63 protein-coding genes, 1 tRNA gene and 1 other RNA gene (2 of these 65 running past the window's edge) are annotated in these 56,966 nt (G+C 47.7%); 29 read left to right on the top strand and 36 right to left on the bottom strand.

The window, feature by feature from the left end:
- The 4 genes in view from ligA to L0B52_RS01170 are tightly spaced (at most 3 nt apart) and all read right to left on the bottom strand, a layout consistent with a single transcriptional unit that may run on beyond the window.
- Positions 1-1,357 carry the 5' portion of an NAD-dependent DNA ligase LigA gene (ligA, locus tag L0B52_RS01185; RefSeq protein ID WP_235064713.1) on the bottom strand. 671 nt of this gene lie to the left of the window's left edge, so the window shows 1,357 of its 2,028 coding nt (coding positions 1-1,357); its start codon is at positions 1,355-1,357; its stop codon lies beyond the left edge, outside the window.
- Between the two features lie 3 nt (positions 1,358-1,360).
- Entirely contained in the window at positions 1,361-2,179 is an 819-nt protein-coding gene (locus tag L0B52_RS01180) for a cell division protein ZipA C-terminal FtsZ-binding domain-containing protein (RefSeq protein WP_235064712.1), read from the bottom strand.
- Between the two features lie 3 nt (positions 2,180-2,182).
- The gene (locus L0B52_RS01175) at positions 2,183-2,635 is read right to left on the bottom strand and encodes a YcgN family cysteine cluster protein (protein WP_235064711.1); all 453 of its coding nucleotides are present in this window, start codon (positions 2,633-2,635) and stop codon (positions 2,183-2,185) included.
- A gap of 2 nt (positions 2,636-2,637) precedes the next feature.
- A complete protein-coding gene (locus tag L0B52_RS01170) occupies positions 2,638-3,300 on the bottom strand; it encodes a cytochrome c4 (RefSeq protein ID WP_235064710.1) in 663 nt (220 codons plus the stop codon).
- Positions 3,301-3,405: 105 nt separating this feature from the next.
- Here L0B52_RS01170 and yihA point away from each other — a divergent pair, with 105 nt between their 5' ends.
- Both yihA and L0B52_RS01160 read left to right on the top strand, forming a co-directional pair.
- The gene (gene yihA, locus L0B52_RS01165) at positions 3,406-4,002 is read left to right on the top strand and encodes a ribosome biogenesis GTP-binding protein YihA/YsxC (protein ID WP_409202297.1); all 597 of its coding nucleotides are present in this window, start codon (positions 3,406-3,408) and stop codon (positions 4,000-4,002) included.
- On the top strand, positions 3,992-4,747 hold the full coding sequence (locus L0B52_RS01160; protein ID WP_235064708.1) for a TSUP family transporter: 756 nt from the start codon (positions 3,992-3,994) through the stop codon (positions 4,745-4,747). Before yihA ends, L0B52_RS01160 begins: the two co-directional genes overlap by 11 nt.
- Before the next feature lie 353 nt (positions 4,748-5,100).
- On the opposite strand, the gene L0B52_RS01155 is transcribed toward L0B52_RS01160, so the two are convergent.
- From L0B52_RS01155 to rnpB, 9 genes are all read right to left on the bottom strand, one after another.
- Positions 5,101-5,313 (bottom strand): hypothetical protein, encoded by a 213-nt coding sequence (locus L0B52_RS01155; RefSeq protein ID WP_235064707.1) that lies wholly within the window; start codon positions 5,311-5,313, stop codon positions 5,101-5,103.
- 470 nt (positions 5,314-5,783) lie between these two features.
- A complete protein-coding gene (locus L0B52_RS01150; protein WP_235064706.1) occupies positions 5,784-7,460 on the bottom strand; it encodes a DUF927 domain-containing protein in 1,677 nt (558 codons plus the stop codon).
- Positions 7,453-8,361 carry a toprim domain-containing protein gene (locus L0B52_RS01145; RefSeq protein WP_235064705.1) on the bottom strand — a complete coding sequence of 303 codons (909 nt, stop codon included), beginning with the start codon at positions 8,359-8,361 and terminating at the stop codon, positions 7,453-7,455. The genes L0B52_RS01150 and L0B52_RS01145 overlap by 8 nt, the downstream gene beginning before the upstream one ends.
- Positions 8,358-8,735 carry a helix-turn-helix domain-containing protein gene (locus tag L0B52_RS01140; RefSeq protein ID WP_235064704.1) on the bottom strand — a complete coding sequence of 126 codons (378 nt, stop codon included), beginning with the start codon at positions 8,733-8,735 and terminating at the stop codon, positions 8,358-8,360. The genes L0B52_RS01145 and L0B52_RS01140 overlap by 4 nt, the downstream gene beginning before the upstream one ends.
- The gene (locus L0B52_RS01135; protein ID WP_235064703.1) at positions 8,735-8,965 is read right to left on the bottom strand and encodes an AlpA family transcriptional regulator; all 231 of its coding nucleotides are present in this window, start codon (positions 8,963-8,965) and stop codon (positions 8,735-8,737) included. The genes L0B52_RS01140 and L0B52_RS01135 overlap by 1 nt, the downstream gene beginning before the upstream one ends.
- A gap of 100 nt (positions 8,966-9,065) precedes the next feature.
- Positions 9,066-9,884 carry a hypothetical protein gene (locus L0B52_RS01130; RefSeq protein WP_235064702.1) on the bottom strand — a complete coding sequence of 273 codons (819 nt, stop codon included), beginning with the start codon at positions 9,882-9,884 and terminating at the stop codon, positions 9,066-9,068.
- Positions 9,885-9,985: 101 nt separating this feature from the next.
- Positions 9,986-11,188, bottom strand: a complete 1,203-nt coding sequence (locus tag L0B52_RS01125) for an integrase arm-type DNA-binding domain-containing protein (protein WP_235064701.1) — start codon at positions 11,186-11,188, stop codon at positions 9,986-9,988.
- Between the two features lie 202 nt (positions 11,189-11,390).
- Positions 11,391-11,467, bottom strand: a tRNA-Arg gene (locus L0B52_RS01120).
- An RNA gene (gene rnpB / locus L0B52_RS01115) (RNase P RNA component class A) lies at positions 11,467-11,803 on the bottom strand. The genes L0B52_RS01120 and rnpB overlap by 1 nt, the downstream gene beginning before the upstream one ends.
- A 93-nt stretch (positions 11,804-11,896) precedes the next feature.
- Between rnpB and L0B52_RS01110 the strand changes: the two genes are divergently transcribed.
- Both L0B52_RS01110 and L0B52_RS01105 read left to right on the top strand, forming a co-directional pair.
- Positions 11,897-12,493: a LemA family protein gene (locus L0B52_RS01110; RefSeq protein ID WP_409202301.1), complete on the top strand. Its 597-nt coding sequence runs from the start codon at positions 11,897-11,899 to the stop codon at positions 12,491-12,493.
- A gap of 12 nt (positions 12,494-12,505) precedes the next feature.
- Positions 12,506-14,350 (top strand): M48 family metalloprotease, encoded by a 1,845-nt coding sequence (locus L0B52_RS01105; protein WP_235064699.1) that lies wholly within the window; start codon positions 12,506-12,508, stop codon positions 14,348-14,350.
- A 133-nt stretch (positions 14,351-14,483) separates the two neighbouring features.
- Here the strand turns inward: L0B52_RS01105 and L0B52_RS01100 are convergent, their stop codons facing one another.
- From L0B52_RS01100 to wrbA, 4 genes are read right to left on the bottom strand one after another with little or no spacing between them, the layout of a single operon-like run.
- The gene (locus L0B52_RS01100) at positions 14,484-14,831 is read right to left on the bottom strand and encodes an ABC transporter (RefSeq protein ID WP_235064698.1); all 348 of its coding nucleotides are present in this window, start codon (positions 14,829-14,831) and stop codon (positions 14,484-14,486) included.
- Positions 14,828-17,908: an efflux RND transporter permease subunit gene (locus L0B52_RS01095; protein WP_235064697.1), complete on the bottom strand. Its 3,081-nt coding sequence runs from the start codon at positions 17,906-17,908 to the stop codon at positions 14,828-14,830. The genes L0B52_RS01100 and L0B52_RS01095 overlap by 4 nt, the downstream gene beginning before the upstream one ends.
- Complete coding sequence (locus L0B52_RS01090; RefSeq protein ID WP_235064696.1) at positions 17,905-18,966, bottom strand: efflux RND transporter periplasmic adaptor subunit; 1,062 nt, start codon at positions 18,964-18,966, stop codon at positions 17,905-17,907. Before L0B52_RS01090 ends, L0B52_RS01095 begins: the two co-directional genes overlap by 4 nt.
- A 1-nt stretch (position 18,967) precedes the next feature.
- Positions 18,968-19,558 carry an NAD(P)H:quinone oxidoreductase gene (gene wrbA / locus L0B52_RS01085; RefSeq protein ID WP_235064695.1) on the bottom strand — a complete coding sequence of 197 codons (591 nt, stop codon included), beginning with the start codon at positions 19,556-19,558 and terminating at the stop codon, positions 18,968-18,970.
- A 177-nt stretch (positions 19,559-19,735) separates the two neighbouring features.
- Here wrbA and L0B52_RS01080 point away from each other — a divergent pair, with 177 nt between their 5' ends.
- From L0B52_RS01080 to L0B52_RS01025, 12 genes are all read left to right on the top strand, one after another.
- The gene (locus L0B52_RS01080) at positions 19,736-20,065 is read left to right on the top strand and encodes a hypothetical protein (protein WP_235064694.1); all 330 of its coding nucleotides are present in this window, start codon (positions 19,736-19,738) and stop codon (positions 20,063-20,065) included.
- Entirely contained in the window at positions 20,052-20,504 is a 453-nt protein-coding gene (locus tag L0B52_RS01075; RefSeq protein WP_235064693.1) for a SoxR reducing system RseC family protein, read from the top strand. The genes L0B52_RS01080 and L0B52_RS01075 overlap by 14 nt, the downstream gene beginning before the upstream one ends.
- A 127-nt stretch (positions 20,505-20,631) precedes the next feature.
- Positions 20,632-21,606 carry a tripartite tricarboxylate transporter substrate binding protein gene (locus tag L0B52_RS01070; RefSeq protein ID WP_235064692.1) on the top strand — a complete coding sequence of 325 codons (975 nt, stop codon included), beginning with the start codon at positions 20,632-20,634 and terminating at the stop codon, positions 21,604-21,606.
- Between the two features lie 107 nt (positions 21,607-21,713).
- Complete coding sequence (locus L0B52_RS01065; RefSeq protein WP_235064691.1) at positions 21,714-22,181, top strand: tripartite tricarboxylate transporter TctB family protein; 468 nt, start codon at positions 21,714-21,716, stop codon at positions 22,179-22,181.
- Positions 22,178-23,704 (top strand): tripartite tricarboxylate transporter permease, encoded by a 1,527-nt coding sequence (locus L0B52_RS01060; RefSeq protein WP_235064690.1) that lies wholly within the window; start codon positions 22,178-22,180, stop codon positions 23,702-23,704. The genes L0B52_RS01065 and L0B52_RS01060 overlap by 4 nt, the downstream gene beginning before the upstream one ends.
- Before the next feature lie 9 nt (positions 23,705-23,713).
- Entirely contained in the window at positions 23,714-24,355 is a 642-nt protein-coding gene (locus L0B52_RS01055) for a carbonic anhydrase (RefSeq protein ID WP_235064689.1), read from the top strand.
- Between the two features lie 9 nt (positions 24,356-24,364).
- A complete protein-coding gene (locus L0B52_RS01050; RefSeq protein WP_235064688.1) occupies positions 24,365-24,958 on the top strand; it encodes a YigZ family protein in 594 nt (197 codons plus the stop codon).
- Between the two features lie 96 nt (positions 24,959-25,054).
- A complete protein-coding gene (locus L0B52_RS01045) occupies positions 25,055-26,122 on the top strand; it encodes a 3-deoxy-7-phosphoheptulonate synthase (RefSeq protein WP_235064687.1) in 1,068 nt (355 codons plus the stop codon).
- Positions 26,123-26,127: 5 nt separating this feature from the next.
- Positions 26,128-26,709: a 16S rRNA (guanine(966)-N(2))-methyltransferase RsmD gene (gene rsmD, locus L0B52_RS01040; RefSeq protein ID WP_235064686.1), complete on the top strand. Its 582-nt coding sequence runs from the start codon at positions 26,128-26,130 to the stop codon at positions 26,707-26,709.
- Entirely contained in the window at positions 26,702-27,211 is a 510-nt protein-coding gene (gene coaD / locus L0B52_RS01035; RefSeq protein ID WP_235064685.1) for a pantetheine-phosphate adenylyltransferase, read from the top strand. Before rsmD ends, coaD begins: the two co-directional genes overlap by 8 nt.
- A gap of 46 nt (positions 27,212-27,257) precedes the next feature.
- A complete protein-coding gene (locus L0B52_RS01030; protein WP_235064684.1) occupies positions 27,258-27,485 on the top strand; it encodes a hypothetical protein in 228 nt (75 codons plus the stop codon).
- Between the two features lie 166 nt (positions 27,486-27,651).
- Positions 27,652-28,059, top strand: coding sequence for an OsmC family protein (locus L0B52_RS01025; protein ID WP_235064683.1), 408 nt, complete (start codon positions 27,652-27,654; stop codon positions 28,057-28,059).
- Positions 28,060-28,094: 35 nt separating this feature from the next.
- On the opposite strand, the gene L0B52_RS01020 is transcribed toward L0B52_RS01025, so the two are convergent.
- The 6 genes from L0B52_RS01020 to L0B52_RS01000 form a co-directional block, all read right to left on the bottom strand.
- Positions 28,095-28,757: a hypothetical protein gene (locus tag L0B52_RS01020; RefSeq protein WP_235064682.1), complete on the bottom strand. Its 663-nt coding sequence runs from the start codon at positions 28,755-28,757 to the stop codon at positions 28,095-28,097.
- 42 nt (positions 28,758-28,799) lie between these two features.
- Positions 28,800-29,303 carry a 5-(carboxyamino)imidazole ribonucleotide mutase gene (purE, locus tag L0B52_RS01015; RefSeq protein ID WP_235064681.1) on the bottom strand — a complete coding sequence of 168 codons (504 nt, stop codon included), beginning with the start codon at positions 29,301-29,303 and terminating at the stop codon, positions 28,800-28,802.
- The gene (locus tag L0B52_RS01010) at positions 29,296-30,420 is read right to left on the bottom strand and encodes a 5-(carboxyamino)imidazole ribonucleotide synthase (protein ID WP_235064680.1); all 1,125 of its coding nucleotides are present in this window, start codon (positions 30,418-30,420) and stop codon (positions 29,296-29,298) included. Before L0B52_RS01010 ends, purE begins: the two co-directional genes overlap by 8 nt.
- Positions 30,421-30,553: 133 nt before the next feature.
- Positions 30,554-30,730 carry a Sua5/YciO/YrdC/YwlC family protein gene (locus L0B52_RS09600; protein WP_260088714.1) on the bottom strand — a complete coding sequence of 59 codons (177 nt, stop codon included), beginning with the start codon at positions 30,728-30,730 and terminating at the stop codon, positions 30,554-30,556.
- On the bottom strand, positions 30,715-31,122 hold the full coding sequence (locus L0B52_RS01005; protein ID WP_260088704.1) for an L-threonylcarbamoyladenylate synthase: 408 nt from the start codon (positions 31,120-31,122) through the stop codon (positions 30,715-30,717). Before L0B52_RS01005 ends, L0B52_RS09600 begins: the two co-directional genes overlap by 16 nt.
- Positions 31,110-31,718, bottom strand: coding sequence for a transglycosylase SLT domain-containing protein (locus tag L0B52_RS01000; RefSeq protein WP_235064679.1), 609 nt, complete (start codon positions 31,716-31,718; stop codon positions 31,110-31,112). Before L0B52_RS01000 ends, L0B52_RS01005 begins: the two co-directional genes overlap by 13 nt.
- 63 nt (positions 31,719-31,781) lie before the next feature.
- Here L0B52_RS01000 and L0B52_RS00995 point away from each other — a divergent pair, with 63 nt between their 5' ends.
- Positions 31,782-33,428 carry a glutamine--tRNA ligase/YqeY domain fusion protein gene (locus L0B52_RS00995; protein WP_235064678.1) on the top strand — a complete coding sequence of 549 codons (1,647 nt, stop codon included), beginning with the start codon at positions 31,782-31,784 and terminating at the stop codon, positions 33,426-33,428.
- 30 nt (positions 33,429-33,458) lie between these two features.
- Here L0B52_RS00995 and L0B52_RS00990 read toward each other — a convergent pair whose 3' ends face one another.
- Both L0B52_RS00990 and L0B52_RS00985 read right to left on the bottom strand, forming a co-directional pair.
- A complete protein-coding gene (locus L0B52_RS00990) occupies positions 33,459-33,938 on the bottom strand; it encodes a GNAT family N-acetyltransferase (RefSeq protein ID WP_235064677.1) in 480 nt (159 codons plus the stop codon).
- Positions 33,939-33,950: 12 nt separating this feature from the next.
- The gene (locus L0B52_RS00985) at positions 33,951-36,734 is read right to left on the bottom strand and encodes a valine--tRNA ligase (RefSeq protein WP_311195345.1); all 2,784 of its coding nucleotides are present in this window, start codon (positions 36,732-36,734) and stop codon (positions 33,951-33,953) included.
- A 180-nt stretch (positions 36,735-36,914) separates the two neighbouring features.
- Between L0B52_RS00985 and L0B52_RS00980 the strand changes: the two genes are divergently transcribed.
- The 11 genes from L0B52_RS00980 to L0B52_RS00930 all read left to right on the top strand — a co-directional run bounded on the left by L0B52_RS00980 (position 36,915) and on the right by L0B52_RS00930 (position 45,048).
- Positions 36,915-37,415, top strand: a complete 501-nt coding sequence (locus tag L0B52_RS00980) for a glycine zipper 2TM domain-containing protein (protein ID WP_235064675.1) — start codon at positions 36,915-36,917, stop codon at positions 37,413-37,415.
- Positions 37,416-37,574: 159 nt separating this feature from the next.
- On the top strand, positions 37,575-38,309 hold the full coding sequence (gene ccmC, locus L0B52_RS00975; protein WP_409202300.1) for a heme ABC transporter permease CcmC: 735 nt from the start codon (positions 37,575-37,577) through the stop codon (positions 38,307-38,309).
- A 17-nt stretch (positions 38,310-38,326) separates the two neighbouring features.
- Positions 38,327-38,494 carry a heme exporter protein CcmD gene (ccmD, locus tag L0B52_RS00970; protein ID WP_235064673.1) on the top strand — a complete coding sequence of 56 codons (168 nt, stop codon included), beginning with the start codon at positions 38,327-38,329 and terminating at the stop codon, positions 38,492-38,494.
- Entirely contained in the window at positions 38,491-38,949 is a 459-nt protein-coding gene (gene ccmE / locus L0B52_RS00965; protein ID WP_235064672.1) for a cytochrome c maturation protein CcmE, read from the top strand. The genes ccmD and ccmE overlap by 4 nt, the downstream gene beginning before the upstream one ends.
- Positions 38,946-40,871, top strand: a complete 1,926-nt coding sequence (locus L0B52_RS00960; RefSeq protein WP_235064671.1) for a heme lyase CcmF/NrfE family subunit — start codon at positions 38,946-38,948, stop codon at positions 40,869-40,871. The genes ccmE and L0B52_RS00960 overlap by 4 nt, the downstream gene beginning before the upstream one ends.
- Positions 40,864-41,433, top strand: coding sequence for a DsbE family thiol:disulfide interchange protein (locus tag L0B52_RS00955; protein ID WP_235064670.1), 570 nt, complete (start codon positions 40,864-40,866; stop codon positions 41,431-41,433). The genes L0B52_RS00960 and L0B52_RS00955 overlap by 8 nt, the downstream gene beginning before the upstream one ends.
- The gene (nfsA, locus tag L0B52_RS00950) at positions 41,430-42,179 is read left to right on the top strand and encodes an oxygen-insensitive NADPH nitroreductase (protein ID WP_235064669.1); all 750 of its coding nucleotides are present in this window, start codon (positions 41,430-41,432) and stop codon (positions 42,177-42,179) included. Before L0B52_RS00955 ends, nfsA begins: the two co-directional genes overlap by 4 nt.
- Entirely contained in the window at positions 42,176-42,637 is a 462-nt protein-coding gene (locus tag L0B52_RS00945) for a cytochrome c-type biogenesis protein (protein ID WP_235064668.1), read from the top strand. Before nfsA ends, L0B52_RS00945 begins: the two co-directional genes overlap by 4 nt.
- Positions 42,634-43,797 (top strand): hypothetical protein, encoded by a 1,164-nt coding sequence (locus L0B52_RS00940; RefSeq protein WP_235064667.1) that lies wholly within the window; start codon positions 42,634-42,636, stop codon positions 43,795-43,797. The genes L0B52_RS00945 and L0B52_RS00940 overlap by 4 nt, the downstream gene beginning before the upstream one ends.
- Positions 43,794-44,396, top strand: a complete 603-nt coding sequence (gene ccmA, locus L0B52_RS00935) for a heme ABC exporter ATP-binding protein CcmA (RefSeq protein ID WP_235064666.1) — start codon at positions 43,794-43,796, stop codon at positions 44,394-44,396. The genes L0B52_RS00940 and ccmA overlap by 4 nt, the downstream gene beginning before the upstream one ends.
- On the top strand, positions 44,389-45,048 hold the full coding sequence (locus L0B52_RS00930; RefSeq protein WP_235064665.1) for a heme exporter protein CcmB: 660 nt from the start codon (positions 44,389-44,391) through the stop codon (positions 45,046-45,048). Before ccmA ends, L0B52_RS00930 begins: the two co-directional genes overlap by 8 nt.
- 2 nt (positions 45,049-45,050) lie before the next feature.
- Here L0B52_RS00930 and L0B52_RS00925 read toward each other — a convergent pair whose 3' ends face one another.
- The 11 genes from L0B52_RS00925 to surE form a co-directional block, all read right to left on the bottom strand.
- The gene (locus tag L0B52_RS00925) at positions 45,051-46,232 is read right to left on the bottom strand and encodes an O-succinylhomoserine sulfhydrylase (protein WP_235064664.1); all 1,182 of its coding nucleotides are present in this window, start codon (positions 46,230-46,232) and stop codon (positions 45,051-45,053) included.
- A 2-nt stretch (positions 46,233-46,234) separates the two neighbouring features.
- Entirely contained in the window at positions 46,235-47,092 is an 858-nt protein-coding gene (locus tag L0B52_RS00920; protein WP_235064663.1) for a CvpA family protein, read from the bottom strand.
- Between the two features lie 9 nt (positions 47,093-47,101).
- Complete coding sequence (locus L0B52_RS00915; protein ID WP_235064662.1) at positions 47,102-47,707, bottom strand: SPOR domain-containing protein; 606 nt, start codon at positions 47,705-47,707, stop codon at positions 47,102-47,104.
- A complete protein-coding gene (locus L0B52_RS00910) occupies positions 47,704-49,008 on the bottom strand; it encodes a folylpolyglutamate synthase/dihydrofolate synthase family protein (RefSeq protein ID WP_235064661.1) in 1,305 nt (434 codons plus the stop codon). Before L0B52_RS00910 ends, L0B52_RS00915 begins: the two co-directional genes overlap by 4 nt.
- Complete coding sequence (gene accD / locus L0B52_RS00905) at positions 49,005-49,997, bottom strand: acetyl-CoA carboxylase, carboxyltransferase subunit beta (RefSeq protein WP_235064660.1); 993 nt, start codon at positions 49,995-49,997, stop codon at positions 49,005-49,007. Before accD ends, L0B52_RS00910 begins: the two co-directional genes overlap by 4 nt.
- Before the next feature lie 28 nt (positions 49,998-50,025).
- On the bottom strand, positions 50,026-50,829 hold the full coding sequence (gene trpA, locus L0B52_RS00900) for a tryptophan synthase subunit alpha (RefSeq protein ID WP_235064659.1): 804 nt from the start codon (positions 50,827-50,829) through the stop codon (positions 50,026-50,028).
- Positions 50,830-50,835: 6 nt separating this feature from the next.
- Positions 50,836-52,041 carry a tryptophan synthase subunit beta gene (trpB, locus tag L0B52_RS00895; protein WP_260088703.1) on the bottom strand — a complete coding sequence of 402 codons (1,206 nt, stop codon included), beginning with the start codon at positions 52,039-52,041 and terminating at the stop codon, positions 50,836-50,838.
- Between the two features lie 240 nt (positions 52,042-52,281).
- Positions 52,282-53,688 (bottom strand): peptidoglycan-binding protein, encoded by a 1,407-nt coding sequence (locus L0B52_RS00890; RefSeq protein ID WP_235064657.1) that lies wholly within the window; start codon positions 53,686-53,688, stop codon positions 52,282-52,284.
- A complete protein-coding gene (locus L0B52_RS00885) occupies positions 53,685-54,305 on the bottom strand; it encodes an NUDIX domain-containing protein (RefSeq protein WP_235064656.1) in 621 nt (206 codons plus the stop codon). The genes L0B52_RS00890 and L0B52_RS00885 overlap by 4 nt, the downstream gene beginning before the upstream one ends.
- An 8-nt stretch (positions 54,306-54,313) precedes the next feature.
- Positions 54,314-54,934, bottom strand: coding sequence for a peptidoglycan DD-metalloendopeptidase family protein (locus L0B52_RS00880; protein ID WP_235064655.1), 621 nt, complete (start codon positions 54,932-54,934; stop codon positions 54,314-54,316).
- 89 nt (positions 54,935-55,023) lie between these two features.
- Positions 55,024-55,773: a 5'/3'-nucleotidase SurE gene (gene surE, locus L0B52_RS00875; protein ID WP_235064654.1), complete on the bottom strand. Its 750-nt coding sequence runs from the start codon at positions 55,771-55,773 to the stop codon at positions 55,024-55,026.
- A 274-nt stretch (positions 55,774-56,047) separates the two neighbouring features.
- On the opposite strand from surE, the gene L0B52_RS00870 reads away from it, so the two are divergent.
- On the top strand, positions 56,048-56,966 hold the 5' portion of the coding sequence (locus L0B52_RS00870) for a homocysteine S-methyltransferase family protein (RefSeq protein ID WP_235064653.1). Its footprint extends 128 nt past the window's final position; only the first 919 of its 1,047 coding nucleotides appear in the window; its start codon is at positions 56,048-56,050; its stop codon lies off the right edge, out of view.

Below are 56,966 nucleotides of genomic sequence, written 5' to 3'. Positions count from 1 at the left end.
CTTGAATATCAAGCGCTTGGCGAGAAGCAAAATGAATAATCGCCTGCACGCGTTGTGCCGAACAATGCAAGCCCCCGCTACAACGCGCTACAGCTTCTCCTTCAGGCTTAATCACTTCAGCCTCACACACCGGACAAGCTGAAGGCATGACAAAAGGCTGTGTACCATCCGGACGCGCCTCAAGCACGACTTTCACCACCTCTGGAATCACATCACCAGCACGGCGTACAAATACCGTATCACCAGCACGAACGTCTTTACGCGCCACTTCATCGGCATTATGCAGGGTGGCATTGGTTACAGTCACCCCGCCAACTTCGACCGCTTGTAAACGCGCAACCGGAGTAATGGCACCCGTGCGTCCAACTTGTACGTCGATTGCTTCAACGACGGTCGTTTTCTCAACCGCTGGAAATTTCCAAGCGATTGCCCAGCGTGGCGCACGCGAGACAAAGCCAGCTTGAGCCTGCTGATCGTAGCGGTTTAACTTAAACACCACCCCATCGATATCATAGGGCAGCATTGCACGCTGCTCGCCCAGTTTTGCATAATAATCTTGTGCAGCTTGTAGGCCATCGATTGGTGTTTGTAGTGGGCAAACCGGTATCCCCCATTCGCGATAACGTTCAAGCCATTCGCTATAGGTTGCCGGTAAATCAACCCCCTGTAGTTCACCATGACCGTAAGCAAAAAATGCCAATTGCCGCTTTGCTGTGACCGACGGATCAAGCTGACGTAAGCTACCGGCAGCCGCGTTACGCGGATTGGCAAAGGTTTTTTGATCATTAGCCAGCGCATGATCATTCAAGGCTTCAAATGCGGCATGCGGCATATAAATTTCACCGCGTACTTCCAGAACTTCCGGCGCATCACCGCGCAAACGTAACGGAATCGCACTAATCGTACGCACATTCGCAGTCACGTCTTCGCCTTCTGATCCATCGCCACGCGTCGCGGCGCTGACTAATACACCTCGCTCATAGCGTAGGCTCATTGCCAAACCATCAAATTTAGGTTCCGCGGACAGCGCTAAAGTCTCATTTTGATTCAGGCGATTCTGTAGGCGTTGGTAAAACTCACGAAATGCTTCTTCGCTAAACACGTTATCGAGCGAGAGCATCGGCACTGTATGGGTAATGCTGGCAAATGCACCATCGGCTTTACCGCCAACGCGTTGGGTGGGTGAATCAACAGGAATCGGCTCAGAACTTTGCGCTTCACGTCGGCGCAATTCGTTCATTAATGCGTCGTATTCAACATCCGCGATACTCGGCTCATCGAGCACATAGTAGCGGTAATCATGCGCACGAATTTGCTCACGCAGTTCGTTGAGCGTTGGTTCAGCGGCTGTGTTCATCGATTATCGTTGTTGTTGTAACCACTGTGTATATTGGGCGTCGAATTGCTCAGCCGCTTTGCGGTATTTGAGCAAATCCTGATCACCAATCGGTCGACGGGTGTGATCACAGAGGCGACCATCAAGCATTTCACTGATTTCGTGCGCCATCGCGGTAAACATTTCCCATGATTTGACTGCATCATCACCAACTGGCAATTGCATCACCAGCATCAACCCATCAACCTGCGACAGGCTCGATAGATCTTTAGGAAACACACCGGGTTTACGGACATTGAGCACACTAAAAACCACTTCGCTGCCATCTTCACCAATTAACTCAAAGGCATCATTCGGTGAGCGAGTCAGACCAAAAGTCTTGACCATATCTGCGATCGCTTTACCGGTAAAGTGTTTACCAAAACGCGCCATCACGGTATAAGGCAAGGTCATCGAAGGTTGCCCTACCGGTTTAGTGTATTGCTTCAGCGGCATTTCCGGCTTAGGCTTTTTAAGCGGTTTCGCTGATTTTGGAAGCTTGAGCGGTTTTGACGGTTTAGTCGCTGTTGCTGGTTTGTTAGTATCTACCTCAGCAAAAAGCTCAGGATTGAGTTGCTCGGTTTTCTGTTGTACGGCCACCTTGCCGATTTCAAAATTCTCGGGTGTATCAGCTTCTAATGCCACATCCCCATCAAGAGCGGAACTGCGGTATTTTGGATGATCAAAATCACGTCCAGCAAACTGTTTCGCGCGCCAAATACTAAATAGCACCAAGCCGATAATAATCAACACCAGTACCACAGCCACCACACGAATCACAAAAATCAGGCTGCTTTCATTCATCTCCTAACCGCTCCCTAAAATATCTTCCAACCGAAACAATAAATGATCATCGATCGCATGTCCATCTTCTTCAGATAATGCGAAATGACAAACGCTTCGTCCACCGCGGTGGACCGTTTGCCGATCACCGCTAATTAAATAATGCCAACGTGGTAACGGTTTACCTTCATGGCGCAGGCGATACGCACAACTCGGCGGCAACCAACCAAAATCTTTACGCGGCAGATCACGCAAATTTAAGCAATCAGGCACTTTCTCTGCACGATGTGCATAATCGCTGCAACGCGCTGCCTCAATATCAAGCAATGGACAAGCAACACGGGAGAAGTAAACTTCTCCCGTATCAATGTCTTCCATTTTGTTTAAGCAGCACAAGCCACATCCATCACAAAGCGCTTCCCATTCTTGATCAGTTAAATCATCAAGCGCTTTGTGCCACCAAGGCGTCTCACTCAAGATTAATTCAAACCTTGGATATAGTAAGCAACCGCTTCAATTTGTTTTGGCGTCATTTGCGAAGCAATATCACGCATCATCGCATTAGGATCATTAGCGCGAACAGCTGACGGCACTGGGGCATCTGTTGCTTGGTCAGAGGAACCTGACGCCGCTTTAAAGGCATCTAGCTGTATTCGGGTGTATTTTGCATGCTGAGCAGAAAGTTGTGGGAAAGCAGCAACGCTAATCCCTGCACCGGTTGGACCATGACACGCCGAACATGCTGGAATGCCTTTTTCCATATCGCCACCGCGATACAGCGCTTCACCTAAAGCCAGCATTTCCTCAGGATTTTCTCCTGCGCCTTTGGTTTTTGCTTTAGGTGCTTCTTGTGAAGCATAATAAGCGGCAAGATTCGCCATATCTTCATCACTAAGCATCGCCGCTTGAGGCGCCATCACCGCATTCACACGGTCGCCATTTTTAAAATCATGCAACTGTTTAATAAGGTATTTTTCGCCCTGACCAGCAAGGCTTGGCCACTCTGGGTTCGCGCTCACCCCACCAGGTCCATGACATGCCATACAAACCGCTGCTTTTTGTTCGCCTGCAGCGGCGTCTCCAGCTGCCATTACTGATGCGCTGAGCGTTAGCACAGCTACTGCCAAAATACCTTTTTTCATGATGAGCTCCATTGTCGGATTCTTATGGTTTATCATACTGCACTATTATACAGTCTTATCAGCTAAAAATTTTATCATAATATGCATAGATCTTACCAGCAATCCATGTTTGCCTTTTCTGCAAACAGCCTTAATCAACTACCCGAGAATAGCGAAGTTGAAGTCGCTTTTGCCGGGCGGTCAAATGCGGGCAAATCGAGCGCACTGAATGCGCTAACCAATCAAAAAGCGCTTGCGCGGGTATCAAAAACGCCTGGGCGTACGCAGTTAATCAATTATTTCACCCTGCCAAAGCCTGATTGTTATCTCGTCGATTTACCTGGCTATGGCTATGCCAACGTCCCTCCTGCAGTTCGTGCGCACTGGGAGAAATTACTCGGTGATTATCTGCTCACCCGTGAACCACTTCGTGGGGTGGTGATTTTAATGGATATCCGTCATCCGCTAAAAAACCTCGATATCACCATGCTTGAATGCTGCGCCTCACGTGGCCTGCCCGCACACATTGTCCTCACCAAAGCCGATAAATTAAAAAAAGGTGCGCAACAAAAGCAACTCCTTTCTGTGGAACGCGAACTGGCGGATTTCCCTTCGCCACTCACCATCCAAACCTTTTCAAGCCTGAAAAAACAAGGGGTGGATAAACTGACCCACCAACTCGATCAATGGACCGGGTTAAATGTTTACAAGCATGAGTTATGAGCTGATTCTTATCCTACTGCTACTCACCGGCATCTTTGCCGGTTTTGTCGACACCATTGCTGGTGGTGGTGGGATGATTACCTTACCGGCGTTATTGATGAGCGGACTACCACCAGATGCCGCACTAGCGACCAATAAACTGCAAGGCAGCTTTGGTACGGTTTCCGCAAGTGTTTATTTTATTCGCCGTGGCGAACTCGACTGGCGGAAAATCTTACCCGGCTTAATTGCTACGATTATCGGTGCTGGCGCAGGCACACTCACCGTCCAATTTTTACCCAATCAATGGCTGCAAACCGTCATCCCAATCTTATTACTCGTCGTTGCCTTCATATTCTTGTTTATGCCGAGTGTTGGTGAGTTTGATCGTGATGCACGCATGGCTTTGCCCCTGTTTGCCGTCTCAGCGGCTCTTCCGATTGGCTTTTATGATGGCTTTTTAGGCCCTGGTACAGGAAGTTTCTTCCTACTTGCCTTAATCACCTTACGCGGCAAAAACTTACGCAACGCGACCATTGAAGCCAAAGCCTATAATGCAGCAACCAATGTGACATCTTTAGTGCTATTTATGATCGGCGGCAGTATCGTTTGGTTATCAGGGCTCGCGATGGCAGCTGGTCAACTGGTCGGTGCGCGTATCGCCTCAAACCTGATTATTGATAAAGGGAATGCACTGATCCGGCCAATGGTGATTATTGTCTCGATCATTATGAGCGCGATATTGGCTTATCGCTACTGGTTATAAGCCCTGAAAATGGTGTCCTCGGCAGAAATCAAACTATATATTTAACCATTTGTTTATATTGAGTTTATTATTGTGGGTAAAATTATTTACCCACTTTTTTACCCACATTTTGCAATTCAGCAAACAATTAAAAGCCGATTTACCATCGCTAAGACATTGCAACAATTCACCACTTACCGCATAAAATGTACTGATAATGATTACTATTAACTGGTAAAAACTGGATTAGCGATTGCTTTGTTATCTGTGTTTCGGTCTTCAGGGTGAAGCGCCCGAACATTTACCCCCTAGTGTTCGGTTAGGTGTTCAGGTTGCGCGTATGTATGTTGTAAGTTATTGATAACTAACATTATTTACATTTGCGGGTGTTCGGTTTTGGTTTCCGTTAACGCTCTAATCTCTCGCTTAATATCGGCTAAGCGGTCTTCAATGTTCCATAGCGCATCGGCGACTATCTCCGCTGATAGCTGTTCGAAATTGTTATCAGCTGACAAGCAAACGATAGCGGCTTGCGCTTGTGATGTGAATCTGTCTAGGTTGTCGATTGTGTCATTAATGTTTTTCATTTTAAGTTCTCCTTGTAAATGATTGCATGGGGTAAGTTTTAAATCGCTGATTGTATTTATAACGCAAAAATAGGTAGTAACGGTAGTAACGGTAGTAACGGTAGTAACGGTAGTAACGGTAGTAACCGCATTGATTTATAAGCGGTTTTTCTTTGCCGTGGTAGTAACCCTAGTAGTAACCGCATTGGTAACCATCAATTTTAATAGATATAGTTACTACCCAGTTACTACCAAGTTACTACCTAAGTTACCACCTAAAACCCAGTGTTTACTAGGGTGTTACTACTGTTACTACCTTTTTCTTGATTTCTTCATAAATAGGCATATACTCAAGTAAAGAGCACGTTTCATAATAATCTCCATTTTCTATGTACTTGTGCTCGCGAGTGGTCGCTCCTTCGGTCGCTCGTTTTTTTAGCTGATAAAAAAACCACCGCATCGGGTGGGCTTGTTTGTGTCCTGATGGTTTATTACTCAGGTGGAGCTATCCCTCGAAAGCGATATACCTTTATTGATTCGCCATTGAATCTACGTACATGTTGCCAGCCCTTGCCTTTCGGCTTGTTTAACCATCCCATATCGTTACCCAGTACTTGGGTAGCTCGATTCATCGCAGCGGCATTGTCACCTAAAGCAAAGTACTTTTTGAACATGGCAGGCAATACATCATAGATTTTCCCCTCGCCATCATCAGCGACAAAACCAACATAATCACCACTGAATACATGGTTTGTGCCTTCTGCAATTATGCTCACAAATTGCGGCTGCAGTGTCGGCATGGTATCAATCGCGTTTTCTTTAATGCGCTCATCTTCATACAGTCCTTGTGGCTGCTTCTCTAGCCAATCAATCAAGCAAGCATTAACACCTTCTCGCGCATCGCTTTCATCGATACCGATAATGCCGTATTGCTTCGCCATGATTAAACCAACATAAGCAGCTGCAAATAATCTTGCCGCCCTGCTTTGCTGCTTACCCATGGCATGATTGCTTATTAGCTCATCAAGAAAGCGCTGGTATAGCTCTTTAGCGCGCTCTTTAGCTGCTGCCTTATCTTTAACAATCTCAGCGATAAATACGCGCCCTGCTTCGCCATAATAGCGAGTAACTGCATCATTGATATGGTCGGTAAACGCTTTCATGCTCTCAAATCCATGCGCAGCTTCAAGCTCATGACTGATTGAAGGGCAACGCACCAACTGGCCAGCCATAGCTTGTTTGCCATGCCGCGCTAAGTGCTCATCCAAGGTTATCTCGCCTGATGATACCCCCAAGACACAAAAGCGCAATTCGGGACGATTACCACCATCTTTAGCGCCTTGTATCTTGCCTTTGCCGTTGCTGATGCTGTATGTACATTGAGTAGCAGCATTGCCTCGCTCATCCTGTCCAATCTCATCAAGAGATAGCAGGCCGTTGTTCCTGGCTGCTGCTGTATTGGTCAACGCATAACCTGTGCCATTCCAAGTTTCACAAGAATGTATGCCATGCCCCCATACCGATTGTGCTAATCGTTGAGCGGTGGTTTTGCCGCCTGAGCTGCTTCCATACAAATGTAAAATGCCACCCTCGATACCAAACCATTCAATCATTGGGGCAGCAAACGCTGCGCCCATCATCAAACAAAAACGGCTATTACCTACGATATAGCGCCCAAGGTGCTGCTGCCAATCCTCAAGAGTACCAGCGACACCATACGCGCTGATTTTTTGCGGCCTCTGAAATAAAACGCCATCCGCTTCACCAATGATTTCACCGCTCGGCAAAATATAAGCATCACCATGCCAACCTGCTGTATCAGTCAACGCCCACCGCTTTAATATATCGCGTGTTTGTATAAACTCCACCAGCTTATTTTTGCGCCTTGTATCGGGTGGTATGCCACGAATAACACCGCGCATCACTTTCCATCCTTGGTTATCGCCCAAATCAGCCCAAGCCAAAGCAAACAGCTTATTATCGGCTTTCAATATGTAATAACGCACGCCATTATCATCAATAGCATCACCTTCAACGGTGAAGTAATCGCAAATCTTCTCTGAGCTGCTGCCATTGTGAAAAATGCCTTCATCGGTAACGGTGAATTGTTGATTAGTTACTTCGGTAAGATTAATCCCTAGCTTTTCCAATGCTTCAATTTCACTCATTGTCACCACCTCGCAATACATCAAGCCAATCAGCGCCTGATTGCTCAGGTATAGCTATTTCGCAGCTCATGCCCTGCTTGATAGCACGCGCTTTTAATCGCTCACTGGCTTGTATGCCTGCATCATCATTATCAGCAAAGATACATAGCTTCTTAATTGGTGGCAGTATGATTTTTTCCATGCCGCCTGCGCTCAAGCAAGCCCACACTGGCAAGCCTGTTATCTGTCGCACTGCTAATGCTGTTTCTATGCCTTCAGCAATTGCTAGATATTCGCTTGGTTTATATAGCTGTACTGCTGCACCACTAATCGCGCCTGAATAGCGAGTACGCATTTTCTTTGCAGGGTAGCCTTGCAGCTTGCGGCCTCCACTAAGATAAGTTAAGTGCAACCCACGCAATTCAGCGCCCATAGTTATCGGTGCGACCATACAATCAAATCGCCCGACCATCCGCCCATCATGCCAATAATCAAGCTCAGCAGCTCGCAAAATCGCAGGCGGTGACAAATCCAAGCCCCTGTTATACAGATAGCTTGCTATAAAACGCACTGTATCGCCAAATGAAGCGGTTTTACCAAGTATGCGCTGAATGGTAGCTATATCGTCTTTAATCAGCTCTGGTGGCTTTCTACGCTGTTTTGCTATTGGTGCGCTGGCCGATGAGTAACCATTTTCACGCGCTAACTTGATTAGATACCCATCAGGGACGATACCATCAGTAATGCTATTCCAAGCGCTGCGCACATCCTTCACGCTCTCAAAATTGGCGGCTGGTTCACACCAAGCCACCACATCATCAAACGCAATCCCAGCAGTTTTACATGCTGCCAAAACGCCAACCCAATCATTCCTCGGCATGTTCGGATCAATAAAGCTTAGCGCATCAGAATAGATACTCATGCTGCACCGCCTTCACGCAATATTAAGCGCGCTTGATAAACTGCTTCAATCCATTTTTCACGCTCTTCAGTAGAAAGCTTGTAAAGCTCACTAGGTATCAACCGATAACGGCCATAGCTTGCAGTGCGCCCATCAGCACATGGCGCTGTTTCATCCAATGTTTCAATATCCCAGCCATAGGTATGCCGTAACTCATAGATATAAGCACTTAAGCGTGTAGTACTCAGAATCTTAGTAGCATCATGCTGGCTTAATGTTTGACCTTCTAGCAATCGCGCCAACAATTCAGCTATAACTGACTGAAGTTTTTTTGGTAAGATATACCCTGAAGCAGTTGGGCGGCTATCTTGTATTGGGGTAGCTGCCTTTTTCATTACGCAACCCCCATGCTTTCATCAAGCCAAGCAAACAATTCACCTGCAGTCCAAAACATCCCACGTGTATGTGGGTAGCTTCTCGGTTTTGGGAATTTATCCGCTTTCATCAGCCTGCGAATGGTCGCCTCTGAAAGGCTGGTTAAAATCACCACATCACGCATGCGCAAATTGGCGTTATCAGGTAATCCGCGATAATTAATATCTTGCGGTTTTTTCGGTGTAGACATATTAAGTCCTCTATTAACTAACGAAGCAGCCACTATGTGCTAAGGGGTATCGTAGGGTTAATAGATTAAGTAAAGCCTAATTAGGTTTTGGGTTTCCTAATTAGGTTTTTCTTCTGTCCAACACATCACCAATTTGTTTTAAGTATTTCCTGATTGTATCTTCGCTCATATCTATGCCCAGTTGTTGTAGCTCAATTCTGACACCTTTTGCCCTGCCTCGCTCTGATGGGTTAAAAGGATTCATCTTACAAACTGCCGCAAGGATTAGTAATAAGGACGCTTCTTCGCGAGGGTGTATATCTGTATTTTCTTTCTTTGTTGAATACGATGCTAAAAAACTTTCGATTGATTCAATCGTACATACATAGCTTGCATACTCCATACTATCAATTCCAGAAGCTGGTATATCTTCTCCATTAAGTTTCTCTTTAACAGACAATATCTTTTGTCCATCTTTTATAAAAAAACCATCAATATTTATATACTCAGGGGACTGGATTTTTACTTCCTGATAAAAAGAGTTTTCTATATCCAATCTCTCATTACCAATCATTGCTAAATAATACGGTCGGCCAGCTTCCAATAATGAGCGACCCACTGGTTTATACAAAGCATCTTCTGTCGGTAAAATTGTAAAAGCCAAATCAGATTCTATTAATTTTTCAAATAGAGACTTATCGTCTTTAGGCGTGTGTTTATTAACAATCTCCTTATACACCTGAAAAATCTCATCTGCTTGTTTTTCATAAACTATACAACCCACTGTTGTTGATGTAGTAATGAAAGATAAATTTAACCTTTTATTAAAGGCCAAGTGATATATATCCCCGATACTTATATCTTGCTTAAGCTCTCGCGACAATATAGATGCCGCTTCATTTAGAGTTACCCATTCTTTAGCTTTTGAAATAATATCCATAATCGCCCCCACAGCGAAACCCTAAAAAGATGATTATGCCAATGGATAGGGTGTCCACTTTCGCCCCGTCAGGCTAGGCATAACCAAAATCATTAATCAACTTAACTGTGCTTTTCTGCTTCTTTCGCTTGCGCTAACAATCCATCAAGGTAATCAGCCCATTCCTGCATCATCTCGCGCCTTGGCTCAAGGTATCGTGCTTTATTGTAAACAGCACGTGTGCCTCCGCTCACATGCGCCAACTGCATCTCGATATGGTCAGCATTGTAGCCTTGCTCATTAAGCAAAGTACTTGCTGTGTGTCGCCATCCATGCCACGTGATTACATCGTGCAATCCATTCCTGATTTTCAAGCGGTGCGCAGCGCCTTCACTGATGGGCTTCCCAGTCCTTGTGTTAGCTAATACATATTCACAATGCCCAGTGTGCTGCTTCATCTCTTCAATAATCGCTAATGCTTGCTTGGGTAATGGCACAAGATGTTCACGCCTTGTTTTCATAGCATCAGCGGATTTCTGCAGCAGCGCTTCTTCTAAGTTCAATTCATCCCAGCGCATCGTGCGAAGCTCTGATGGCCTAGTGAATAACATAGGCTGCAACTTAATAAACGCTCTTACCGCTGGTAGTGTGGTTTCTGCACGCTCAAGCGCAAGCAACACTCGACCTATTCCATCAGGGGTTATCTCATGCCGCATATTTTCAGCATCATGCTTAGATAGCACACCATGCAAGCCTACTGCTGGATTGCTTTCTCTGATGCCAAGCACTACCGCATAAGTTAAGATGCGAGTAACGGTTCTAAGGCATTTACGCGCTGTTTCATGCTTGCCTTGCTTCTCAAGTCCTTGTGCGAATCTCACAATCTCAGGCGCATAAATTTCCCGAATATCTGAAGCACCAAAGGCAGGCAAGATATAGAGATTTAAAAATCCATTTATTATTTTGATATGTTTCTTACTCCACCCCTTTGTTTCACTGGTGACAGCCACCCAATCAAGCGCGAATTTATCAAAAGCGGCTTTTTCTTCAATCTCTTTTTCTTTCTTCGCCTGCTTCTTCTCGGCCATCGGGTCAATACCATCGGCCAGCTTAAGTTTAAGTGCTGCATGCGCTGCCCTAGCTTCTACTAAGCTAACTTGTGGGTAAACGCCATATGATGCAGTTTTAGCCTTTCCATCAAAGCGATACCGCCCCTGCCAATACTTGCCCGATTTTGTCACACGAAAAGACAAACCCCCACCATCGGCATACTTGCCAAGCTCAGCAACGGTTTTGCAAAATCTATCTGAAAGCTTACCTGCCATATTAACGCCTCATGCAAACAATTCTTGTGGTGAGTTTTTGTACTCTATAAAAAAGGGGTTATTTAAATTTACCCACATTTTTACCCACACATTTAATGTAATTGCATCATACCCCAAGAAGGGACAAGAAGGCTAGAAGCTTACTAATAAGCTGATTTTAATAAATAATAAAGGGGTTCTGAAAGATAAAGAAAATAATATATGGTGTCCTCGGCAGGAATTGAACCTGCAACCTTTCCCTTAGGAGGGGAACGCTCTATCCAATTGAGCTACGAGGACAGTTGAGTTCGCCGATAAGCCGGGTTCTGTCGTGGACAATCATTCATCTGCGATAGCAGTTACCTGCTACCTCTAGCAACCTACCCGGAATCACGACGGGCCGCCGCATCGATTCCCTATTTGGTCTTGCTCTAAGTGGGGTTTACCCTGCCACTTGTGTTACCACAAGCGCGGTGCGCTCTTACCGCACCATTTCACCCTTACCCTTGCAGGCGGTATATTTTCTGTGGCACTTTCCATCAGCTCTCGCTGCCCGGGTGTTACCCGGCACTTCGCCCTATAGAGCCCGGACTTTCCTCCAATGCTTAACGCATCAGCGATTGCCTGGCGAACTCGGCGGCGATTGTATGCGAAAAATCAACAAAACCCAAGCGTTAATAGCGTGATAAAATGCGCTTGCTGCATTCAATACCATTAACAGGAGAAGTTATGGACGCTTTGTGGGTCAAAGTAAGTTTTGGTATTATAGTATTGATTATATTGGTGTTTATCGCCATTTATAACAGCCTCATTCGTCAACGTAATGATGTCAATAATGCTTTTTCGCAAATCGATGTGCAATTGACGCGTCGTCACGACCTGATCCCTAATTTGGTAGAAGTAGCCAAAAAGTACATGCAACACGAACAGGAAACATTAACCAGTGTCATTGCTGCACGTAACCACGCCTCAGACGTATTAAAAAATCCAGGTGAAACAGGTGGTCTACCGGATATAGCCAAGCTTGCTGGTGCGGAACAACTGCTTGGGAAAAACATGGGCGCGTTTTACGCCACTTTTGAAAATTACCCTGATTTGAAAGCCGATGAACGCGTTGCCGAGTTACATGAAGAGCTAAACTCCACTGAAAACCGTATTGCTTTTGCTCGCCAGCATTTCAACGACAATGTCACCCAATACAACACGTATTCACAAACCTTCCCCAACAATATTGCCGCTAAACTATTTGGTTTCAAAGCGCACCAATGGCTCGAATTTGACGATATTGAATATAAACACCAGCCCATTAAGGTTGATTTTGGATAATGTTTAAGCGCAATGCCATCTTCCACACTATTTCAGCTTCATCACCAGGAAGCACTGCGTACCAGTAAACGACTTAACCGCTATTTCTGGTTTGGTGCCATGATAAGCGGCCTATTCTACGCCGTGATCAGCTTTTGGTTGATACAAACTATCTTTGGCAGTAACCATTGGCTGGTGGATTTAACTAACCCCAAAATATGGCTACCCAGTGCCGCGTTTACCACCACCGTTCTGATAACATTACTCTATGGCTATTACGAAGCACGTCGCCGTTACAGCGAACGATCCGCGATTGAACATCTTGCGGCTCTAGGTGGTGAATTGGTACGTGCTGTCATCAACCCCCGTGATCGGCAGTTAATTAATGTTGTTGAAGAAATGGCGATTGCTGCCGGTGTTTTACCACCAACCACCATGGTATTGCGTCGTGATTTAAGCATCAATGCGCTGGTCATGGGCGGCGCAAATAACAGCATTGCTCTAGCTGTCTCACAAGGCGCGTTAAATTATCTCACCCGCGATGAATTACAAGCCCTAGTAGCACATGAAATTGGGCACATCGTCAACGAAGATATTGCCATTTATAGCAAGCTATCTGCCATGCTATACGGCTATTATTTACTCAGTGAATTCCGCCACCGCAAAGATGAACACGTCCACACCGCGCCGGAGAAATTTTGGCATTTAGGCGATATACGCGGGGTATCAAATGTTAGCATCGTGATTAGTGAACTCATTGGCTTTAGCGGAATCATCATGATGCTATACGGACGATTTATGCAAGCAAAATTCGCGCGCGAGCGCGAATGGATGGCCGATGCTCGATCAGTTCAATTCACCCGCCATAGCGAAGCATTAGTCATGACCTTAAAAAAAGCGCTGGCACTTAAAATACACAATGGTCAGCTCATTCACCCAGCACGCGCACAACAGCATTTTCTTTTTTTGCTTTATCACGAAGCCCCATCACTATTTGCTACACACCCACCACTGGAAGAACGCATCAGCCGCTATGGTACTGTTGCCAAAAAAGAGGAGCTTGAGGCCATCGTTTTTAAAATGCGCCAGCAAATGAGTAAAAGTGATACGGATAAACCACAAATACAACATAAAGCATTATTTACCGCAAGTATTATCTATCCGTTGTTAATCGCGCAAGAACAAGAATCTCAACCGCTCACGCCCTTGGATACACCCACCACGGAACACCGTGAGGCGGCAATTCTGTCATTTTTTATCTACCACAGCACACAAACTCTGTTTGAACTGCGTTTTAATAACATCATTGATCAGCACCGTGAAGCTCATTGCGCACGCTACCTTAAGCACCTAAGTGAGGTTCATCCATTAGCGCAATTACCATTATTCACCCATTACCTACACGATAGTAGCCCCGAAGAACATAGAGCAATTCATGCCTTACGCCAACAAATCAAATTACTCATTCAACTAGATCATGAATTTAGTTTTTTTGAATGGTGTTACTACCTTATATTACGTAATTTTTTATCTTCCTCAAGCGAACAAACGTTAGATTATCGCGCCGTGCAAGTACATATTGAGCAAGTACTTGCGCTGTGTGCCAGCCTCAGCAGCGAAAACGAAGCCAAACAAAATGCGTATTATCTCGAACTCTGCACACAGTGCCTGCCGCTATCCCCACAGCCTTATACCGCACCACTCACAACGCCTCAAAGTCGTATCAATAGTAGCAAGGCTGTATTGATGCTGCGCCAACTTAAACCAATTTACCGCCAGCAACTACGCTACTCTCTCAACACATTTTGGGAAAATCAAGAACGTCTTACGCTACCAGCACTTTATTTGCGTTACACACTCAATCAATGCTTACAGTAAGGCCAACTTCGTCAAAGTGATAAAGCCTCATAAAGTGAATGGGCCGTTTATACGCACCTATATGCGCGAAAATAAAACAAAATGCTGCATGTATACAGCATTTATTGTCAGAAACACCGAAACGCAGTAAATATTACTTTTTATGGCGCCTTTTTTGGAAATTATGCAAAATCGCACCGATTTCCAGTATGAGCGCCCACAAACATAACCACGCACCAAACAGTGCTCGCCCCCAGATCCACACCACGCCACCAAAAAATAGATAGATGGGTGCCAACAGCGCAAGCGCGGCAAAGGCTCTGGGTTGTTTGATGATTGCTCGAGGAGTATAGAGCAGCAATGGCAGGAGCGTCATTGACGCACCAAGAATCATCTGCATCGGGCTTTCGCTACGGAAAAACCATACGGCGGTTGCATAACTTAATAATAACGCTACCGCCGAAATGACAGTAAGCCAGTATCCCCATTGTTGTCGCGTCATTGAGACACCTCTTTGTGTGAACCTTTGCCCCATAGACGCTTAACAAACTGTGCCAAATCATCCATAAAAGTATAAAACGTCGGGATAACGATCAAACTGAGCATGGTTGAGGTAATCAGTCCACCGAATACGGCAATCGCCATCGGGCGGCGGAAACTGCTATCAACCTCACCCCAGCCAAAAATTAACGGCAACATCCCTGCGCCCATCGCTATAGTGGTCATAATAATCGGCCGAGCACGTTTACGACACGCATCCAGCAAGGCTTCACGTCGCACCTTGCCTTTTTGTTCGGCAATAATCGCGTAATCAACCAACAAAATAGAGTTTTTGGTGGCAATGCCCATCAGCATCACCAAGCCAATCAATGACGGCATCGACAGCCCTGCGCCACTGAGTAACAGCCCAACAAACGCCCCGCCGACCGACAAAGGCAGCGCCATAAGGATCGTAAACGGATGCAGAATGCGGTGAAATAAGAGTACCAGCACGCCAAAAATACACAGCACCCCAACCATCATCGCGATTTTGAACCCGTTAAAGAGTTCTGCCATATCGCCAGCTTGACCCAGATCGGTTGTCTTCACCCCAGCCGGTAATTGCTGCATCGTTGGCGTATTCTTAACCGCTTTAACCAATGCACCCAACTCACCTTCGTTATTCTCTACTTGAATGGAAATTTCACGCGAGCGTTCAAAGCGGTTGATCGCCGATGGGCTTGAACCAAAATGCAGACGCGCGACATCACCGAGACGCACCGGGCCTTGGTTGGTGCGAACAAGTAAGTTTTCTAACGTCGCGATGTCGCCACGGTATTCTGGCGCCAAGCGCAATAGGATCGGAATGCGACGTTTATCGACGTTGAGTTTCGAGAGTAACTGCGCATAATCACCCATGGTTGCCACGCGAATGGTTTGCGCCAATGCCGCTGTGCTCACGCCATGCGCGGCCATCGCAGTCGTATCCGGGATGATTTGCAATTCTTCACGGGCAATCCCTTCATTGCTGCGTACATTGCTCACCCCTGGAATGTCGCGTATCTCATTCATCAACTGTCGTGCAGTACGGCGCAACAATGGCCAATCCTCCCCAGTCAGCGACACTTTATAGCCACTTTCCCCACCGTTATTCAACCCAACCTTAAACCGCGCCCCGGGAATGGATTGTAATCGCTCACGGATTTTGGCTTCTATCGCCGTCTTATTGATCCGTTCACTACGCGGACTCAACACCAGATTCAGCGCAGCTTTACGTGTCGAACCATGCGCACCGGCATTGCTCGGTCCATCCATACCCGCTTGCATGTGGCCAACGGATGAATACACCGATTCAATACCGTCTATATCCATTACCGCACGACGCGTCCATTCGCTCACTTCTAAGGTTTCTTCAATCGTTGCCCCAGGTGCTAGTTCGATTTCCACCCGAGATTGGGAAAGATCATCAGCAGGTAGGAAATCACTAGGTAAAAGCCGCGCAAGCGCTAATGAGCCCACAAATAGCACAATCGTTAAAGCAAGCGTTAACCAACGCCAGCGTATCGCCCAATCAGCAAGCCTCAAATAGGCGCCCATCAACGCGCTTTCTTTATATTCACGAGGTTTTTCTGGCTTAATTAAATACGCAGCCATCATCGGTGTGAGCAGGCGCGCAACCAATAAAGAGGCAAAAATAGCAATTGAGGCTGTCCAACCAAACTGTTTAAAAAACTGACCAACTACCCCACTCATAAACGCGGTTGGTAAAAACACCGCAATCAGGGTGAAGGTTGTCGCAATAACCGCCAAACCGATTTCATCTGCGGCTTGCATCGCCGCGTCATAAGGCGTTTTACCCATTCGCAAATGACGCATAATATTTTCGATCTCAACAATTGCATCATCAACTAGAATCCCGACCACTAACGACAGTGCGAGTAAAGAAATCAAATTCAGACTGAAGCCTAACAGATACATGCCAATAAAAGTGGGGATAATCGACAGCGGCAAAGCAACCGCAGCAATCAGTGTTGCGCGAATATTACGCAGGAATAAAAAGACCACGACAACTGCAAGCAACCCACCTTCAATGAGCATTTTTAGCGATGCCTGATAATCTTGTTCAACTGGTGTTGCCAGATCATAAACACGCTCAAAACTAAGATGCAGCTGCATTTGCATTAGATCAGCTAATGCTTCATCCACCCTTTTCGCAACCTCAACCTCACTCGATCCGCGACTGCGCGTGATTTCAAAAGCGACCACCGGTTCACCATCGAGCATGGCAATCGAAGATTGTTCCGCATAAGCATCGCTCACCTCAGCAATACTCGATAAGCGTACATTCGCGCCTTGACCGATCGGCAAATATAAATTGGCTAAATCATCAACATTCGTGACCCCACCTAACGCGCGAATCGGTTGCTTATTCTCCCCGATACTTGCCTCGCCACCAGGGGCGTCTTGTTGTACATAATTGAGCTGATTAGACACATCATTAATGCTTGCACCAGCAGCTGAAAGCGCGAGCGGATCAACATCCACATGAATTTCACGCTCCAAGCCGCCCACACGCACGATACTGCCTACGCCGTTGATCCCTGATAACAATTTGCTGATTTCATCATCAACATACCAGGAAAGCTCACCAATGCTTAAGCTATCGCTGGCAATCGTGTAGGTGACAATCGGAAAGCCACTGGTACCGACTTTTGAAATGATCGGTTCTTCGGCGTCAGCGGGCAAGTCACCACGAATCTCATTAACTGAGGAGCGGACTTCATCAAGCACTGTTTGAATGTCATAACCCAGGCGAAATTCTATCACCAGCGTCACCGCACCATTTTGTACCGTGGTATAGATGCGTTTTATTCCTTCGATGCCGCTGACCTGGTCTTCAATAACCTTGGCAACATCGGTTTCGAGCTGTTCTGGTGAAGTACCCGGCATAATCACGGTAACCACGACAACCGGAAAATCCATATCCGGGAACTGTTGGACTTTCATTCGCTCAAAGCCGAGCCAACCCCCAACGGTTAGCAGTACAAATAAAACAATCGCAACTAACGGATTGCGGATTGAATACGCTGAAAAATTCATGAGTCTTGACTCGGTGTGCTCACCACGCGAACCTCATCGCCTTCGTTTAAAAAACCGCCACCGCGCACGATTACTCGATCGTTTTCTTCTAACCCTTTTTGTACCACCCATTGGTCATCGAGTCGATCACCTAATTCAATGCGTATACGCTGGGCTTTATCTTGATCATTCACGCGCCAGACGTAGGCAAACCCATCTTCACGCTGCACGCTGCTCGCCGGAATCAGCAACTGCTCACTTTCGCCCACAGCAAACGAGCCATTGACCAGCATCCCCGCGCGTAAAGCAGGATCTTCTTCGAGCAACACAAAAACGCGCACTTCGCGACTTTGGGGATCAACCGTTGGCGCAATATTATAGACTTCGCCAGTAATATTATTACCATCATCTAAGCGAACCGTGGCAGGACTGCCGATCTCGATCCCTGACACTTTGTCTTGACTCACTTTTGCCTGCCAGGCCAAACGACCATCAACAATCAAACTAAACAACGGTTGGCCAATTGCAGAAGTTGAGCCTAACACAGCTTGTTTATCGCTAATAACACCAGCGACTGGCGCACGTACCGTCGCATAATCTAAGCGTAATTCTTGCGCGGCCAATTGTGCTTTTGCGCCACTGAGTTGTGCGCTTGCATCATCGTTTGAGGTGAGTAAACGCTCGCCTTCCACGCGACTAATCGCATTGGATTTCAATAGACGTTGTGCACGTGCTGCATTATTGCGCGCTTGGCTTAGCCCCGCCTCTGCTTGGCGCATTTGTGCTTTGGCTTGAATCAGCTCCTGTTCGATCATCGACTGATCATAACGCGCAAGCACTTGCCCTTTCTCAACCCGATCACCAATATCCACCAGAATTTCTTCAAGCGTTGCCCCATTTAAGCGCGCATTAACCACCGCCTGTTCTTTGGCTTGTAGGTAGCCGATAGCGTTAATTTTTTCAGTCACCAAACCCCTCTGCGGAGAAATCACTTCAACGGTCAAAGCGCTTTGCGCCAAGAGGATAGGGGTGGCGGCCAATATAAACAGCGTGATAAAAAAGTGCGTCAAACGGTACATATTAATCCTTGTGTTGCGCTTTAAGCGCCCATTGCGCTAATCGCTTACCCTGAGCTCGTGCTAAGCGACGTTCTTCTTCGCTAAGTGTTGCGCTATCACCGACATGGGTTACGCCATAAGGTGTCCCTCCACTGCGGGTTGCGTGCAAATCGCCTTCACTATAAGGAATACCGCAAAGCACAGCGCCATGATGCAGTAGCGGAATCATCATATTGAGCAAAATAGCCTCTTGTCCACCGTGCATACTTCCACCGCTGGCAAAAACGGTTGCTGGTTTGTCGATCAGGGCACCGGATAGCCACAGGCCGATATGCTTGGCAAAAAAATGCTGTAATGGGGCAGCGAGCTGTCCAAAATGAACTGGCGAGCCGAGCGCGAGTGCCGCACAATCACGTATATCTTCAGGTTGTACGTAAAGTGCACCTTGCTCAGGGACGCTCTTGCTGTCAACACAAGCACCATCAACAATCGTGGGCACTGTGCGCAGCACAGCCTCCACACCGGCAACCGCTTCCACACCCTGTAATATTTCATCAGCCAAAGCCATGGTTGCGCCACCATCGGAATAATACAGAATCAGTACTTTGCTCATCGCACAACTCCCAATCACTTCTTTGCACCTCAACTAAGGATAGTCGATACTGTCAATTCAGCCTAGCGTTCTAAAACAGGCAATACTAGAAAACTTATCACTCGTGCTATGATAGGCACAGTTATTAGGCGCTCTTAGCCATACATTCAGCTAACACAGCAGAGTATCATAAAGGGTATGAACAAAAATCACACAGTTTTTTTAATCATCAGTAGTAGCGCAGCATTGCTTCTCACCGCTTGCGTGAGTCATCCTTCTGCATTCCAACAAATCAGCGATGCACAAGCCGCCTTAACCAGCGCACAAGACCGATACCAAGACATCACTTGCGAACAAACAAAAGCACCTCAGCCAATTTGTGCCGAACTAGCACAAAGTAAAACCGATTTACGCGCCGCACGCCAGGCGCTTAAATCTGGCGATGAAGCCTATGCTAAAGCAAAAGCCGAAAGTGTGCTTAAGCGCGCGCAGCAGCTGATTCGTCGAGGCACAGATGTCACAAATTGAAGTCACCATCAGCGCTGTTGACGATCAGTGGGTTAGCGTGATGCCGTCGAATGAAATCGAAGATTGTCCAAAATGCCAAGCGGGTGAAGGTTGTGGCGGGAGACCGTGGTTTCGTGGTTTTTTTCGTCAGCGTCATGCCATACGTCTTGCCCAAACCACACCACCGCTTAATATTGGCGACCATGCCCTGCTCGAATTACCGAGCACAGCGCTCAACCGCGCAAGTTTTTTAACTTATGGCTTACCGCTTGTGTTGTTCATTCTCAGTATCGCGGCTACCCAATCACTCGTGAGTGAGGGACTGCAAGTGTTAATCGCTACAACCCTATTAGGTCTGAGTGGTTTTGTTGGTTATGCGATTAATCATCACAGGCTTCGCCAACAGCTCTTTCTCAAACCGCTAACACCACAAAAACACCCTACTATTCACCACCCATAATAGACGCAGGCTTATTCCTACAGCTTGAGATAATTAACCTTGACAAGCTTTATCCTATCCTTAACAATAAATGCGGTGCCATAGTGTTATGGCTTGCCTCAAAGGTCTGAATATAAGGAATCCTATAATGAACAAAATCTTGTGCACTTTAGCGCTTGCGACAATGAGTACGTCAGTGTTTGCCGCTGATGCCCCACAAATAAAAGAATGTATTGCCCCCGCTGATCCAGGTGGTGGCTGGGATTTCACCTGTCGTAGCGTGAGCAAATTACTACGTGAAGAAGGCTATGTTAATCAGAACATCCAAACCGTGAATATGGCGGGGGCTGGCGGCGGTGTTGCCTTTGCCCATGTGGTGTCAAAGCGTGCTGATGATAACGGGCTCTTCATCGCTGCTTCTACGGCAACCACAAGCCGTTTGGCACAAAAACAATTCCGCGGCATGGATGCGGGCATGGTGAAATGGGTTGGTTCATTAGGCGCTGATTATGGCGTTATTGCTGTCGGTAAAGACTCACCATACAACTCACTCAATGATCTTATGGACGCGGTTAAAGCGAATCCTCGCGACGTTAAATTTTCTGGCGGCAGCGCACGTGGTGGCTGGGATCATTTGAAAGTTTTATTAACCGCTAGTGATGCTGGGGTTGAAGATTTGGTTAGCATCCCATATCTGTCGTTCAATAACGGTGCAGAAGCGATCACCCAGGTGATCGGTGGCCACTTAGATGGTTTTAGTGGTGATGTTTCAGAAATTAAAGGGTTTATTGATTCTGGCGATTTAAAAATATTGGCCGTTCTTTCCGAAGAACGCCTCGAAGCACCCTTTGATCAGATCCCTACCGCAGCTGAACAAGGCATTGACACCATCGCCCCTAACTGGCGCGGGTTCTACTTACCCGGTAATGTCGATCAAGCCACCTACGACTGGTGGGTGAACACGCTGGACGAACTTAGTGAAACCGATGCTTGGCACGAAGTCATGCAGCAAAACGGCTTGATGACGTTCACCAAAACCGGTGCTGAATTTGATGCGTATGTCAGCAAACAAATCCAAGATATTCACGATATCTCAGTTGATTTAGGGATCATCAAAGAATAAACACGCTCTTGATCCTCTTAAAACGGCATAATACGTAACGACTGTGCCGTTTTAAGAGCCGCCGCATTTTGCCATGGTCTGACATGGCGTCTAAAACTGGAACGATTATGACTGAAGAAACCTCAGCTCATACCATTGCCGATCGCATCTTAGGGATTGCGGTGGTGGTATTAGCCATAGCTTATGGTTATGGTGCGCAACAATTTGAAGAACCCTTTGGACTGGCAGAAGTCATTGGTTCTGAAACCTTTCCCACAATTCTTAGCATCATTTTAGGGCTATCCGGCCTCACACTCATTGTCAAACCGCAGCAAGGACAAATCTGGCCTAAAGGCAAAACCTGGCTTGAACTCATTGTTATTGTTATTGCGCTGATCGCGTTTGCATTGCTGCTTGAAGAAGCTGGATTTATCTTATCTTCAATCGCTTTTTGCTGGTTTGTCAGCTTCATGATGGGCGCACAACCTCTACGCGCCTTAGTGATTTCTGTGAGTTACAGCGTTGCACTATATGTCTTGTTTAACTATGGTCTAGAGCTTGCCCTGCCAGCGGGTTGGTTGGGAGCGATTTTATGAACAGTTTTAGCTTATTGATGGATGGCTTTGTTAACGCACTGACCTGGCAAACGCTCTTATTCGCACTCATTGGCTGTATTTTAGGGACTTTGATTGGTGCCCTACCGGGCTTAGGCCCAGCAAACGGGGTCGCGATCCTCATCCCGTTGGTGTTTAGTCTTGGCCTGAATCCGGCAGAGTCTCTTGTGTTATTAACCTCCGTTTATGCCGGTGCGATGTATGGCGGGCGTATTTCGAGTATCTTGCTCAACATTCCCGGCGACGAGCCGGCGCTCATGACCACACTCGATGGTTACCCAATGGCCAAACAGGGCAAGGCAGCAGAAGCACTGATGCTTTCTGCGGTCGCCTCATTTATTGGCAGTTTAATTGCTACCATCGGGTTGGTTATGCTCGCCCCACTGCTGGCAAAAGCCGCGCTACAGTTTGGCTCTCCTGAGTATGTCGCGCTTTATGTATTGGCGTTTGCTGCCCTAGGCGGGATTACCAGCCAAAGCTTGGCCAAGACTTTGATCGCCACAGCGCTTGGGTTGATGATTGCAACCATTGGTATCGATAAAAACACCAGCACACCACGCTATACTTTTGATATTCTTGAGCTTTATGAAGGGATTGATTTTATTGTCGTGTTGGTTGGAATGTTTGCGATCAGTGAATTATTGATGTTCATCGAAGCGCATAACAACAGCAGCAAAGACATGATCAAGGTCAATAAATTACGCTTCTCTTTTAAAGAAGTGGTTCATATTTTGCCCACCTCGTTACGCGGCTCATTCCTCGGCTTTTTGGCCGGTGTATTACCGGGCGCTGGTGCGTCCTTAGGGAGCTTCATCAGTTACACCTTAGAGAAAAAGGTATTGGGCAAAAAAGGTCATTTTGGTACCGGCGATCCTCGTGGAGTTGCCGCCCCAGAGGCTGGTAATAACGCTGCCGCTAACGGCGCTTTAGTGCCGATGCTGACTCTTGGCGTACCTGGCAGTGGAACAACCGCTGTATTACTCGCAATGCTGGTTTCTCTCAACATCACCCCAGGACCGATGCTATTCCAGCAAAATGCTGATTTAGTATGGACAATCATCGCCGCGTTATTTATCGGTAACGTGATGCTGCTTGTACTCAACATCCCGATGATCGGATTTTTTGTTAAAATCCTCAGCATTCCGCCGCGCTATTTGATGCCGCTCGTCACCATCATTGCGATCCTTGGGATCTATTCGATCAGTCATAGTCTGATGGATATTTATTTGATGATCGGTTTTGGTGTCTTTGGCTATTTTATGCGCAAGCTGGGTGTCCCCGTGGTACCGATTATTTTAGGCATGTTGCTTGGCCCAGATTTAGAAACCTCGCTGCGCCATTCATTGATGATCTCTGATGGCAATTGGCTGATTCTCTGGCAGAGTCCACTCGCGATTGGTTTGTGGATTGTCGCGATTGCCGGCTTGATCCTACCGATGATTATTGGCCCAATTTTGCGGACTAAGATGAAGCAAGCAACCTTTCGTGATGATATAAGTGATTAACAGACAGGCATGAAAAAACAACACATTCAGAAGTTACTTGATAGCAACGAAGCTTGGGCGAAGCGATTCGCCCAAGACAACCCAGGAATCTTTGAACAACTCAGCACTCAGCAAGCCCCACAATACTTGTGGATCGGCTGTTCTGATAGCCGTATCCCGGCCAATGAAGTGATGGGATTATTACCGGGTGAGGTTTTTGTTCACCGCAATATCGGCAACCTGGTCCATTCGATGGATATTAACTGCCAGAGCGTTATTCAATTTGCGGTTGAGCAGCTGAAAGTTAAGGATATTATCGTCGGAGGTCATTATGATTGTGGTGCGATTAAAGCGGCATTATCGATGGAAGATTTCGGGATGATGAATAACTGGTTGAGCGCGATCAAAGATACCTATGTCGAATCGTCACGCGAATTTCATTTAATGGATAAACAACAAGAAATTGACCGCCTGTGCGAACTCAATGTGATGAAGCAAGTGCTTAATGTGTGTAAATCGAACACCGTCCAGCGCGCATGGTCGCAGGGACAAACTCTGTTTATCCACGGTTTGATTTATGGGGTACATAATGGGCGTTTGGTCGATTTGGACGTCTCGATCGACAACAACAATACGCTCAATCAAATTTATTGCTTAAACGTCGCCAATTAACCTCAATTTATGGCCTATTGTCAGCGAATCAAACGTGCTGTCAGCGCAGAAATCACTGTTAAAGGCAGTAAATTCATCGCCTATGCAGAGCCTGTTGGCTCTGTAGCGGCGATTGAGGCACACATTGAGGCGCTACGCCAAGAGCATCATAAAGCGCGCCACCATTGTTATGCCTGGCGCCTGGGCCCGGAAGGTGAGGAATACCGCGCTAATGATGATGGCGAGCCTTCAGGAACTGCCGGACTACCGATCTATAATCAATTGTTGAGCTTTGATGTGAGTGATTGCTTAATCGTGGTGGTTCGCTATTTTGGCGGCACATTACTTGGCGCACCCGGTTTGATTCGGGCTTATAAACAAGCCAGTCTTGAAGCGCTAGAACAAGCGTACCTCAGCCAAATCATCCCAAAAACAACCTTTAGCGTTAGTCTCCCCTACCAAGCCGTTAATGAATTAATGCAGAGCGTTGAACACTGGCAGATGCGCATCATTGACCAGAAAATGGATATGCCTTGCCGCTATATCCTTGAATGCCGCCGTGATGATTATGAGTTAATTATTGATCAGTTTACCCGTACAGAGATTACGCTGATCGCTGATTAAGCTAAGCGTCGCTGATATAGCGAACAATTCTTCTTCGAGGGTTTGCAATCGCAGCAATTTACCCTAGACTAAGCATCTTTAAGCTTAAAATAGATCATGACCATTCCCAATCATAACGAACTCAGCAATCTCAATATTGCTGAACAAAGCCGTCTTTTAAGTCCTTTGGATTTAATTCGCCGTCACCCGGTAACAGAGGCTGCAAAAGCCACGATTCTTCAAGGCCGCGAAACGGTTAAAAATATCTTAGACCGTAAAGACCCACGTAAACTCGTGGTTGTTGGTCCTTGCTCGATTCATGATGTGGATGCAGCTATCGACTACGCGCAGCAATTAAAAACCTTAGCGGACGCTGTTGCTGATCAGCTCTATATCGTCATGCGGGTGTATTTTGAAAAACCCCGTACCACTGTTGGCTGGAAAGGCTTAATCAATGACCCGGATTTGAACGATACGTTTGACATCGAAAAAGGCTTACATATTGCACGCGAGCTAATGATCAAAATCAACGAAATAGGGTTACCGATTGGTACAGAAGCGCTTGATCCGGTTTCCCCACAATACCTTGGTGATTTAGTCAGTTGGACGGCTATTGGTGCACGCACAGCTGAATCGCAAACCCACCGTGAGATGTCGAGCGGCCTATCCACCCCGGTGGGCTTTAAAAACAGCACCGATGGCTCGCTGGATGTGGCGATTAACGCGATCCAATCCGCTGCGCAACCTCATAGTTTCTTAGGGATTGACGCTGAAGGTGTTACCGCAATCACTCGCAGTAAAGGCAATGCTTATGGGCATGTGGTGCTGCGTGGCGGACGCAGTGGGCCCAATTATGATACGGTGAATGTGGCCATCTGCACCGAGCGCTTGAAAGAACACAACATCGCCACCAACTTAATGATCGATTGTTCGCATGCGAACTCAAGCAAAGATCCGCAGCGCCAACCCTTAGTGTTTAAAGATTGCATTTATCAAATCATAGAAGGTAACGATGACATCATCGGCATGATGCTGGAAAGCCACATAAACGCCGGCAGCCAGAGTCTGGGTAAAGATCTCTCAGCCCTGCGCTATGGCGTGTCGATTACCGATGGCTGTATTGACTTTGCAACCACCGATAGCTTATTGCGCCAATCATGCACCATGCTAAAAGAAAAACGGTAAACCTCATGAGTAAACAACGTCAACACAACCATAGCGTACGGATCATTGCCGGCAAACATCGTGGGCGAAAGATTCCTGTCTTAGATCGCCCTGGTTTACGGCCGTCACCGGATCGAGTCCGCGAAACCACCTTTAACTGGCTACAATTTGATTTACCGGGCGCGCACGTGCTTGACGCATTTGCCGGCAGTGGCGCAATGGGCTTAGAGAGCTTATCGCGCGGAGCCGCGAGTGCGGTCTTTGTCGATAAGGACGCTGAGAACATCACGCAAATTAACGAATTACTGCAAAGCTGGCATGAATCCCATGCGCGAGCACAAACTGCTGATGTATTGACGCTTGCTCAGCCTCGCACACCCTATGATGTGATTTTTATTGACCCTCCTTTTGCTGATAACCTGCACCAACAAGCACTGAACCAATTCAGTCATCCGGCGTGGTTGAAACCTCATGGCATGATCTACATCGAGCTGCCTGAACGCCCTGATTCTCTCGATTTACCCCAAGGCTTTAACTGGCATAGAAAGCAGCGTGCGGGCTCACTGTATTTTGGCTTAATTAAACGCACGGATAACGCTGATGATTGAACGTATTGCGATCTACCCCGGCACTTTTGACCCAATCACAGTCGGTCATCAAGACATCATTCGTCGCGCGACGCGTTTATGTGATGTGCTCTATGTCTGTGTGGCAACTGGGCATCATAAAAAAACGCTATTTAACCTCGATGAACGTACCGATATGGCAAAAAACGTTATCAACAGCTTAGCGCTTGATGCTGATGTACGGGTGATGGCTTTTTCTGGGTTACTGATTGAAACATGTCGCGAAGTCGGTGCGAAGATGATTATTCGCGGTTTGCGTGCGGTCTCAGATTATGAATACGAGATGCAATTAGCCGCGATGAATCGTCATCTTGCAGCGGATATTGAAACCATTTTCTTGACCCCTTCTGAGCACTTATCGTTTATCTCATCAACCATGGTGCGCGAGGTAGCAAGACTCGGCGGCGATTTGGGTGGACTAGTCGCCCCCTATGTTCATGACAAATTCGTCACCGATTTGCAACGTGACTCAAAAAGCGTGTAGAATCGATGTTGATTTCCCCAACAACGAACTGATTAAGGAGTATCGCATGAAGAAATCATTCAAAATCATTGCTGTTTCTGCAGCTGCCCTGACTTTTGCTGGCTGTGCTAGCTCTGGCGCGTCTAGCTCTGACATCGCTGATCTTAAAGTTGCTGTTGAAGAAGCACGTGCAGCAGCTGTTCAAGCAGATCAAAATGCTCAAGCAGCTTATGAGTTGGCTTCTCAGAACGCTGAGAAAATCAACCGCGCATTCCGCACTTCACAGCTCAAATAAGTCTCAGCCCTTAATTGAGTTAACAGAAAACCAAATTTCTGTAAAAAAGCGTCTTCGGGCGCTTTTTTATTGCCTGAATGATCCTAGTCATCACCAGCTGATGAAAGACAATCCTGACGCACTTTGCTAGACTTAATCCCGATAACACCCATTTTTTAGGAGACCTATGATGACAACGGCCGTTATTCACTACACCGGCAATCTGCACACCGATATGACCCATCTGCAAAGTGATACCACGATCAGTACCGATGCACCGACTGATAATGGTGGTCAAGGTGCGGCGTTTTCGCCAACCGATTTAGTTGCCAGCGCCCTAGGCGGCTGTATGCTGACCATTATGGGACTAAAAGCAGCGTCGATGGGGATCGAGTTTAGCGACGTTCGCGCTGAAGTCACCAAAACCATGTCGGCTAACCCACGACGAATCAGCGCCGTTGATATTGCCTTTTATATTAATCACGATTATCCAGAGGCCACCCGTAAGCGATTAGAAGCGGTAGCGCACGCCTGCCCAGTTGCGCAAAGCCTTCATCCGGACATTGCGCAGAACCTGAGCTTTCATTATGCCTAAGTTATCAAGCCACTATCTGCTTGAAAGCTCATTTTTTAAGGATGGTTGCAAATCGCTGGTTGTTTGATATCCAGGTTTTGCACAATGCGCGTGGCTTCTTCTGATGCAGCCTTAACAGTTGCCTCATTCGAACCAGCAGCGAGTTTTTTGGCATAAGCCAGCGAAACATAACCACCACATGAGGGGGTTGGGTAAAAGACTTGGCTGTTGACTTCATAAGATGGTGTCGCTTCATCTGGGGCAAAAATCCAAGCCACTTCTATGCTTTGCTGCGCCTGGTTGATCGACACATCAGAAGAAACCAACCCTTTTGGTTTTTGTGCAGCTAATGCCTGCTTGAGTCGCTCAAGAGGAGGCGTCTCGGTATTAGCAAACACAGCGACTGTGATGGTCAATAACTCTGACCATTGATCAACCGTTTCATTATTGGCAGTATATTCAACGAATACCTGATCCTGATCAGGCAGATGCATCACTAAATTATCCTTCTCAGGGGCGGGATTACCAGTTAAATCTCGGCCGCTGTTTTGAATCACGAGGGAGGAATTCGCATACGCATGCATAAATTTTTTCCCTTCAACGCTTACTTGCGCAGGAAACGTCACAACACTATCGCCTGTTTGTGTGAGATAGGCATTACCAGCCCCGCCACAAGCCACCAATAACCCCGATAATGCAGCCAAGCTCATTTTTGTCATGTTCAATTTCATGATTATTACCCCAACTGTTTTAAGAACTGGTTAATAAGCGCACGGATAATCATTCTGTAATGCACTGGCTTTTTCTAACACAGCCTGTTTCATTTCATCTTGATACGCACACATGCGTTTTTGCAGTTCATCATTACTGACCCCTAAGATACGCAGTGCCAACAAACCCGCATTTTTCGCCCCGTCGAGTGCCACAGTTGCCACCGGCACACCACCAGGCATTTGTAAAATAGAGAGTACAGAATCCCAACCATCGATCGAATTACTCGAGTGAATCGGCACCCCAATCACTGGCAGTGGGGTTAGGGAAGCGAGCATGCCTGGCAAATGCGCAGCGCCTCCAGCCCCTGCTATGATCACAGATAGGCCACGTTCAGCAGCACTGCGTCCATAATCGAGTAAGCGCTCAGGAGTACGGTGTGCTGAGACGATTGTCACTTCATAATCTACGCCAAATTGCCGACAAACCGTCACCGCCTCATCCATGACCCGTAGATCACTATCACTCCCCATCACAATGCCAATTTTAGCCACGAGCAATCACCTCTGCATACTGTTTTACTTTATCAATTTTGCGGTTAAGCGCCTCATCAGAAGCGGCAAGAATGGTTACGTGCCCCATTTTTCGCCCAGGGCGCGTCACTGATTTGCCATACCAATGCACAGAAACCTCATCGAGTGCGAGCAACTTTTCTAAATGCGGCAATACCGCCTCACCTTCATGTCCTTCAGCGCCGATCAAATTCACCATCGCCGCCGGACGGTATAACTGCACTGTTCCTAGTGGTTGTTTGGCTAAGATGCGCCACATCTGATCAAACTGTGAGCTTGGACACGCTTCAATGGTTAAATGCGCGCTGTTGTGCACTCGTGGGGCAATTTCATTAATCAACACCTCACCCTCTTGATCGACAAACAGCTCAACAGCAAAAATCCCCGCTGAGGCCATCGCAAGCACCGCATCTTCGGCAAGTGCGACCGCATGCGCCTCAACTGAAGACGATAATCTTGCCGGCGTTTTCACCACATCGACTAAATTGAGTTCAGGATTAAACACCATCTCAAGGATCGGATAACACACCAAATCACCAGAGCCGTCCGTAGCAACCAGCACCGCAATTTCTTTCGCTATCGGACACATCGCTTCAATTACTGAGGGCTCATCCCACAGATTATCTAATTCCTGTTCATCACGGATCACTTGCACACCACGACCATCGTAGCCGCCGGTACGGAGCTTTTGTACAAAAGGCAGAGCGATTTTCTCTAAATCAACTTCATCGCGCCCTTTGATCAGATAAAAATCGGTTGTGGCGAGCTTATGATCAGCATAAAACTGTTTTTGTTTGCCTTTATCTTGAATCATCTCAAGAACACGTGGTTCAGGAATCACCCTTTTACCGGCTTCTCTGAGTTGTTTCAGTGCGGCCACGCTCACGTGCTCAATCTCGATGCCGATAACGTCTTGCTCTTCGCCGAAAGCAAGCACCGTCGCTTCATCATTAAAATCGCCGCAATAAAAATCATCGGTTAACGCAGCTGCGGGCGCATCCAGCGTTGGATCAAGAATCGCCACCGAATGTGGGTAATTTGCGGCTTCTTGCAAGAACATTCGCCCAAGCTGGCCGCCGCCAAGAATACCAATTTTCATAACCACTCCATTTCATTGTTTTATCTTAATGGTTGTTCAGGTAACGCTCAAGCACCACCTAAACATCCTGAAATTTGTTCTTTAATGCATCAACAATACCGCTTATACGCGCTACTTATTAACACCCAAACCGCTAATCACGCAGCACAGAACCACTACGCCAATCGATAATTCGACTGGGCCGCGCCTCACCACCAAGCGGTCCGTCCACCACCAAAATATCCGGGAAAAGTGCTTGCACAGCTTGCGCATTCATAAGCGCCGGTTCTCCCGGTAAATTCGCTGATGTCGCGATCAATGGTCGACCCAGCTCAGCGCATAACGCTTTAACCAGCGGATGGCGCGATTGGCGAATCGCAATCCCCCTTCACGATGCATCAGTTTTGTAGGCACACGCACTGAAGGTGGCAAAATAAACGTGGTCGCGCGTTGCTGGCTGGCAATCTGCATTGTCTGCCAAGCCTGATCGTCAATCCCCGAAACCCACTCCGCGGCTTGTTGCCAATGACCCACCACGAGCACAACGCCCTTACCCGGATCACGCCCTTTTTTTAGCCGTAAAACCCCATCAATGACCTTAGCATTTGCCGCATCACCACCAAGCCCATAAACCGCCTCGGTCGGATACGCAATGACGGACCCAATTCGCAGCGCAGCAACAATCTCCGCCTGCGCTTCTGGCCAAGGTTTTATAGTGGACATTCAAATAACTGCGCCTGATAAAGCATTGCGCGGTCGACCACTTTATCGGTCACACTCAGCAGCCAGGGTTTACCAATAAATGAGGCTTGTTCGAACCCGCCCAAGCCTTCGTGATAGGCTAAATATTGATTGCGCACATCATTAAGCGGTACGCCATTACGCGCAACATTTTGATGGGCATACCAGCCGATAAAATCAACTGAATCGTCAAAACGCTCACGTGAGCTGTTTGCCCGCCCACGTTTATCTTCATACCACTGCCATGTCCCATCCTTAGCCTGCGGCAGGCCATAGGCGCGCGAGCTACTCATCGCAGTAGGATTGAAACGCGATTCCTGATGCATAAACGCCAGCACATACCAAGGTTCAATCTGCCAATTTTGCTGCGCGGTTCTTAGCGCTTCGCGCCAGTGCGGACGGGCTTCGAGTAGCGCACAGGCATCGGCTTGTAAAGCTTGCGCAGGCTGAGTTTCATTGGCAAAACGGTCATCACCTTGGGCAAAATGTCCCGGTGCAGCGGTTTGTGTTACCCCACCGCCACCACAGCCGGCAATCAGCAATACGCCAAACACGCCAATTCCCATCATTTGCCGCATAATGTGTCCTCTTAAAATCTGCTAGAATAGCCCATTTTAGCATTGGCACAGAGAAGAAACACCATGAGCGAAACTCCGGCAGCGGCAAACTTTATTAAAAACATCATTACCGAAGACGTCGCCAACGGCAAAAACAGTGGCAACGTGATTACGCGTTTTCCTCCAGAACCAAATGGTTACCTGCATTTAGGACACGTTAAATCGATTTGCCTGAACTTTGGTATGGCAGAAACTTTCAACGGATATTGCAACCTGCGTTTTGATGACACCAACCCCGAAAAAGAAGACGCAGAATATATGGATGCGATCAAGCAAGATGTTAAATGGCTTGGCTTTACGTGGAAAGATGCACACCATGCCTCAGACTATTTTCCGCAGCTACTCGATTTTGCGTATCAGCTAATTGATAAAGGTTTAGCTTATGTGGATTCTCAAGACGGTGAAACCATTCGTGAACAACGCGGCACCTTAACCGAACCTGGCATTAATAGCCCGTATCGTGAGCGCAGTGTCACGGAGAATCGTGAGATTTTTGACGCTATGGTTGCCGGTGACTACGATGATGGAGCGCATGTTTTGCGCGCCAAAATCGATATGACTTCGCCAAATATCAACCTGCGTGATCCGGTGATTTATCGTATTCGTCACCATGCGCATTTCCATGCTGGTGATCAATGGAAAGTCTATCCGATGTACGACTATACCCATTGTCTATCCGATATGATCGAAGGCATCACTCATTCCTTGTGTACCCTGGAGTTTGAAAACAACCGCCCACTCTATGATTGGGTGTTAGACGCTTTAGAAACGCCCTGTCACCCGCAGCAAATCGAATTTTCACGTCTGAACCTTGAATACACGGTGCTTTCTAAACGCCGCCTGATTCAGTTGGTTCAAGAAGGACACGTTGATGGCTGGGATGATCCGCGTATGCCAACGATTGTCGGTATGCGTCGTCGCGGCATCACCCCGCGCGCACTGCGTGAGTTCTGTCGTAGCATCGGGATCAGTAAATCCGATGGAACAGTGGCAATGAGCCATTTTGAGAGCATTATTCGTGATGATCTTAACCAACACGCCACACGACGCATGGCGGTGTTGCAGCCACTAAAAGTCACCATCACCACCTTAGATCCGTCGTACGAACAAACCTTAAGCTTACCCAATCATCCGCAAAACCCGAATTTAGGTACACGTGAGGTGCCGTTTGGCAACACCCTTTATATTGAGCAAGACGATTACAGCGACGAGCCACCGCGCAAGTGGAAACGCTTAGCCCAAGGTCAGGCGGTGCGTTTACGTGGCAGTTATGTGATTACCTGTGATGAGGTAATCCGTGATGATCAAGGCAAGGTAATCGAGCTCAAATGTAGCCATGATCCCGACACCTTAGGTAAAAACCCAGAAGGTTATAAACCCAATGGCGTCATTCATTGGGTCAGTGCGGCGCACGCACTAGACGCTGAAATCCGTCAATACGGTTTGTTGTTCAATCAAGCCAACCCGATGGCTGCCGAACACTTTATCGATACCTTAAACACCGACTCTTTAGAGACGTTGCATTCAGCAAAAGTTGAGCCGGCAGCGCGTGAGGAAGTGGGCACCGTTTATCAGTTTGAACGTCAAGGTTATTATGCGATCGACCCCGATAGTGATACTTCACATCTGGTATTTAACCGTACCGTTGCCCTGCGCGATAGCTGGAAATAAATTAACAACGCCCTCACATCTTGAGGGCGTTCACTTTGTTGGCTTTAACGCCTTACTCACATAATGAAACGGCAGCAATAAACCATTACGTTCGCGCACATCCGCGCCATCATCAGAAAAGCCATAACGTAAAAATAGCGGAAATGACGCCAAAGATGCTCGCGCGCGCACTTCATCAGCGCCAATACGTGCCGCTTCATCCAACATATGCGCTAGCATCATTCCACCAATCCCCTGACCTTGCGCCTTAGGATGGACATAAAGAAAATCGATATACGACCCTGAGACATTTAGTGCACAAAATCCCAATAAGTTCTCAGCCGTTTTCGCTAGCCATACATACTGCGCATTCAGTCTATCCGCCCACTCTTCAGGCGTGGCGCGACTCGCCCACGCCTCTTTTTGTGCTAAGGGATAAAGCGCCTCATCCACAGCTAAAACCGCCGCGCGAAACAACGCGATCACATCTTTAGCATCTTCTGCTTGATAAGCAAGCAGTGAATAAGGCACATCCTGCTTCATTTATAAACGACTGATTTTTTCTTGCTGTGCGCGCAGTTCTTTCATCTCATTTTGCTGCTCAGTAACCTGTTCTTGAGATTTAGCCACCAGTTCAGCTGGCGCATTGTTCACGAACTTTTCGTTACTGAGCTGACCATTTAGGCGATCAATGCTTTGTTGTAATTTAGCTATCGCCTTATCTAAGCGAGCAAGTTCGGCATCTTTATCAATCAAGCCTGCCAATGGAATATGCAGCTTCATCTCACCAATCAGCGCGATCGCTGATTCAGGCGCCTCACCTTCAAGCACCTCAAAGCCCTCTAATTTACCAAGCTTTTTGATCATCGCGCTAAATTCAGCCAAATACTGTTGGTCCTGAACGCTCGCATGCTCAACCAACACAGGAATCGGTTTGCTTGGTGCAATATCCATTTCGCTGCGGATTTTACGTACCCCACTGAGTACTGCACACACCCATTCGGTCGCGATCACTGCATCCTGCTGGCTATGGTTTTCAGGTTGCGGATAATCAGCAATCATAATGCTCGGCGTATCGATCACTAATTTACCCTTAATCGTCTGCCAGATTTCTTCACTGATAAACGGCATAAACGGATGAATTAAGCGCAGCGATTTTTCGAGCACGGATAACAAGGTGCGCTGTGTGCCAGCGATTTGTGCCGGATCATCGCCGTTTAAGATTGGTTTAGTGAGTTCTAAATACCAGTCACAATACTCATTCCAGATAAATTCATAAATGGCTTTTGCTGCGATATCAAAGCGATAACTGTCAATTGCCTGGTTGACTTTACGCGCAGCTTCATCAAATTGCGCCTCGATCCAACCATCAAATGCGCTATAAGTTACTTCGCTACCGTGTTGGTAATCTTCGGTTTTCATCAACACAAAGCGTGCTGCATTCCAGATTTTGTTACAGAAATTGCGATAACCTTCTAAACGGTGCATATCCCAGTTAATGTCGCGCCCAGTGGAGGCGAGTGCAGCCAGGGTAAAACGCAACGCATCTGTACCATGTGGGGCAATCCCTTCAGGGAAGGTTTCGCGGGTGTTTTTCTCGATTTGCGCGGCAATCTTCGGGTTCATCATATTCGCAGTGCGTTTCGCGACCAGACTTTCCAAATCAATACCATCGATCATATCGAGCGGATCGAGCACATTACCTTTGGATTTTGACATTTTCGCGCCGTGTTCGTCACGAATCAGCCCGGTGACATACACATCCTTAAACGGCACTTGCGGCGTTTCATCTTCATCTTTAACAAAGTGCAGGGTGAGCATGATCATCCGCGCGACCCAGAAGAAAATGATGTCAAAACCGGTCACCAGGGTGGAGGTTGGATGGAAGGTTTTAAGCTCTGGGGTTTGTTCTGGCCAACCGAGGGTTGAGAACGTCCACAGCGCCGAGCTAAACCACGTATCGAGTACATCATCATCCTGACGCAGGACGATGGCATCATCAAGCTGATGCTCACGGCGCACTTCCGCCTCATCACGACCGACATAAACGGCACCCGACTCGTCATACCACGCCGGAATTCGGTGCCCCCACCATAACTGGCGCGAGATACACCAATCTTGAATATCGCGCATCCAGGCAAAATACATATTTTCGTATTGTTTGGGCACAAAACGGATGTCGCCATTTTCTACCGCTTCTATCGCGGGCTTGGCCAACACATTCGCACGCACATACCATTGATCGGTGAGATACGGTTCAATCACGCTGCCGCTACGATCGCCATACGGACGCACCAAGGTATGATCTTCAATTTTTTCTAAATAGCCGTGTTCTTTTAAATCAGCGACAATCGCTTTGCGTGCATCAAAGCGATCCATCCCTCGATAACGCTCTGGGGCGTTGTCATTCATGCTCGCGTCATCATGAAACAGATTGATGATTTCGATGTCCTGACGCTGCCCTACTTGGTAATCGTTAAAATCGTGCGCCGGGGTGATTTTTACACAGCCCGTACCAAATTCAGGATCTGGATAAGGGTCAGTAACCACCGGAATAACACGATCGGTCATCGGCACATGAACCAATTTGCCGATCACCTCTTTATAGCGCTCATCGTCTGGGTGCACTGCCAAACAACCATCAGCGAGAATCGTTTCCGGACGTGTGGTCGCGATATGCATATAACCGCCACCAAAATCCACATCCTTATCAACAAACGGATAGCGCACATGGTACATATGTCCGCGCTCTTCTTTGTTCTCAACTTCCAAGTCAGAAATCGCCGTTTTTAATACCGGATCCCAATTCACCAAGCGTTTACCACGATAAATCAAATCTTCTTTATACAGGCGAACGAAGACTTCTTTAACCGCCTCTGAAAGACCATCATCCATGGTAAAGCGTTCGCGCGACCAATCGGCAGAAGCACCTAAGCGACGTAATTGATTACTGATATTACCGCCGGATTCTGCTTTCCAGTCCCAAATTTTATCGATAAATGCGTCACGGCCGTAATCGTGTTTATTTTTCCCCTCTTCAGCGGCCACTTTACGTTCAACCAGCATTTGTGTCGCGATCCCCGCATGGTCTGTGCCTGGTTGCCATAGCGTATTGTCGCCCTTCATACGGTGATAACGGATCAAACAATCCATAATCGTATCTTGAAAAGCATGGCCCATATGCAGCGAGCCGGTCACATTAGGTGGTGGAATGGCGATACTAAAATGCGCTGCAGTATTATCACCATTTGGCGCAAAATACCCCGCATTTTCCCATTGTTTATACCATTTTTGTTCAATATCGCTCGGGCTATAAACCTTCGCCATCTCTTCGCTCATTGCCTGCTCTCTAAATCAAGAAAATTAAACGCACGATTTTATCATAAATACGCAGCCATACCTGCCCGAAGCGACGATTTAACAGCGCCTGATTGATAAATACCTTGACTTGATAGCAAGCAACGCTTAAATTAACAAGGTTACCATACTCAAACGGAGAGTATCCCCATGAAAAAAAATATTAAAACCATCCTCATTTGCTTTTTTGGCGTCGCCATTCTCACCGGTTGTATTGCTACCGGTACACGCATGGATTATTCACAAGTCAACCAGATTCAGCGTGGCGTAACCACAGAACAACAAATTCGTATGTTATTTGGTGAACCGGTTACAGTGAGTGTCAACCAAAAAGCCGGTATTCGCAAACTTACTTATGGCTACCGTAATAGCGATCAAATCAAAAAGAGCGCAGCAGGTATTGGTGGCGCTGCCGCTGGTGGTTTACTTGGCAGCCAGATCGGTGGTGGTAGCGGACAAGTGATCGCTGGTTCAGTCGGCGCGATAGCTGGTGGTCTGCTTGCTGATAATATGGTCACTGCGCGTCAAGAAGAACAGTATTTAGAAGTACTGATCTCTTTAGCAACGGGTCGTGTGGTTGATTATAACTACATTGAAAACAAAGGCCGTTCACAATCTTGGAGTGTCAACTCAGGGGTTGGCACCTTATAAGCGACCATTCAAGTGGCAAAAAGGCTTCGCATCGCGAAGCCTTTTTTATTGGGTAAATGCTTAAAATTGCAAGCTAATGACCTAGATGTAATAGTTTTATTTATTGGCCAGCTAGCCTATAATGCCGGCATTCTAAAGACTATATAAATAGACATGAGTATGTGGCAAAGCATCCGAAAATGGGGGCATCAATGGGCAAGCCCTGCAGGGTTTGATCGTTTAAGTGGTTATTTTTTACCGTGGTTGACACCGTTAGCATGGATTCTTCTTGCAGTAGGCGTCATCTGGGGTTTAACCATTGCCCCTGCTGACTACCAACAAGGTAATAGCTACCGGATTATTTTTATTCACGTCCCTTCTGCAGCGCTCTCTATGAGTATTTATGTGATGATGGCGCTGACTTCATTAGTCTTCTTTATTTGGCGTGTTCGCACAGCAGCCATTTTTGCGCGTGCTGCGGCACCCTATGGGGCATTGGTTACCGCCCTTGCGCTCATCTCAGGCATGTTATGGGGCAAGCCCACTTGGGGTACGTATTGGACATGGGATGCGCGTCTCACCTCTGAGCTGATTCTATTATTTTTATATATCGCCTATATGATGCTGCAAGAAAGCATCGAAGACCGCGCACAAGCGGATCGCTTAAGCGCCATCTTGGCGATTGTCGGGGTAATTAATATCCCGATTATTCATTACTCGGTTGACTGGTGGAATTCCCTACATCAAGGAGCAACCATCTTAAAACTTGGTGCACCATCGATGTCGCTATCGATGCTACTACCATTATTAATTACCCTTAGCGCGTTTTATCTGCTGTTTTTTTCCTACATTTTAAAAAGCATGCAAAACGCCATTCTCTCTCATCGGATTGAACGCTTACTCGTGCGTTCGTAAAGCATTTAAGGATCGTCATGTTTTTTGATTCTGTTTCTGATTTTCTGGCCATGGGTGGTCACGCGCCGTTTGTTTGGTCTGCGTACGCCATCACATTATTTGCAATCATTGGCTTTCATATTCATAGCCGCCTGCGTCACCGCCATTTGCAGCGCATGCTTAAAAACCTAAAGGATAAGCCATGAAGCCGGTGAAGAAAAAACGTCTTAAGCTGATTGTTTTGATTTTTGTTGTTGCTAGTCTCGCGATTACCTTATTGCTTTTTGCGATGCGAGAAAATTTGAACCACTATTATTCTTTAGAGGCAGTGAGTAAAGGGACTGTACCGGTTGAACAACCAGGAATTCGCGTTGGTGGTATGGTGCAAAGCGGCTCGATTGTTCGTACACCTGACTCACTCGATGTTACTTTCCGCATCACCGACTTTAAAAATACCCCACTGACCATGCACTACAGCGGTATTCTCCCGGATTTATTTCGTGATAACCAAGGCGTTATTGCACGTGGTAAGCTGGGGAAAAATGGCGCATTCTATGCCGATGAAATTTTAGCCAAACATGATGAGAATTACATGCCACCAGAAGTCGCCCAAGATATGGAGCGCAGTGGCTATGATCACCAACAAGGTGACACGCCATGACGGGCGAATTAGGTCACCTCACGTTATTACTCGCTGGTGGTTTGGCTCTTTTGCAATGTTTATTGCCGGTATTCAGCGCGCATAATGCACGCGCGCAAAGCATTGTGCTGGCTTGTGCTAAAGGGCAATTTTATTTACTTAGCGTCTCGATGTTGGCTTTAGGTTATGCCTTTTATGCCAATGACTTTACGCTCTATTATGTCGCTAATCACAGCAACAGCCTCTTGCCCTGGTATTACCGCCTATCGGCGATCTGGGGCGGCCATGAAGGCTCCTTATTGCTGTGGATTTATATTTTAAGTATTTGGAGTGCTGCGGTTGCCTGGCGTAGCGCTAGTTTGCCAGCGCTTTTTCGTACGCGCGTACTCGCAGTGCTTGGCTACATCAGCGTCGGATTTGTCGCCTTTATCGTTTTAACATCAAACCCCTTTGCCCGCCAATTCCCATTTCCGTTTGATGGCCACGACCTCAACCCACTCCTGCAAGACCCTGGCCTTATATTCCATCCGCCGCTACTCTATGCCGGCTACGTTGGCTTTGCAGTTGCATTTGCTTTTGTGGTTGCCGGCCTGTGGCAAGGACGACTCGATAGCTTATGGCTGAAACGTGCGCGACCTTGGACACTTGCTGCCTGGCTGACCCTTACCCTCGGCATCACCCTCGGTAGTTACTGGGCTTATTACGAACTCGGCTGGGGTGGCTGGTGGTTCTGGGATCCAGTCGAAAATGCCTCACTCATGCCTTGGTTGATTGGCACAGCGCTCATCCACTCACTCTCAGCCAGTGATCGCCGTGGTGCCTTTATGATTTGGACCTCACTATTAGCGATTCTGGCTTTTGCGCTTAGCTTGATCGGGACTTTCCTCGTTCGCTCTGGTGTCCTGACCTCAGTGCATGCCTTTGCTTCAGATCCCACGCGCGGTATTTTTATTCTCGCGCTATTGGTCGCGATCACCCTGCCTGCCTTAGTGTTACTCATCCTGCGTAGCGCCCAGCTTTCGCGCAGCGTATCTTACGGACTCCTGTCACGTGAAACCGGGCTACTGGCCAACAACTGGTTGATGACAGGCGCGTGTGTGGTGGTTTTTATCGGCACACTTTATCCACTGGTTGCCGACATTTTAAACCTTGGCAAAATCTCTGTCGGCGCGCCCTATTTTAACCGCTTGATTGTACCACTGGCTTTAATTAGCCTATTGTTATTAGGATTCATGCCGCTACTGCGTTGGCATCGCGACCGCGCGTCACGCCTGAAAAACGCCCTGATTTTTATAACCGTCTTTGCACTGATATTCACACTCGGTATTGGTTGGTGGTTATTGCCAGACATGAATATGATGACCTATTTAGCGCTGTTTGTGTCAGGTCTTGCATTCGCGGCAGTGTGTGCTGATACGGCTAAACATCTGCGTCGTGGGACACGTACATTTTCACGTAGTCTCATCGGTATGCTCAGCGCGCATTTAGGCTACATTATTATGGCGCTGGCGATTACAGCAACCGGCACTTACAGTAACGAGCAAGACATTAGCATTCGTGCGGGTGATGAGGTTGGTATTGCCGACTACCGTATTTCATTACTCAGCCTTCGTGAAGAAAAAGGCCCAAACTACCAGGCCACTCAAGGATTATTCCGAATCAGCAAGAACGATGATGATGATTTTTTCACCGTACTCACCCCTGCTAAGCGGCAATATTTCTCATCGACCATGCCAATGACAGAATCTTCGCGCCTGGTTACTCCAACGCACGACCTTTATCTTGCCATGGGTGAGGAAATAGGCCCGGGTAACTGGGCAGTACGTCTGCAGTACAAACCTTTTATTATTTGGATTTGGTTGGGTGCACTGTTGATGGCGATTGGCGGTGGCATCGCCGCACTTGATCGGAGCTATCGTCAAGCAAGGAATGTTTATGTCTAAAACCCCGATATTATTAGGTGGCGCGATCGCGGTCGTATTTATTGTCTTGATTGGCTTTTTCTTTTTTGGCCTCAGTCATGACCCACGACAATTAGACAGCGTGCGTGAAGGTACAACGATTGGTCAGGATAGTGATCAAGGCGCTATATCATTTAGCCTTCCTGCCTTGCTCGAAGACCGCATGATCAATGATAGCGATTTGCCAGAAGGCTATTTCTTACTCAATGTCTGGGGCAGCTGGTGCCCGGCATGTCATCAAGAACATCCTTATTTGATGGAGCTTGGGCAAACCATCCCCATTGTCGGACTGAACTGGCCGGCAGATAACCCGAACGAAGACGCAGACGCCAAACGGTTTTTACGCGATAAAGGCAACCCATATTCATTAATCGCGGTAGACGAAGCAGGATCACTGATCATTGATTTAGGGGTATACGGCGCACCAGAAACGTTCTTAATCGCGCCCGATAAAACCATTTTATACCGTCATGCTGGACCAATGAGTCCTGGCGTCTGGCAAAGCAAATTTGCGCCCCTGATTAAAACCCAAGAGGATTCATGAGCACCCCAACCATCGAATTAATCAGCAAACATCGCTCTATTCGTGAATTTAGCGAACAGCCGCTTGATAACCAAACTATCACTCAACTCATTAATGCCGCACAGATGGCTTCAACATCAAACTATAAGCAAGCCTATAGCATTATCGGGATCACCGATCCTGCGCTAAAAGAGGCGCTCTCTGAAGTGGCCGGGCAAAAGCACGTCCGCGACAATGGGCTCTTATTGGTGTTTGTCGCCGATTATTATCGCCATGATCTGATCTGTCGCAGCAAAGGCTACGAAACCAGCGAGAGTTTCGAAACCACCGAAGGCTATAGTGTTGCCGCAATTGACGCCGCACTTGCAGCACAAAACCTCGTACTCGCTGCAGAATCTTTGGGCTTAGGCGCCTGCTACGTTGGATCACTACGTAATGACCCACAGCGCATTATCGAATTACTTGAGCTACCGCGCTATACATTACCGCTGTTTGGGGTGGTGCTCGGCTATCCGGCCGCTCAAGGCAGCCAAAAGCCGCGCCTACCAAGCAAAGCAATCTACCATGAGAACCGCTACCAGCATGACCCTGCGTTTATTCATTCGGCACTTGATACTTATGATCAAACGATTAACGCCTATTACGATACGCGTGGCGCAGGCACGCGCAGCGAAAACTGGCGTGATTTAATGGTTAAAGCATTTCACCCGGTTAAGCGCCAAGAACTTCATCAAATCGCTCAAGGGCAAGGATTTTTACAGCAATGAGAGTATGGATTTCTGCCTTAGTGACCCTGTGCTTCACCGCTTTGAGTTGGGCAAGTATTGACGCCGCGCCAGAATTTTCCACCCCTGCGCAAGAAGAGCAATACTACGAACTGATTAAAGATATTCGCTGTCCAACCTGTCAAAACAACAACGTCGCCGAATCTAATGCCCCGCTTGCTCGCCAACTACGTGGCCTAATCGCGACCCAAATTGAAGCCGGTAAAGGCAATAGCGAGATTAATGCCTACCTTGTCGACCGCTACGGGGACTTCATTACCTATAAACCACCGTTTAATCCTCGCACATGGTTGTTGTGGCTAGCACCAAGCCTGGTGATGCTTATTGCTTTTCTCTGGTGGTTCGTACGCCGTGGCAAAGCAACGACTGCTGCAACGCTCAGCGCAGAGCAACGAGAAGAGCTTCAAACCTGGCTCGATGAGTATCGGAGTCGATCATGAGTTTTGCCATTATTATAACCACCTTAATGGTTGTGTTGGGGTATTTACTCCTCGCCAGCCGTAAAGTCTTACCCACTTTTGATCGTGATCATGAAGCGCGCCGTTTGGTTGCGCTCTATGATCAGCGTGCACACGATGGTGCACAGCAAAACGAGCGCGACTATCGCCTCTATCAAGAACTCAAACACCTGCGAGAAAGCACTCAAACAACCCTACGTAAACAGCTGTCAATTTGGCTATTACTGCTGTTGGTCGTTGTATTGGGTGCTTCTACGTTTGCCTGGTATCGCTTAGGTGGTGAGAACGCATTACAATGGCAAAGTTATGAAACCATGCTCGATAAGCCACTGATTAGTAGTCAGTACTTAGGTATGGAAACGCCTAATCTGCCGGTGCAAGACTTAAATACCTATTGTCAATTATTACAAACCCGCGTTGAACGCCAAGATACCAATCAGCTCAGCGCATTGGCACGCTGCTACCTAAGCTATAATAATTTTCCCGCAGCTGCTGATGTTTATGAAGCCATGTACCGCTTACAACCTGATGACGATGGTATTGCGATGGACTATGCAGAAATTCGCTTAATGGGTGCGCGTAATCGACCGATGGAACGCGAAGTTGAACGGATATTGATCTCTTTAAAAGGCAACCCGGAGCATACCACGCGGGCCACTTTAATGCTTGCCGCAGGCTACTTACAGTCAGGCGACACCCTAAAAGCAAAACCATTATGGCAGGCGTTGGCGGATGAGACCCCTAAGGAGCATCCTTTATATCCGGTAATCGAACAAACCTTGGCTTCCTTTGACGACGATGAATCATCTACCTTATCAGCGGATGAATTAACGTTGTCGGTACGGATTGATATTGATGCCAGTCGTTTAGCAAACCTACCAGAACAAGCGGCGTTATTTGTCAGCGTCAGCCCGCAAGACAGCCGCATACCACTCCTTGCGCAGCGTTTACCAATCAAGGAGACACAAAATGTCATCCTCGATGAGCGCAGCAGTATGAATGGTGTGCGCTTAGAAGCTGAGCAGAACGTGATTGTTCGCGCTAAATTGAGTGAAACAGGCGATGTCAGCAGCGCCACCTTGGGCGAAAGCGAACAGCGCATTACCTTACCCTATTCAAATCAGATCCAGCTTCAGCTATGAGTTTGATCACTGCCGACAACCTGACCCTAATGCGCGGACACACCCCTATCCTGCGCCATATCAGTATCCGTGTTGCCCGTGGTGAAGCGATCCATTTAACCGGGGATAACGGCAGTGGCAAAACCACATTACTGCAAGCGCTTGCCGGATTATTTACCGTTCATGGTGGTCATATCGAGCGTCATAGCAATTTATTGTATCTCGGCCATCGCCCGGGGGTTAAAGCTGGGTTGAGCGTGAAAGAGAATTTACAGCTTGCTGCCCGACTCTATCATCAAATGACCCACCCTCAATTACACAATCAGGTTGAAGAGGCTATTGAGCAAGTTGGGCTGCTTAAGCAACGCGATCGTCAGACGCGGTTTTTATCAGCCGGCCAACAACGCCGCTGCCAACTCGCCCGGCTTTGGCTCAACACCCCGCCGTTATGGCTGCTTGATGAGCCGCTGACCGCGTTAGATACCCACGGGGTTAAACGCTTGGCTGAACGCTGCGCTGAACACTGCGATAACGGCGGTGGACTGATCATCACCTCACACCAGCCATTTTATATCCCCTCACACACGCTTAATACGTATTCACTATCCGATTATGCTTAAACTGCTTATCCAACGAGAATTACACACCGCTTGGCGTAATCCACAACGTCTTTTACAGCCGTTATTGTTTTTTATATTAACCCTGTGTTTGTTCCCAATAGCTCTTGGCATTGATGAAGCAACCTTACGCGCAAGTGCCCCAGCCGCATTATGGTTGGCGCTATTATTGGCTGCTCTGCTCGCTGGAGAACAGCTTTTTTATGAAGATTATCATGATGGTACGCTAAGCCAGGACCGCGTACACTTGGAAGATTTATGGTTACTGCCGCTGGCGAAGCTCATCGCTGCCTGGCTGCGCTTCACCCTGCCACTGCTCCTATGTTTACCGCTTATGGCGATGCTACTGCATATCAAAGTGGACACGCTGCCCGCACTTGGCGCACTGATCGCCCTTGGTAGTTTGAGTTTATTACTGATCGCGATGCTTGGTGCGGCTTTGACCGTCAGTCAGGCGCAAAGTACTTTTTTATTGTTTTTAATCGTTGTGCCGTTATATATACCGGTACTCATTTTAGGCGTCAGTGCAGCTAACAGCATCACGATTGGCCTGCCATTTATGGGCTTATTCGCGCTACTCGGGGCATTCGCGTTATTTGCAGCACTGGTAATGATCCCATTTGCCACGCTCGCGCTAAAAACACAGAATTTATAAGCTTAGCTGGCGCTTGGAAAACCTTTTGCTAAATCCTGGCAAATATCTTGGGCGTCTTCCAAGCCCACAGATAAACGAATCGTTGCGCCACTGATCCCCATTTTCGCTTTATCTTCATCTGAGACACGCGCATGGGTGGTTGTATCCGGGTGGGTAATGATGGTGCGCGCGTCACCGAGATTGCCCGAGATACTCAACCAGTCACAACGATCAATGAGCGCCCATGCTGCTTTTTGTCCACCACGAACATCAAAGCTCACCATACCGCCAAAACCCTCCGGCATATAACGTTTTGCCAGCGCGTGTTGTGGGTGATTTTCCAGCCCTGGATAATACACGCGTTCAATCCCTGGTTGTTTAACCAGCCATTGAGCCACGTACAGTGCATTTTCGCTATGACAGCGCATACGCAACGCTAGCGTTTCCAAACTTTTAAGAAAAATCCACGCATCAAACGCACTCATCGTTGTCCCAATCGTGCGCAACAGGCGATAAAGCATGTCCCCATCTTCTGCATCCCGACAGATAAGCGCGCCACCCATTGCTCGACCTTGACCGTCAATGTACTTGGTCGCTGAGTGAATCACGATATCCGCGCCATGCTCAATCGGTCGCTGCAAATAAGGCGTGGCAAAGCAATTATCCACCACAAGTTTAGCGCCACTATCACGCGCAATCTCAGCCAACGCATCCAAATCAGCAATATCCAATAAAGGGTTCGCTGGTGTTTCAACGAACAGCAACTTGGTTTTTGCTGTACACGCCTCACGCCATTGCTCAAGATCATTGAGATCGACAATACTCACGCTCACACCAAATTTGGCGATAATTTGCCGGAATAATACCAAGGTCGAGCCAAAGCAATTGCGCGCGCACACCACATGATCGCCTTGCTCTAGAAAAGCCATACACAATGCAGTGATCGCGCTCATCCCGGTTGAAGCCGCCACACAGCGCGCACCACCTTCCAAATGATTTAAGCGCTCTTCAAACATCGCAACCGTCGGATTACCAAAACGGCTATAGCTGAACGCTTTCTTACGTTCAGCAAACACATCAGCCGCTTCTTCGGCGCTATTAAACGTGTAAGAAGACGTTAAAAATAACGCCTGTGAATGCTCATTGGCTGAAGATTGCCACCAATGCTCACGAATGGCGCGGGTTGAGAAGGCTTTATCAGACATCGTTACTGTATGGACTCCAAGATTAATGCAGGCGGCTCTGGGGTTTCAATCGAAGGTTCGTTTGCCGATGAGCTGGCGCTACTTTCTGAGTTTGTCTGCGGTGACTGATGCACAGCATTTTGTACTGCCGGCTCGGCAGGTGCTGTGGGTTGTGGCACTGCTGTTACATTATTCTGCTCAGGATCATACGATTCTAATTGAATCGCTGGTTCATTCTCACTCATTTCGCTAATTGCGTTACGTGCCTCACCTTCGACCATCGTTTCCGGCCGAGTTGCTTGTTCGCCCTCAGCGTTGATGATCGCATTACGTTCAAGCTGTAACACCGCCTGACCGGGCAAGTCACCTTCTTCACCGGTATAGCGGCCCAATAGGCTGCGCACTTCATCGGGCAATTTTTGACGTCCCCAATCAGCAAGTGATGAGAACCCAGGCTGAAGCACTGATGTTTGCCACCAGCTTTGATTAACCGCTGGTGTTAAACCCAACACAAATACAGCTAATGCACCTATAATCGCGCCACGCGCTAAGCCAAAGAGCATCCCTAAAAAGCGGTCAAAGCCACCCATGCCGGTACGGCTCAACAACTGGGTAATGATTAAATTAATCAGCCCAATCGCAAACAAGGTACACAAAAATAACAAGCCAAAAGCGGCCAAATAACTGATTAACGGGTCATTGATAAATTTAACAATGTATTTTTCAGCGATCATTTCGGCAAACAAAAAGGCGATATAAGCCGCAGCAGCCCAAGCAACTAACGATAAAACTTCTTTAAGTAAGCCACGCGCTAAACCGACCAGCGCTGAAATAATAACGATTGCACCGAGGGCGGCATCTAAATAATTAAGCGTTTCCATAACTGTTCCTTAACGACTCACTTCCCGAGCCTCAATATTCAATCCTTGCAACTGTCCGAGTGTTTGATCAACAGCACTGCGTTGCAGCGGTCCAACATAAACCCGATAATAGGTTTTTCCATTGACGTTTGCCTGTTCAATATCGGTCGATAAACCTTGCCCACGCAACAATACCGCACGGTTATCGGCATTCTCACGACTACCAAAACTCCCCGCTTGTAGCCAAGCATTGGCCCTGGTTGAGTCTGGATTACTCAATACCGGTACCGGTACATCATCCTCTAAAGAGGTGAGGCTCATCTCAGGCTCAGCCGGTGTTTCGGCAGGTGTATTATTTGATTGATTGGTCGTTGTGTGAGCTGGTGGCGTGCCTCCATTAGCCGCCACATTGCCTTGGGTGTTATCATCTGATTCTAATGACAATAAACTTAAGCCTTCATTGCCTTCACTCGGATCACGTTGTGGAATCGGTTGGCCTTCGCCATCAACCACTTCCATACCGATCTCATTTTCTATCGCTTCAGGTACTTTCGGTTTCAACCAGAAATCTAAAAATAATAAGGCGACTAATGCAAGCACCAGTACACCAATTAATCGATATATCCATTTATTCATTGCTTATCCCATTCATGCAATAATTCACCTACCGTAATAAATGACCCCATCACCACAACCAAATCGTCGGCTGAGGCTTGTTCGTCCATACCCTTTTTCGCACTTGGACAATCATCATATTGATGGATAATTTGCTCATCAATGCCAGCCGATAATGCGGCTTGATAAAAATCGTCCATATGGCTCGCCCGTGGGCCGCTTAAGCGACACAATGACCACGAGTCAACGACCGGTGCTAACAGCCCAAATACGGCCTGATGGTCTTTATCGCGCAACATACCACAAATGACATGGACGCGCTGATAATGTCGCCGCTGTTCGCGTAAAAACGCTGCTAGTATTTCTGCACTATCAGCATTATGAGCCACATCAAAAAGAATGTCAGCCGTATGATGAAGCTTTTTCTTAGTTAACCGCCCAATCAGTGCAGTCTCGCGCATCACAGCCGCAAGCTTGTGCACATCTAAAACAAACCATTGCGCCAAGATCGATAACACAGCCGCAATATGTGCGCATTGATGCTTGCCGGGCAAAAGCTTCGGCAATGGCAACTGTGCCTGATAGCCAGGAACCGCAACCGTCCAATCATCACCATCAATCGAGACCGACAGTTCTTCATGTAAGCGCCATGGTGTGATCGCCAAATCTGATGCCTGTTCAAGCACAGCCTGTGGTGGGCGTTCAACCGGCAAAGCAAGCAGCTGTCCACGACGCAGAACGCCAGCTTTTTCACGGGCAATCGTTTCAACATCATCACCAAGCCAATCTTGATGATCAAGGCCAATACGCGTGATAATCGCAGCATCTGCATCGATGATGTTTGTCGCATCCAGACGCCCCCCAAGACCGACTTCTAAAATAGCTAACGCTAAAGACGCATTAGCCATCAAATAAAAGGCCGCTAAGGCGGACCACTCAAAATAGGTCAGACTAATCTCGCCACGCGCTCGGTCAATCACCTGAAAAGCATCACACAATGTAGCTTCATCGACCAACGCACCATCAAAACGAATACGCTCGCGATAGTCTTGTACATGGGGTGAGGTAAATGTCGCGACCTTGATACCATGTGCCAGGGCTATTGCTTCTGTCCAACGCACGGTTGAGCCCTTACCGTTGGTTCCAGCGACAATTAATACCCGTTCAGCAATACGTCCACAATCGAGACGTTGCCACACTTCGCTAATCCGTGCGAGCCCTAAATCCCATGCTTTAGGGTGTAAGGATTCTTGCCAATCCAGCCACTGTGATAGCTGCCAAGACGCACGCATACGCTGAGCTTGTTCTAATGCGTTACTCAATCGTTTTTAGCCTGCGGTGAATCCTCAGAAGATGAAGCTGCTTCATTCTCATCGACTAACTCACCTTCAATAGCGACTTCTTTGCTGACTTGGTCCTCATCGCCCAAAGACGCTTCTTCAGTTGCGATAACGCGTTCAGATTGTTTTAACAATAAGGCCAATAAAGCGGCTAATTCATCACGCATCTGTCGACGATCGACAATCATATCGATCGCACCCTTATCCATCAGAAATTCACTGCGCTGAAACCCTTCTGGTAGCGTCTCGCGCACCGTTTGTTCAATGACGCGTGGTCCGGCAAAACCAATCAACGCACCCGGTTCAGCGATAATAATATCGCCGAGCATCGCAAAAGACGCTGAAACACCGCCCATCGTCGGGTCCGTAAGCACTGAGATAAACGGCAATCCCGCCTCTCGCAGCTGAGTCAGCATCGCACTGGTTTTCGCCATTTGCATCAATGAAGTTAGCCCTTCTTGCATCCGTGCGCCACCACTGGCGGCAAAACACACAAATGGGGTTTGATTGGCAATCGCATGATCGACCGCTAAAGCGAAGCGCTCCCCGACCACAGAACCCATCGAGCCAGCCATATATTCAAACTCAAAGGCAGCAGCGGTTAGTGGCTTGCCATAGAGCTCACCCGCCATAGCGATGATTGCCTCGCTTTCCCCACTGCGTTTCTGCGCTTGGCTAATACGGTCTTTATAGCGCTTACTGTCTTTAAATTTTAAAAAGTCATTTGGGCGTAGATTGTTGCCAATTTCACTGGATTTACTGTCTTTATCAAACAGTAACTGCAGCCGCTCACGCGCACTAATACGCATGTGGTGATTACATTTTGGGCAAACTTGCTGATTAAACGCTAAATCTTGTGCATAAAGCACTTCATTACACGCCCCGCATTGCTTCCACAATCCATCAGGTACTTGCTGATTCTTGTTTTTGGTCTTAATGCGCGACGGCATTAAACTATCAAACCAACTCATCGTTACTCCTTATTCTTTTATCATCCAGTTATTGATCCATCGCTGCCCGAATCGGGGTGAGAAATTCGCTTGCCGCATCAGCCAGATTCGAGTTACGTTCTGCGGCATCATTAAGCGCACTTACTAACGCACTACCAATCACCACCCCATCGGCAATCTCAGCCATTGCATGGGCGGTTTCACTATCACGAATCCCAAATCCTACACACACCGGTAAATCAGTTTGTGTTTTAAGTTCTGCTAAAGCAGGCGCTATCGCCTGCGCCTGAGCCTGCTGTTTTCCGGTTACCCCACGCAGCGACACATAATAAATAAAACCACGCGCTTCACGGGTAATCATCGCCAGACGTTGCGGTTTAGTGGTTGGTGCAACCAGTAAAATCGGCAGCAAACCACTATTGCTTAACGCATCACGGTAATCTGGTAGTGCCTCAACCGGACAATCTACCAAAATTACCGCATCAACACCGGCATTAGCTAACTGCTGGGTGGCCTCAGCAAATCCATGACGTTCAAAACTGTTGAGATAGCCCATCACCACAACCGGCGTCTCTTGATCTTTGCCGCGAAATTCACCAATCATCGCCAACACATCAGAAAAGCCCACCCCACGAGCTAGCGCGCGTTCATTAGCGAGCTGAATCGTCTCGCCATCAGCGGCCGGATCAGAAAAGGGAATCCCGAGTTCCAGCACATCCGCACCAGAGGCCACTAAAGCGTGCATCACCGAAACCGTTTGATCAGGATCCGGATCACCAGCGCTAATGTAAGGAATAAGCGCCTTACGTCCGGCATGACGTAGATCAGAAAATCGTTGTTCAATTCGTTGCATAGGGCCTCACAACTCGATGCCGTCTAACTGCGCGACGGTATTAATATCTTTATCGCCACGGCCAGAGAGATTGACCACAATCCGCTGGTCTTTATCCATGGTTTTCGCAAGTTCCATGGCATAAGCCACCGCATGGGAACTTTCCAACGCAGGAATAATCCCTTCTAAGCGACAGAGCTGATGAAAGCCGTCCATCGCCTGCTGATCATCAACTGCGACATAACGCGCCCGTTCACTGTCTTTTAACCAGGCATGCTCAGGACCAACCCCAGGATAATCGAGGCCGGCTGAAATCGAATGGGTTGCAGAAATTTGTCCATCTCGATCGCTCATCACATACGTTCGATTACCATGAAGCACGCCAACCGGAGTATGTGCATCGGATAAAGGTGCGGCATGTTCACCACTGGCCAAACCATGTCCACCGGCTTCAACGCCATAAAGCGCCACATCATCCTCATAAAAAGGATAAAACAGCCCTATCGCATTCGAGCCACCGCCCACACAAGCCACTAAGGCATCGGGCAGCGCGCCAAATTGATCGTGTGCTTGGGCGCGTACTTCCTCACCAATCACTTTCTGAAAATCGCGCACCAACATCGGATAAGGGTGCGGGCCGGCAACGGTACCGATGATATAAAACGTGTCATCAACGTTGGCCACCCAATCACGCAACGCTTCGTTCATCGCATCTTTTAAAGTGCGTGATCCTGAGGTGACAGAAACCACCTTAGCGCCCAATAACTTCATGCGATAGACGTTAGGCGCCTGGCGCGCTATATCATCAGCGCCCATGTACACCACGCATTCTAGCCCCAGACGTGCAGCCACAGTTGCCGTAGCCACCCCATGCTGCCCCGCACCGGTTTCAGCAATTACCCGCGGCTTGCCTAAGCGTTGCGCGAGTAAGGCCTGGCCAATGGTGTTATTCACTTTATGCGCGCCAGTATGATTAAGGTCTTCGCGTTTTAACCAAATTTGCGCGCCACCAGCAGCTTGGGTTAGACGTTCGGCAAAATACAGCGGTGAAGGACGGCCAACATAATCGCGTAATTCCTGACGATATTGCTGCCAGAATTCCGGTTCATTCTTGGCCTGCTCATAGGCTTGCTGTAATTCCAATACAGCCTGCATTAAGGTTTCTGCGACAAATTGGCCACCATAGCGACCAAAGTAGCCACGTGCATCGGGAAATTGGGTTTGATTGGGCATAAATGCTGGTTTAATCATTGCTACAAACGCTGTATTTTAACAGAGCCTTGTGTGTTTTGTGGATGTGTTATCCATCCGTTAATCGTAAAGTTATTGTTCGTAAGCCCGCTACAGGCAATCACCACTTACTTACCGCTGAGTTCGCTAACACCGAGCAGAAACAACCATTTTAGGATTAGCCGAGGCAACCTAAAAGGTATATCTCAGCTACTCCATATATTCGATAGGCAAGCGCCTTGCTTAGTCACACAAGAAGCTGACGACTAATCCTGACGGGGTCAAAATCACGTTACAGTTTTTACCGCTGCTTTCTTGATAAACCGATTCGCACCAACTGGCCTCAATATTTTGCCCGTTAACGCTACAAGACGAACGACCATTGTGACGAAGAATACCATTGAGCTCTTGGAACCCCCCAGCCATCGTTTTCGCCCCTTGGACCTGGGTTGCTTGCTGAATATCGTCACTCACTTTAACCGGTTCATTACGCTTAACTGCGGTAAACGCTGCCTGCGCTTCACGGCGCGCCTGTTCAGCTTCTTGACGCGCCACTTCTGCTTCACGCTGGGCGCGTTCTTGCGCGGCTTTCGCCTCTGCAGCTTCACGTTTTGCACGCTCTTCCTCAATTTTAGCGGCTTCAGCATCACGTTTCGCCTTAGCCTCCTGCTGTGCACGTTCTGCCGCCAGCCTGGCCTCTAAAGCTGCTTTTTCCTGGGCAATACGTGCCGCTTGTGTTTGTTGTACACTCGATTGATTTGGCAAAATATTCACGTTATTTAATGAAGATTGCAGCTCGCTTTCACGAATTTTTTGCATACGCTGTTCATTAGCTTGTCGCTCACGTTCGGCTTCTTTTGCAGCCCGCTCAGCGGCGCGGCGCTCTTCTTCTGCCTTACGCTGCGCTTCAGCACGTGCTTTTGCTTCTTGTTCACGACGTGCCGCTTCTTGTGCGACTTGTCGCGCCTTACGTTCGGCGTCACGTTTGGCAAGCTCATCTTTATGATGTTCGTGCAGCACCATCATCAGTTGGTAGATCAACTGATCATCTAAATCAGCGTAATCTGGTGCTGGCATTTGGCGCTCTTGGCGAAAACCTTGCATCGCGCTCACCGTATTATCGCCAATAATGCCGTCTGGTGTACCCGCCTCAAAACCAATTTGATCTAACCCTTGCTGGGTTTTTTTCACCAAACGACGGTAAAAATCGGCCATCCACGCAGGATGGAATTCTCCATCAACGCTAAAGCCATATTTTTTCTGATAGGTTTTGATCGCACTGCGCGTTTGATCGCCTAAATCGCCGTCGATCACCCCAGCATCCATATCTAAATAGCGCAGCCCGGTTTGTACCAATTTAATTAATGCCTCGCTGTACTCACCTTTTTTTGCATGATTGTTGGATTCAAGCCAAGCAATCGTTTCTTCACTCCCCTGCAGGAGCGCTCGGTCATAAAGAGAGAACCCACGTACATCCTTTTGCGCGACATCACATTCTTCAGCGTAACTGCGTAGGGCTTCTACATCATCATGACGCACCAGCTCACCAAACGCGCGATCATCACACGCTTCTTGGCCAAAAACGGGGGCGCTTAGCCACATTGCCGCACTCAATGCGCTGAGTGTAAAGACAGTTTTTAGATTATTCATGTGTTATCAATCCCAGAAAATGCCGCTGCAACGCGGTCTTCTTGTTGCAATAAAAAAGCCTGTAATGCCAACATCATGGTAGCATTTTTCACCTGCCCGTCACGTAGCCAGCGATACGCGGTGCGATAAGGCACTCGGTGCACTAAAATATCTTCACCCTCTTCGAGTAACCCTGTATAGGTTGCACACTGCGAGGCGTCAACTTCCGCAAAATAAAAATGCGTTTGCGCAGGACTGCCGCCAGGGCTGGTAAAATACGTGCTCACATGGGTTAATGATTGCGCGGTGGTACCGATTTCTTCATTCAACTCACGCTGTAAGCACTCTTCTGGCGTTTCACCCGGCTTATCCATAAAACCAGCGACAATTTCGAGCTGCCAGGGATGGTGCCCAGCAACCATCGCACCAATGCGAAATTGCTCAACAAAAACAAACTCTTCTCGCTGCGGATCATAAGGCAATGCCGCAACCACAAAACCGGTACTACCAGAACATTCGCGCATCACCGCACCGCTTAAACCACCCGGAAAGAGTTCAAAATCAATCTGGTAACGACGGAGCTTAAAAAAGCCTCGATAGACTTCTTTTTCCTCTAAGACGCGAAATTGATAATCCATAATCGGCCTTAGCGCTGACTGGTACCGATAAAGCCATATGGGTTTACCGGACGCCCACCTTTACGCGTTTCAAAATGTAAGGCTGCGATGTTTTGTGGGCTAATCCCCATCGTTGCTATAGTGTCACCTTTACGAACACGCTGGCCTTCACGCACATTTGCGCTCTGTAAATAACCATAAGCGGACAGGACTTTATCGTCGTGTTTAATGATCACCATGCGCCCAAAGCCCGATAGGCCAGTACCGCTATAAGCAACTTCGCCATCACTAGCGGCAACAATCGGCTGACCTTTACCACCAGCGATTTTAATCCCTTGATGTCCAGGCTTATTAGAGGCAAATTCGCGCACCACGTTACCGGTAGTCGGCCAGACCCAGCCACTTTTCGCCGCCCGAGTCACCGCAGGTGCCACCACCTTAGCGCGCTCAACCCCTCTTGGTGGCTCTAAGCGAAGCATCGTGCCGGCAAGAATTCGGTTTGGATTACTGATGTTGTTCCAGCTAGCGAGCTCCTGCAGATCCAAACCGTGCTTCCAGGCAATACCAAATAAGGTGTCGCCTTTTTTAATCAGGTATTGCCCTTTAGCCGCTAACGCACCGCGTTCGCCATGCAGCTGATATGCAGACATTCCTGTGAAGGAGCATGCAAATAATACGCTGGCTGCAGAGATCAGCGCGATGTTTTTGATCGTTTTCATCTGTTGTCGGTTTAAGGCCATTAAATACCCTCCAGCCATTGTTGTACATCGTGCATTTGTCGATGTCGGGTTAAATCAAATTGCAGCGGCGTGACCGAAACATAGCCATTAGCCACCGCATGAAAATCCGTTTCTTCGCCACCTGCTGAAACTTTCCCTGGCGGGCCAATCCAAAAGAGCTTACGTCCACGCGGATCATGTGTTTCTATCAACGATTCCGGTGCATCACGCTGTCCGAGTACGGTGGTACGAAACCCTTTGATATCACCATATGCCCTGTCAGGAATATTGACGTTTAACAGCGTGTCCGCCGGCAAAGGGTGTTCTCGCAGATGACGGAATAGATCAACCACCACTTTCGCCGCATCAGCAAAATGCTCTGGTTTATGCGAATCACAAGAGACAGCAATAGCGGGCAGCCCTAAATGACGCCCTTCAAAAGCTGCCGCAACCGTTCCAGAATACATCACATCATCGCCCAGGTTTGCGCCACGATTGATCCCGGAAATTACCATATCCGGCTTCGCATCAAAATAGCCACCAACGCCTAAATACACACAGTCCGAAGGTGTGCCATCAACGCTATAAATGATCCCATCGTGTTCATTAACGTTCAAAGGGCGCTTTAAGGTGAGTGAATGGCTTGCCCCGCTGCAGTCACGATCTGGCGCCATAACCACCAAACGCTCAACCTCACCAAGCAAAGCATCAGCCATTAAGCGCAGACCCGGCGATAAATAACCATCATCATTCGATAACAGTAAAAACATCCTTGCTCCTTCACGGACAAACTCGAAACAGTTTAGCGCATGCGCTGCGACAAACAAACCGCTTATTGATGATTTATGCGATTTTTAGAATGATAAAATGGTAAAAAATCATCAACAACTAGAGGCTGCCTCACTAATCTGGCCACCAATTCATGAATTTTTTGCATTATTAAATGCAAAAATAACCATTATCATCATCTTGCGTTCACTCTAGCAGGCGCTACACTGAACTCACAGCCAAGCGCTGGAATTTAGTTAGCAACGAGGAACCATAATGAGCAACATCCTAACCCAACGACTCGACAAAGGACCGGTCATTTGTGCCGAAGGTTTTTTATTTGAATTAGAGCGCAGAGGCTATCTCACCGCTGGTGAGTTTGTCCCTGAAGTCGCACTCGAAGATCCGGAGGCCTTAGAAAGCCTGCATATTGATTTTCAACGCGCCGGTTCTGATATCGTTGAAGCCTTTACCTATAATGGTCACCGCGAAAAAATGCGCGTCATTGGTAAAGAAGATTTGCTTGAGCCCTTAAACCGCGCGGCGCTGCAAATCGCCCGTCGGGTAGCTGATCGTGTGCCGGGAAACCTCGTTGCTGGCAACATCTCTAACACCAATATCTGGGACCCGAACGATAAGAGCAAGCAGCAAGAAGTACGCTCGATGTTCGATGAAATGATCGGTTGGGCGGTTGATGAAGGCGCTGATATCATTGTTGGCGAAACGTTTTATTACGCGGAAGAAGCCTACGCTGCCCTTGAAGCAGCCAAAGCCTCAGGTCTTCCGGTGGTGCTTACTGTGGCGCCGATGGGAGAGAATAAAATGCGTGATGGCGTGAGCGTTGTCGATGTGTGTAAAGAGCTCGAACAGCGTGGCGCGGATGTTGTCGGTATGAACTGTTTCCGCGGACCGGAAACGATGATGCCGTATTTACGCGAAATACGCAAAGCCGTGCAATGTCATGTTGGTGCGTTGCCGATTCCATACCGCACTAATGATAAAGAACCAACCTTCTTTAATTTATCCGATCATGACAACTGCACTTGCCCTTCACCACACGGTCGCACATTCCCCACCGCACTTGATCCACTGTATTGCAACCGTTATGAAATCGGTCAATTTGCTAAAGAAGCGTATGCACTGGGTATCCATTATCTTGGGGTATGCTGCGGGGCATCACCGATGCATATTCGTG

The organism is Suttonella sp. R2A3, from assembly GCF_021513215.1.
Taxonomy (GTDB): domain Bacteria; phylum Pseudomonadota; class Gammaproteobacteria; order Cardiobacteriales; family Cardiobacteriaceae; genus JAHUUI01.
The sequence above is the reverse complement of the archived record's forward strand: the minus strand, read 5'-3'. Positions and strand labels throughout refer to the sequence as shown.

Coding starts and splice junctions, on each gene's coding strand:
- L0B52_RS01180 (WP_235064712.1), bottom strand. CDS start 2,179: ATGAATGAAAGCAGCCTGATTTTTGTGATTCGTGTGGTGGCTGTGGTA.
- L0B52_RS01170 (WP_235064710.1), bottom strand. CDS start 3,300: ATGAAAAAAGGTATTTTGGCAGTAGCTGTGCTAACGCTCAGCGCATCA.
- yihA (WP_409202297.1), top strand. CDS start 3,406: ATGTTTGCCTTTTCTGCAAACAGCCTTAATCAACTACCCGAGAATAGC.
- L0B52_RS01160 (WP_235064708.1), top strand. CDS start 3,992: ATGAGTTATGAGCTGATTCTTATCCTACTGCTACTCACCGGCATCTTT.
- L0B52_RS01155 (WP_235064707.1), bottom strand. CDS start 5,313: ATGAAAAACATTAATGACACAATCGACAACCTAGACAGATTCACATCA.
- L0B52_RS01150 (WP_235064706.1), bottom strand. CDS start 7,460: ATGAGTGAAATTGAAGCATTGGAAAAGCTAGGGATTAATCTTACCGAA.
- L0B52_RS01145 (WP_235064705.1), bottom strand. CDS start 8,361: ATGAGTATCTATTCTGATGCGCTAAGCTTTATTGATCCGAACATGCCG.
- L0B52_RS01140 (WP_235064704.1), bottom strand. CDS start 8,735: ATGAAAAAGGCAGCTACCCCAATACAAGATAGCCGCCCAACTGCTTCA.
- L0B52_RS01135 (WP_235064703.1), bottom strand. CDS start 8,965: ATGTCTACACCGAAAAAACCGCAAGATATTAATTATCGCGGATTACCT.
- L0B52_RS01130 (WP_235064702.1), bottom strand. CDS start 9,884: ATGGATATTATTTCAAAAGCTAAAGAATGGGTAACTCTAAATGAAGCG.
- L0B52_RS01125 (WP_235064701.1), bottom strand. CDS start 11,188: ATGGCAGGTAAGCTTTCAGATAGATTTTGCAAAACCGTTGCTGAGCTT.
- L0B52_RS01110 (WP_409202301.1), top strand. CDS start 11,897: ATGGACGCTTTGTGGGTCAAAGTAAGTTTTGGTATTATAGTATTGATT.
- L0B52_RS01105 (WP_235064699.1), top strand. CDS start 12,506: ATGCCATCTTCCACACTATTTCAGCTTCATCACCAGGAAGCACTGCGT.
- L0B52_RS01100 (WP_235064698.1), bottom strand. CDS start 14,831: ATGACGCGACAACAATGGGGATACTGGCTTACTGTCATTTCGGCGGTA.
- L0B52_RS01095 (WP_235064697.1), bottom strand. CDS start 17,908: ATGAATTTTTCAGCGTATTCAATCCGCAATCCGTTAGTTGCGATTGTT.
- L0B52_RS01090 (WP_235064696.1), bottom strand. CDS start 18,966: ATGTACCGTTTGACGCACTTTTTTATCACGCTGTTTATATTGGCCGCC.
- wrbA (WP_235064695.1), bottom strand. CDS start 19,558: ATGAGCAAAGTACTGATTCTGTATTATTCCGATGGTGGCGCAACCATG.
- L0B52_RS01080 (WP_235064694.1), top strand. CDS start 19,736: ATGAACAAAAATCACACAGTTTTTTTAATCATCAGTAGTAGCGCAGCA.
- L0B52_RS01075 (WP_235064693.1), top strand. CDS start 20,052: ATGTCACAAATTGAAGTCACCATCAGCGCTGTTGACGATCAGTGGGTT.
- L0B52_RS01070 (WP_235064692.1), top strand. CDS start 20,632: ATGAACAAAATCTTGTGCACTTTAGCGCTTGCGACAATGAGTACGTCA.
- L0B52_RS01065 (WP_235064691.1), top strand. CDS start 21,714: ATGACTGAAGAAACCTCAGCTCATACCATTGCCGATCGCATCTTAGGG.
- L0B52_RS01060 (WP_235064690.1), top strand. CDS start 22,178: ATGAACAGTTTTAGCTTATTGATGGATGGCTTTGTTAACGCACTGACC.
- L0B52_RS01055 (WP_235064689.1), top strand. CDS start 23,714: ATGAAAAAACAACACATTCAGAAGTTACTTGATAGCAACGAAGCTTGG.
- L0B52_RS01050 (WP_235064688.1), top strand. CDS start 24,365: ATGGCCTATTGTCAGCGAATCAAACGTGCTGTCAGCGCAGAAATCACT.
- L0B52_RS01045 (WP_235064687.1), top strand. CDS start 25,055: ATGACCATTCCCAATCATAACGAACTCAGCAATCTCAATATTGCTGAA.
- rsmD (WP_235064686.1), top strand. CDS start 26,128: ATGAGTAAACAACGTCAACACAACCATAGCGTACGGATCATTGCCGGC.
- coaD (WP_235064685.1), top strand. CDS start 26,702: ATGATTGAACGTATTGCGATCTACCCCGGCACTTTTGACCCAATCACA.
- L0B52_RS01030 (WP_235064684.1), top strand. CDS start 27,258: ATGAAGAAATCATTCAAAATCATTGCTGTTTCTGCAGCTGCCCTGACT.
- L0B52_RS01025 (WP_235064683.1), top strand. CDS start 27,652: ATGATGACAACGGCCGTTATTCACTACACCGGCAATCTGCACACCGAT.
- L0B52_RS01020 (WP_235064682.1), bottom strand. CDS start 28,757: ATGACAAAAATGAGCTTGGCTGCATTATCGGGGTTATTGGTGGCTTGT.
- L0B52_RS01010 (WP_235064680.1), bottom strand. CDS start 30,420: ATGAAAATTGGTATTCTTGGCGGCGGCCAGCTTGGGCGAATGTTCTTG.
- L0B52_RS01005 (WP_260088704.1), bottom strand. CDS start 31,122: ATGTCCACTATAAAACCTTGGCCAGAAGCGCAGGCGGAGATTGTTGCT.
- L0B52_RS01000 (WP_235064679.1), bottom strand. CDS start 31,718: ATGCGGCAAATGATGGGAATTGGCGTGTTTGGCGTATTGCTGATTGCC.
- L0B52_RS00995 (WP_235064678.1), top strand. CDS start 31,782: ATGAGCGAAACTCCGGCAGCGGCAAACTTTATTAAAAACATCATTACC.
- L0B52_RS00985 (WP_311195345.1), bottom strand. CDS start 36,734: ATGGCGAAGGTTTATAGCCCGAGCGATATTGAACAAAAATGGTATAAA.
- L0B52_RS00980 (WP_235064675.1), top strand. CDS start 36,915: ATGAAAAAAAATATTAAAACCATCCTCATTTGCTTTTTTGGCGTCGCC.
- ccmC (WP_409202300.1), top strand. CDS start 37,575: ATGTGGCAAAGCATCCGAAAATGGGGGCATCAATGGGCAAGCCCTGCA.
- ccmD (WP_235064673.1), top strand. CDS start 38,327: ATGTTTTTTGATTCTGTTTCTGATTTTCTGGCCATGGGTGGTCACGCG.
- ccmE (WP_235064672.1), top strand. CDS start 38,491: ATGAAGCCGGTGAAGAAAAAACGTCTTAAGCTGATTGTTTTGATTTTT.
- L0B52_RS00960 (WP_235064671.1), top strand. CDS start 38,946: ATGACGGGCGAATTAGGTCACCTCACGTTATTACTCGCTGGTGGTTTG.
- L0B52_RS00955 (WP_235064670.1), top strand. CDS start 40,864: ATGTCTAAAACCCCGATATTATTAGGTGGCGCGATCGCGGTCGTATTT.
- nfsA (WP_235064669.1), top strand. CDS start 41,430: ATGAGCACCCCAACCATCGAATTAATCAGCAAACATCGCTCTATTCGT.
- L0B52_RS00945 (WP_235064668.1), top strand. CDS start 42,176: ATGAGAGTATGGATTTCTGCCTTAGTGACCCTGTGCTTCACCGCTTTG.
- L0B52_RS00940 (WP_235064667.1), top strand. CDS start 42,634: ATGAGTTTTGCCATTATTATAACCACCTTAATGGTTGTGTTGGGGTAT.
- ccmA (WP_235064666.1), top strand. CDS start 43,794: ATGAGTTTGATCACTGCCGACAACCTGACCCTAATGCGCGGACACACC.
- L0B52_RS00930 (WP_235064665.1), top strand. CDS start 44,389: ATGCTTAAACTGCTTATCCAACGAGAATTACACACCGCTTGGCGTAAT.
- L0B52_RS00925 (WP_235064664.1), bottom strand. CDS start 46,232: ATGTCTGATAAAGCCTTCTCAACCCGCGCCATTCGTGAGCATTGGTGG.
- L0B52_RS00920 (WP_235064663.1), bottom strand. CDS start 47,092: ATGGAAACGCTTAATTATTTAGATGCCGCCCTCGGTGCAATCGTTATT.
- L0B52_RS00915 (WP_235064662.1), bottom strand. CDS start 47,707: ATGAATAAATGGATATATCGATTAATTGGTGTACTGGTGCTTGCATTA.
- accD (WP_235064660.1), bottom strand. CDS start 49,997: ATGAGTTGGTTTGATAGTTTAATGCCGTCGCGCATTAAGACCAAAAAC.
- trpA (WP_235064659.1), bottom strand. CDS start 50,829: ATGCAACGAATTGAACAACGATTTTCTGATCTACGTCATGCCGGACGT.
- trpB (WP_260088703.1), bottom strand. CDS start 52,041: ATGCCCAATCAAACCCAATTTCCCGATGCACGTGGCTACTTTGGTCGC.
- L0B52_RS00890 (WP_235064657.1), bottom strand. CDS start 53,688: ATGAATAATCTAAAAACTGTCTTTACACTCAGCGCATTGAGTGCGGCA.
- L0B52_RS00885 (WP_235064656.1), bottom strand. CDS start 54,305: ATGGATTATCAATTTCGCGTCTTAGAGGAAAAAGAAGTCTATCGAGGC.
- L0B52_RS00880 (WP_235064655.1), bottom strand. CDS start 54,934: ATGTCTGCATATCAGCTGCATGGCGAACGCGGTGCGTTAGCGGCTAAA.
- surE (WP_235064654.1), bottom strand. CDS start 55,773: ATGTTTTTACTGTTATCGAATGATGATGGTTATTTATCGCCGGGTCTG.